General features: G+C 67.8%; 52 protein-coding genes and 1 tRNA gene (1 of these 53 cut by a window edge). 27 read left to right on the top strand and 26 right to left on the bottom strand.

Going from position 1 to position 56324, the window contains the following annotated elements; translation table 11 throughout:
* Window positions 1–48: 48 nt before the first annotated feature.
* Window positions 49–1167, top strand: a complete 1119-nt coding sequence (locus QQA13_RS12365; protein WP_108470840.1) for an SLC13 family permease — start codon at window positions 49–51, stop codon at window positions 1165–1167.
* A gap of 2 nt (window positions 1168–1169) precedes the next feature.
* On the opposite strand, the gene QQA13_RS12370 is transcribed toward QQA13_RS12365, so the two are convergent.
* Window positions 1170–1946: a DUF4097 family beta strand repeat-containing protein gene (locus tag QQA13_RS12370; RefSeq protein ID WP_108470841.1), complete on the bottom strand. Its 777-nt coding sequence runs from the start codon at window positions 1944–1946 to the stop codon at window positions 1170–1172.
* Between the two features lie 139 nt (window positions 1947–2085).
* On the opposite strand from QQA13_RS12370, the gene QQA13_RS12375 reads away from it, so the two are divergent.
* Window positions 2086–2580, top strand: a complete 495-nt coding sequence (locus QQA13_RS12375; RefSeq protein WP_108470842.1) for a hypothetical protein — start codon at window positions 2086–2088, stop codon at window positions 2578–2580.
* A gap of 53 nt (window positions 2581–2633) precedes the next feature.
* Here QQA13_RS12375 and mazG read toward each other — a convergent pair whose 3' ends face one another.
* Genes mazG through QQA13_RS12400 form a run of 5 tightly spaced genes read right to left on the bottom strand, consistent with a single transcriptional unit; the run spans window position 2634 to window position 6420 of the window.
* Window positions 2634–3446 (bottom strand): nucleoside triphosphate pyrophosphohydrolase, encoded by an 813-nt coding sequence (gene mazG / locus QQA13_RS12380; protein WP_108470843.1) that lies wholly within the window; start codon window positions 3444–3446, stop codon window positions 2634–2636.
* A complete protein-coding gene (gene cysQ, locus QQA13_RS12385) occupies window positions 3443–4264 on the bottom strand; it encodes a 3'(2'),5'-bisphosphate nucleotidase CysQ (protein WP_108470844.1) in 822 nt (273 codons plus the stop codon). Before cysQ ends, mazG begins: the two co-directional genes overlap by 4 nt.
* Entirely contained in the window at window positions 4261–4818 is a 558-nt protein-coding gene (gene nudE, locus QQA13_RS12390; protein WP_108470845.1) for an ADP compounds hydrolase NudE, read from the bottom strand. Before nudE ends, cysQ begins: the two co-directional genes overlap by 4 nt.
* A 23-nt stretch (window positions 4819–4841) precedes the next feature.
* On the bottom strand, window positions 4842–5618 hold the full coding sequence (locus tag QQA13_RS12395; RefSeq protein ID WP_108470846.1) for an inositol monophosphatase family protein: 777 nt from the start codon (window positions 5616–5618) through the stop codon (window positions 4842–4844).
* Between the two features lie 16 nt (window positions 5619–5634).
* Window positions 5635–6420, bottom strand: coding sequence for a type II secretion system protein N (locus QQA13_RS12400; protein ID WP_108470847.1), 786 nt, complete (start codon window positions 6418–6420; stop codon window positions 5635–5637).
* 67 nt (window positions 6421–6487) lie between these two features.
* Here QQA13_RS12400 and QQA13_RS12405 point away from each other — a divergent pair, with 67 nt between their 5' ends.
* On the top strand, window positions 6488–7852 hold the full coding sequence (locus QQA13_RS12405; protein ID WP_108470848.1) for an adenosylmethionine--8-amino-7-oxononanoate transaminase: 1365 nt from the start codon (window positions 6488–6490) through the stop codon (window positions 7850–7852).
* 13 nt (window positions 7853–7865) lie between these two features.
* On the opposite strand, the gene QQA13_RS12410 is transcribed toward QQA13_RS12405, so the two are convergent.
* On the bottom strand, window positions 7866–8171 hold the full coding sequence (locus QQA13_RS12410; RefSeq protein ID WP_108470849.1) for a hypothetical protein: 306 nt from the start codon (window positions 8169–8171) through the stop codon (window positions 7866–7868).
* Window positions 8172–8352: 181 nt separating this feature from the next.
* Between QQA13_RS12410 and QQA13_RS12415 the strand changes: the two genes are divergently transcribed.
* Window positions 8353–9087, top strand: coding sequence for a 16S rRNA (uracil(1498)-N(3))-methyltransferase (locus QQA13_RS12415; RefSeq protein WP_108470850.1), 735 nt, complete (start codon window positions 8353–8355; stop codon window positions 9085–9087).
* A 29-nt stretch (window positions 9088–9116) separates the two neighbouring features.
* On the opposite strand, the gene QQA13_RS12420 is transcribed toward QQA13_RS12415, so the two are convergent.
* The 7 genes from QQA13_RS12420 to pilG all read right to left on the bottom strand — a co-directional run bounded on the left by QQA13_RS12420 (window position 9117) and on the right by pilG (window position 20889).
* Window positions 9117–9626, bottom strand: coding sequence for a chemotaxis protein CheW (locus QQA13_RS12420; protein ID WP_108470851.1), 510 nt, complete (start codon window positions 9624–9626; stop codon window positions 9117–9119).
* Window positions 9623–11317 (bottom strand): chemotaxis protein CheB, encoded by a 1695-nt coding sequence (locus QQA13_RS12425; RefSeq protein WP_108470852.1) that lies wholly within the window; start codon window positions 11315–11317, stop codon window positions 9623–9625. Before QQA13_RS12425 ends, QQA13_RS12420 begins: the two co-directional genes overlap by 4 nt.
* Entirely contained in the window at window positions 11310–17288 is a 5979-nt protein-coding gene (locus QQA13_RS12430; RefSeq protein WP_108470853.1) for an Hpt domain-containing protein, read from the bottom strand. Before QQA13_RS12430 ends, QQA13_RS12425 begins: the two co-directional genes overlap by 8 nt.
* 103 nt (window positions 17289–17391) lie before the next feature.
* Window positions 17392–19422 carry a methyl-accepting chemotaxis protein gene (locus QQA13_RS12435; protein WP_108470854.1) on the bottom strand — a complete coding sequence of 677 codons (2031 nt, stop codon included), beginning with the start codon at window positions 19420–19422 and terminating at the stop codon, window positions 17392–17394.
* 138 nt (window positions 19423–19560) lie between these two features.
* On the bottom strand, window positions 19561–20100 hold the full coding sequence (locus QQA13_RS12440; RefSeq protein ID WP_108470855.1) for a chemotaxis protein CheW: 540 nt from the start codon (window positions 20098–20100) through the stop codon (window positions 19561–19563).
* Window positions 20097–20468, bottom strand: a complete 372-nt coding sequence (locus QQA13_RS12445; protein ID WP_108470856.1) for a response regulator — start codon at window positions 20466–20468, stop codon at window positions 20097–20099. Before QQA13_RS12445 ends, QQA13_RS12440 begins: the two co-directional genes overlap by 4 nt.
* A gap of 22 nt (window positions 20469–20490) precedes the next feature.
* Complete coding sequence (pilG, locus tag QQA13_RS12450) at window positions 20491–20889, bottom strand: twitching motility response regulator PilG (protein WP_108470857.1); 399 nt, start codon at window positions 20887–20889, stop codon at window positions 20491–20493.
* Between the two features lie 377 nt (window positions 20890–21266).
* Here pilG and gshB point away from each other — a divergent pair, with 377 nt between their 5' ends.
* The 6 genes from gshB to QQA13_RS12480 all read left to right on the top strand — a co-directional run bounded on the left by gshB (window position 21267) and on the right by QQA13_RS12480 (window position 27018).
* Window positions 21267–22244, top strand: a complete 978-nt coding sequence (gene gshB / locus QQA13_RS12455) for a glutathione synthase (protein WP_108470858.1) — start codon at window positions 21267–21269, stop codon at window positions 22242–22244.
* A complete protein-coding gene (locus QQA13_RS12460; protein ID WP_108470859.1) occupies window positions 22241–23110 on the top strand; it encodes an energy transducer TonB in 870 nt (289 codons plus the stop codon). The genes gshB and QQA13_RS12460 overlap by 4 nt, the downstream gene beginning before the upstream one ends.
* A gap of 52 nt (window positions 23111–23162) precedes the next feature.
* Window positions 23163–23732 (top strand): YqgE/AlgH family protein, encoded by a 570-nt coding sequence (locus tag QQA13_RS12465; RefSeq protein WP_108470860.1) that lies wholly within the window; start codon window positions 23163–23165, stop codon window positions 23730–23732.
* A complete protein-coding gene (gene ruvX / locus QQA13_RS12470) occupies window positions 23729–24181 on the top strand; it encodes a Holliday junction resolvase RuvX (RefSeq protein ID WP_108470861.1) in 453 nt (150 codons plus the stop codon). Before QQA13_RS12465 ends, ruvX begins: the two co-directional genes overlap by 4 nt.
* A gap of 36 nt (window positions 24182–24217) precedes the next feature.
* Window positions 24218–25144: an aspartate carbamoyltransferase catalytic subunit gene (locus tag QQA13_RS12475; RefSeq protein ID WP_108470862.1), complete on the top strand. Its 927-nt coding sequence runs from the start codon at window positions 24218–24220 to the stop codon at window positions 25142–25144.
* 89 nt (window positions 25145–25233) lie between these two features.
* On the top strand, window positions 25234–27018 hold the full coding sequence (locus tag QQA13_RS12480; RefSeq protein ID WP_234411272.1) for a hypothetical protein: 1785 nt from the start codon (window positions 25234–25236) through the stop codon (window positions 27016–27018).
* An 81-nt stretch (window positions 27019–27099) separates the two neighbouring features.
* Here the strand turns inward: QQA13_RS12480 and QQA13_RS12485 are convergent, their stop codons facing one another.
* On the bottom strand, window positions 27100–28266 hold the full coding sequence (locus tag QQA13_RS12485; RefSeq protein ID WP_108470864.1) for a PilT/PilU family type 4a pilus ATPase: 1167 nt from the start codon (window positions 28264–28266) through the stop codon (window positions 27100–27102).
* 172 nt (window positions 28267–28438) lie between these two features.
* The gene (locus QQA13_RS12490) at window positions 28439–29476 is read right to left on the bottom strand and encodes a type IV pilus twitching motility protein PilT (protein ID WP_108470865.1); all 1038 of its coding nucleotides are present in this window, start codon (window positions 29474–29476) and stop codon (window positions 28439–28441) included.
* Between the two features lie 369 nt (window positions 29477–29845).
* Between QQA13_RS12490 and proC the strand changes: the two genes are divergently transcribed.
* Window positions 29846–30670, top strand: coding sequence for a pyrroline-5-carboxylate reductase (gene proC, locus QQA13_RS12495; protein WP_108470866.1), 825 nt, complete (start codon window positions 29846–29848; stop codon window positions 30668–30670).
* Entirely contained in the window at window positions 30667–31242 is a 576-nt protein-coding gene (locus QQA13_RS12500; protein ID WP_108470867.1) for a YggT family protein, read from the top strand. The genes proC and QQA13_RS12500 overlap by 4 nt, the downstream gene beginning before the upstream one ends.
* Window positions 31243–31364: 122 nt before the next feature.
* Here the strand turns inward: QQA13_RS12500 and QQA13_RS12505 are convergent, their stop codons facing one another.
* Both QQA13_RS12505 and QQA13_RS12510 read right to left on the bottom strand, forming a co-directional pair.
* Window positions 31365–32351: a hypothetical protein gene (locus tag QQA13_RS12505; RefSeq protein WP_108470868.1), complete on the bottom strand. Its 987-nt coding sequence runs from the start codon at window positions 32349–32351 to the stop codon at window positions 31365–31367.
* Window positions 32352–32528: 177 nt separating this feature from the next.
* Window positions 32529–35210 (bottom strand): M1 family metallopeptidase, encoded by a 2682-nt coding sequence (locus tag QQA13_RS12510; RefSeq protein WP_108470869.1) that lies wholly within the window; start codon window positions 35208–35210, stop codon window positions 32529–32531.
* Window positions 35211–35536: 326 nt separating this feature from the next.
* Here QQA13_RS12510 and QQA13_RS12515 point away from each other — a divergent pair, with 326 nt between their 5' ends.
* From QQA13_RS12515 to QQA13_RS12535, 5 genes are all read left to right on the top strand, one after another.
* The gene (locus QQA13_RS12515; protein ID WP_108470870.1) at window positions 35537–36502 is read left to right on the top strand and encodes a LysR substrate-binding domain-containing protein; all 966 of its coding nucleotides are present in this window, start codon (window positions 35537–35539) and stop codon (window positions 36500–36502) included.
* A gap of 128 nt (window positions 36503–36630) precedes the next feature.
* Entirely contained in the window at window positions 36631–37050 is a 420-nt protein-coding gene (locus QQA13_RS12520) for a rubrerythrin family protein (RefSeq protein WP_108470871.1), read from the top strand.
* A 66-nt stretch (window positions 37051–37116) separates the two neighbouring features.
* A complete protein-coding gene (locus tag QQA13_RS12525; RefSeq protein ID WP_108470872.1) occupies window positions 37117–38457 on the top strand; it encodes a (Fe-S)-binding protein in 1341 nt (446 codons plus the stop codon).
* 2 nt (window positions 38458–38459) lie between these two features.
* Window positions 38460–39041 (top strand): DUF3501 family protein, encoded by a 582-nt coding sequence (locus QQA13_RS12530; protein WP_108470873.1) that lies wholly within the window; start codon window positions 38460–38462, stop codon window positions 39039–39041.
* Between the two features lie 2 nt (window positions 39042–39043).
* Window positions 39044–39643, top strand: coding sequence for a hypothetical protein (locus QQA13_RS12535; protein WP_108470874.1), 600 nt, complete (start codon window positions 39044–39046; stop codon window positions 39641–39643).
* A gap of 10 nt (window positions 39644–39653) precedes the next feature.
* Here the strand turns inward: QQA13_RS12535 and QQA13_RS12540 are convergent, their stop codons facing one another.
* Complete coding sequence (locus QQA13_RS12540) at window positions 39654–40172, bottom strand: adenine phosphoribosyltransferase (protein ID WP_108470875.1); 519 nt, start codon at window positions 40170–40172, stop codon at window positions 39654–39656.
* A 25-nt stretch (window positions 40173–40197) separates the two neighbouring features.
* Window positions 40198–40470, bottom strand: coding sequence for a DUF2007 domain-containing protein (locus QQA13_RS12545; RefSeq protein WP_108470876.1), 273 nt, complete (start codon window positions 40468–40470; stop codon window positions 40198–40200).
* Between the two features lie 107 nt (window positions 40471–40577).
* Here QQA13_RS12545 and QQA13_RS12550 point away from each other — a divergent pair, with 107 nt between their 5' ends.
* The 10 genes from QQA13_RS12550 (at window position 40578) to QQA13_RS12595 (ending at window position 52671) form a co-directional block, all read left to right on the top strand.
* The gene (locus tag QQA13_RS12550; RefSeq protein WP_108470877.1) at window positions 40578–42353 is read left to right on the top strand and encodes a glutamine--tRNA ligase/YqeY domain fusion protein; all 1776 of its coding nucleotides are present in this window, start codon (window positions 40578–40580) and stop codon (window positions 42351–42353) included.
* Between the two features lie 13 nt (window positions 42354–42366).
* Window positions 42367–42927: a nucleoside deaminase gene (locus QQA13_RS12555; RefSeq protein WP_108470878.1), complete on the top strand. Its 561-nt coding sequence runs from the start codon at window positions 42367–42369 to the stop codon at window positions 42925–42927.
* On the top strand, window positions 42924–43640 hold the full coding sequence (locus tag QQA13_RS12560) for a TVP38/TMEM64 family protein (RefSeq protein ID WP_108470879.1): 717 nt from the start codon (window positions 42924–42926) through the stop codon (window positions 43638–43640). Before QQA13_RS12555 ends, QQA13_RS12560 begins: the two co-directional genes overlap by 4 nt.
* 364 nt (window positions 43641–44004) lie before the next feature.
* On the top strand, window positions 44005–44397 hold the full coding sequence (locus QQA13_RS12565; protein WP_234411273.1) for a type IV pilin protein: 393 nt from the start codon (window positions 44005–44007) through the stop codon (window positions 44395–44397).
* A 3-nt stretch (window positions 44398–44400) separates the two neighbouring features.
* A complete protein-coding gene (locus QQA13_RS12570) occupies window positions 44401–44877 on the top strand; it encodes a GspH/FimT family pseudopilin (RefSeq protein WP_108470881.1) in 477 nt (158 codons plus the stop codon).
* A gap of 14 nt (window positions 44878–44891) precedes the next feature.
* Entirely contained in the window at window positions 44892–45434 is a 543-nt protein-coding gene (gene pilV / locus QQA13_RS12575; RefSeq protein WP_234411274.1) for a type IV pilus modification protein PilV, read from the top strand.
* A 53-nt stretch (window positions 45435–45487) separates the two neighbouring features.
* The gene (locus tag QQA13_RS12580) at window positions 45488–46534 is read left to right on the top strand and encodes a PilW family protein (protein WP_234411275.1); all 1047 of its coding nucleotides are present in this window, start codon (window positions 45488–45490) and stop codon (window positions 46532–46534) included.
* Entirely contained in the window at window positions 46534–47091 is a 558-nt protein-coding gene (locus tag QQA13_RS12585; RefSeq protein ID WP_108470883.1) for a pilus assembly PilX family protein, read from the top strand. Before QQA13_RS12580 ends, QQA13_RS12585 begins: the two co-directional genes overlap by 1 nt.
* Before the next feature lie 30 nt (window positions 47092–47121).
* Window positions 47122–50448, top strand: coding sequence for a pilus assembly protein (locus QQA13_RS12590; RefSeq protein ID WP_108470884.1), 3327 nt, complete (start codon window positions 47122–47124; stop codon window positions 50446–50448).
* A gap of 324 nt (window positions 50449–50772) precedes the next feature.
* Window positions 50773–52671: an ATP-binding response regulator gene (locus QQA13_RS12595; RefSeq protein ID WP_234411276.1), complete on the top strand. Its 1899-nt coding sequence runs from the start codon at window positions 50773–50775 to the stop codon at window positions 52669–52671.
* Window positions 52672–52731: 60 nt separating this feature from the next.
* Here QQA13_RS12595 and QQA13_RS12600 read toward each other — a convergent pair.
* The 6 genes from QQA13_RS12600 to tolB form a co-directional block, all read right to left on the bottom strand.
* A tRNA-Lys gene (locus QQA13_RS12600) sits at window positions 52732–52807 on the bottom strand.
* A 70-nt stretch (window positions 52808–52877) separates the two neighbouring features.
* Window positions 52878–53573, bottom strand: coding sequence for a 7-cyano-7-deazaguanine synthase QueC (queC, locus tag QQA13_RS12605; RefSeq protein ID WP_108470971.1), 696 nt, complete (start codon window positions 53571–53573; stop codon window positions 52878–52880).
* Window positions 53574–53642: 69 nt separating this feature from the next.
* Window positions 53643–54335, bottom strand: coding sequence for a 7-carboxy-7-deazaguanine synthase QueE (gene queE / locus QQA13_RS12610; protein ID WP_108470886.1), 693 nt, complete (start codon window positions 54333–54335; stop codon window positions 53643–53645).
* A 12-nt stretch (window positions 54336–54347) separates the two neighbouring features.
* A complete protein-coding gene (gene ybgF, locus QQA13_RS12615; RefSeq protein ID WP_234411277.1) occupies window positions 54348–55211 on the bottom strand; it encodes a tol-pal system protein YbgF in 864 nt (287 codons plus the stop codon).
* On the bottom strand, window positions 55211–55717 hold the full coding sequence (gene pal / locus QQA13_RS12620; RefSeq protein ID WP_108470888.1) for a peptidoglycan-associated lipoprotein Pal: 507 nt from the start codon (window positions 55715–55717) through the stop codon (window positions 55211–55213). Before pal ends, ybgF begins: the two co-directional genes overlap by 1 nt.
* Before the next feature lie 250 nt (window positions 55718–55967).
* Window positions 55968–56324, bottom strand: partial view of a Tol-Pal system beta propeller repeat protein TolB gene (tolB, locus tag QQA13_RS12625; protein ID WP_199909805.1) — the final stretch only. It continues 975 nt past the right edge of the window; the window shows 357 of its 1332 coding nt (coding positions 976–1332); its start codon lies beyond the right edge, outside the window; its stop codon occupies window positions 55968–55970.

Consider the following 56324-nt stretch of genomic DNA (forward strand, 5'->3'; position numbering starts at 1 on the left):
TCGAAGGGCGGGCTGATAAAGTACGCCGACGCCCCACCGGACTTCCCGATGATCGCAAGCCGCACACGACAGCGTCTCAGGGAGGAGTGGCTGCTGTGGCTGTTCGCAGCGCTGGCGATCGCGCTGGCGGTGCTCGATCCGCAACCGCTGGCGAGCTATCGGCACTGGCTGCAGTTGCCGACCCTGGCCGGCCTGACCGGCCTGCTGATCGCGATCCAGGGCATCCGCGACAGCGGCCTGGTGCAGCATGCGGCGGTGGCCGTGGTGGCGCGCGCGCATTCGCTGCGCAGTCTGGGCCTGTTGCTGGTGTCCGCGACAGCTCTGTTGTCGATGGTGCTGACCAACGACGTGAGCCTGTTCCTGATCGTGCCGTTGACCTTGGCGATCGGCGCCATCTCGAACCTGCCGGTGCTGCGCATGGTGGTGCTGGAGGCGCTGGCGGTGAACGCGGGTTCCACCCTGAGCCCGATCGGCAACCCGCAGAACCTGCTGCTATGGCAGCACTCGCAACTGCCGTTCCTGCATTTCGCGGCGGCGATGCTGCCGGCCGCGGCGGTGATGTTCGTGCTGGTGGCGGCATTCGCCTGGCTGTGGCTGCCGCGCGACCGCGTGGCGTTGAGCCCGGAACGGATCGACGGCATGGTGGCTTCGACCCGTCTCGGCGCGTGTTCGATGGTCGCGCTGCTCGGCATGGTGCTGATGATGGAATACGGCCACGCGCCGCTGGGCGCGCTGCTGTTGCTGGTGCTGTTCGCGTTGCTGGCGCGATCGAGCCTGGCGCAGATCGACTGGTTGCTGCTGCTCACGTTCGCCGCGATCTTCCTGGGTCTGGGCCACTTCGCAAACCTGCCCCTGGTGCACCAGGCGCTGGACCGGCTCGACTTCGGCCAACCGCTGACGCTGTATGCCGGCGGCATCATCGCCTCGCAGCTGATCAGCAACGTGCCGGCGACGGTGCTGCTGCTCGAACGCACGCCCGACGCGATCGCGCTGGCGGTGGCGGTGAATGTGGGCGGCTTCGGCGTGGCGATCGGTTCGCTGGCGAACCTGATCGCGCTGCGCCTGGCGAAGCAGCCGCATGGACTGCGGCTGCTGCACCTGGTATCGATTCCGTTCCTGCTGGTGTGTGCGCCATTGGTGTACCTCGCCTGGCGCTGGCTGGGCTGACGTCAATCGTCGTCGTGCGGCACGCTGACCTTGCCCTTCACGCCGGAGTGGCTGACGTCGCCGCTGCCCTTGGCGCCGAGGCTGAGATCGCCGCCGACGTCGCTCACCCTGAGGTCACCGGAACCCAGCGTGTCGGCATGCACGCTGCCACCGACGTTGCGCAGCGTGACGTCGCCGGATCCGATGCTGCCGATGCGGGCGTCGCCCTTGATGCCTTCCGCCTTGAAGTCGCCGGAGCCCACCGAGCCCAGTTCCAGGCTGCCGACGTCGGCGGCATCGACGTCGCCCGAACCGACACTGGTGCCGAACTTGCCGGACACCTGGCGCACGTGCAGGTCGCCCGAGCCCACGCTGGTCTGCAGCTGCTGCACGCCGCCGACGTCGGCGTCGCCGGAGCCCACGCGCACGGTGACCGGCAGGTTTGCCGGCAGTTGCACGGTGACGTCGAGGCTGGTGTAGGAATTGCCGCCGAACAGATTGACACTGAAGCCGCCGCCATCGCCGAGGTCGAGCAGCAGCTGGTCGCCTTCGCGTCGCTGGGTGACCTGCAGCTTGTCCAGCGCCGCCTGCTCGGAAGCGCAGGCGCGACCGTGGAGGGTGAGCTCCTTCGCATGGTCGCTGCCGGTCAGGTGCAGGTCGTAGCTGTGCACGTCGATCTGTACGCTGCGCACGCCGGCAAGGTCGAGCTGCAGATTGCGCGGTGCCTCGTACTTGCACGGGCTGGCGGCGAAGGCGGCGATCGGGGCGAGCAGCAGGGCTGCAGTGAAAAGACGGCGCATGGAACTCTCCTTGGGTGGTCGACCTGCCTGAGATGCGGCCGGTGGCTAAAGGGTTGCAAGCATGATGGAAGCATGAACGCGCCCGTCAACGTACCGCCGCCGGCCGCGTTCTCCAGTCTACCTACCGAGGAGACACACCATGCACCGCAAAACCCTGCTTGCTTCCGCGTTGGCCGTGCTGATCGCCGGATCGACCTCGTTCGCGATGGCCCAGAATACGCCGGCCCCGCCGTCGCCGGCCCCGTCCGCGATGGCCGGCAAGGACATGCGCGCGCATCACGGCGACCGCGACCACGGCATGCGCATGCACCGCTTCGACCACCGGCGCAGCGGTGTGATCGGCGACCTGCACGGCCTGGAGCGGCTGTACCTGCAGTCCGGCCGCAGCAAGGAGATGGCGTCGGTCTACAACGACGTGCTGGCGAAGTCGCAGGATCCGCGTGTGCGCGACTACGTCTACCAGCGGCTGGCCCGCCTGCAGGCGCAGCCGGCCAACGTCGACCAGGCCATCGCCACGCTGCGCAAGGGGCTGGACGAAAACCTGACCAACGAGGCGAAGATGCGTGCCGAGCGCGAGAAGATGCGCGCCGCCTGGCAGCAGCATGCCGACAAGGCAGTGCCGGCGGCCAAGTAACTTCACGAAAGTCCGCCACGACCTGCGCGATGGCCTGGCGCCATCGTGCAGGTTCAGGGTTTGCGTTCCGCCTGCTTGGCGCGCTGCCACAGCTGTTCCTGCTCATCTAGCGTGCGCTCGCCGAATGCCGTGCCGTCAGCTGTGGCCAGCTGCTCCATCTGCCGGAAGCGTCGTTCGAATTTCGCATTGGCATGCCGCAATGCCTGCGAGAAATCGACGCCGGCATGGCGCGCCAGGTTCACCATCACGAACAGCACGTCGCCGATCTCGTCCTGCAGGCGCGCCGGGTCAGCACCGTTGGCGAACTCCGCGCGCACCTCGTCCACTTCCTCGGCCAGCTTGGCCAGCACCGGCTCGGGGCCGGGCCAGGCGAAACCGGTGGCCGCCGCGCGCTGCTGCAGCTTCTGCGCGCGCTTCCATTCCGGCAGGCCACTCGAGATGCCCGCCAGTGCGCTGGCGTCGGGCGGCTCGCCCTTGTCCGCGCGTTCGGCCGTCTTGATCGCTTCCCACGCCTGCATCTGCGCGGCCAGGTCGGCGTAGCGCGTGTCGCCGAACACGTGCGGATGGCGCCGCAGCATCTTGGCGCTGATCGCGTGGGCAACGTCGACAAAACCGAACAGGCCCTGCTCGGCCGCCATCTGCGAGTGGAACACCACCTGCAGCAGCAGGTCGCCCAGCTCGTCGCGCAGGTCGGGCCAGTCGCGGCGGTCGATCGCGTCGGCGACCTCGTAGGCCTCCTCGATGGTGTACGCGGCGATCGAGGCGAAATCCTGCTGCACGTCCCACGGACAGCCGCGCTCGGGATCGCGCAGGCGCGCCATGATCGCGAGCAGGTCGTCGAGGCTGTGCCGGGTCGGGTCGCTCATGGCGCCGGCAACCGCGTGGCCCAGTCGATCGTGAGGTCGCCGACGGCGACGAATTCGGGGTTCAGCAGCGACTCGCCGCGGTTGTAGCGGAACGGCTGGCCGGCCAGGTCGAGCACCGCGCCACCGGCCTCCTCCAGCACGCATTGCGCCGCGGCGGTGTCCCATTCGCTGGTGAGGCCGAGGCGCAGATAGACGTCCGCTTCACCACGCGCAATCAGGCAGAACTTCAATGATGAGCCCAGCGGCACCAGTTGGTAGTCGCTACCGATCAGCTGCTGCAGCACATCGCCCTGCACGCCGCCGTGCGAGCGGCTGCCGGCCACCCGCGGCGGTTGCCCCAGCGGGCGCGTGCGAAGGCGTTGCCAGGGTCCATCGGCCTGCGTCTGCAGCCAGGCGCCCTGCCCCAGCGCGGCGACATACAGCTCGCCGCTGACCGGCGCCAGCACCACGCCGAGCACGCTGCGGTGGTCGTCGACCAGCGCGATGTTGACGGTGAATTCGCCATTGCGCTTGACGAACTCGCGGGTGCCGTCCAGCGGATCGACCAGCCAGTAGCGCGACCAGTGCCGGCGCTCGGACCACGGCAAGGCCTTGGCTTCTTCCGACAGCACCGGCAGTACCGGCTCGAGCGCAGCCAGGCCGGCCATGATCACCTGCTGGGCGGCCAGGTCGGCAGCGGTCAGCGGCGACGCATCCGCCTTGGTCTGCACCGCGAAGTCACTGTGGTAGACGTCGAGGATGGCCGCACCGGCGGCGCGGGCAATCGCGCCAACCTGCCGGGCCAGCTCGGGCGGCATATTTCCGGGCGGCGTGCTCATGTGCGCTGGAAGCGCCCGGCGAGATACTCGCGGGCCATGAACAGCGCGGCGATCGAACGCCCCTCGGTCACGTCGTCGCGACCGAGCAGGGTGTGCAGTTCGGACATCTTCCACGGCACCACTTCAAGTTCTTCCGGCTCATCGCCGACCAGCTTCTCGGGATACAGGTCCTGCGCCAGCACCACGTGCGCCATGTGCGTCATGTACGACGGCGACAGTGACAGGTTGTGCAGGATCTTCAGCTTGTGCGCGCCGTAGCCGACCTCCTCCTTCAACTCGCGCTCGGCACCCTGCTCGGCGGTTTCATCCTGATCCAGCCGGCCCTTCGGCAGGCCGAGCTCGTAGCGGCCGAGCCCGCCAGCGTATTCGCGCACCAGCAGCACGGTGTCGTCATCCAGCATCGGCACGATGATCACCGCGCCCAGGCCACTGCCTTTCAATCGTTCGTAAGTGCGCCGCACGCCATTGGAGAACTCCAGGTCGAGCTGCTCGACGTGCAGGAAGTGGCTGTCGCTGACATCGCGCGTGGCGTGGACGATCGGTAGTTTGCGCATCCGGCGATTCTAACCCGCGCCGCTCAACGCCGCAGGCGCTGCAGGGCCTGCGCGTGGATCGCCGACGTGCCGGCCAGCACGCTGCGCGTGTCCAGCGTCAGCGGCGCACCATCCAGGTCGGTGAACACGCCGCCCGCCTCGCGCACGATCACCGCCAGCGCGGCGACGTCGAGGATGTTCACGTCCGACTCGATCACCAGGTCCAGGCTGCCGCGCGCCAGCAGGTGGTAGTGGCAGAAATCGCCGTAGCCGCGGATCCGGTTGCTGTCGCGGATCAGCGCGCCCAGCGCATCCCAGCGAGCGTCGCCGGTGAGCGTCCTGACGTTGCCGGTGGAGAGCGAGGCCTGCGCCATCTGCGTCGTGTCTGCCACGCGCACGCGCTCGCCGTCGAGCCACGCACCGTTGCCCGCACTGGCCCACATCGTCTCGCCGTAGACCGGTGCGCTGGACACGCCGAGCACCAGCTCGTCGCCATCCATCAGCGCGATCTGGGTGGAGAAGAACGGCGTGCGGCGCACGAAGCTCTTGGTGCCGTCGAGCGGATCGACCAGCCACAGCAGGCCGCCGCGCTCGCCGTCCAGGCCGAACTCCTCGCCATAGATCGAGGCCTGCGGCAACGCGGCCTGCAGGATCCGCCGGATCGCCTGCTCGGCCTCGCGATCAGCGATCGTCACCGGCGTGGCGTCGGACTTCAGCTCCACCTCGACGCCGCGTCGCCAGTAGTGCCTGATCACCTCGGCCGCGGCCGCGGCGGCTTCGCGTGCGGCCGCCAGGGCCGTGGTGGCGATATCCGGAGTCATGTTCGTCTCGCGTCCTTCAGTTCGTGGAGGGTGCCGGCGCGCTGCCGGCCAGCCCGCCGCGGCGCTCGACGTGCACGCTGCCGTCAGCCGCCGGCGGGCCCAGCGTAGCCAGCCAGCGGCGCAGGGCCGGGTCAGTCTGTCGGGCGCGCAGCGTCGCGTCCAGTCGCCAGCCGAGCGGGCTCAGCTGGAGCTTGCCGTCGGCATGCAACGGGCCGTGTCCGTCATCGTGCAGTTGCGCCTGGACCACCCCGCCCGTCGCGCTCGCCTGCGCCAGCAGGGTACCCAGCGCCACGTCGCCGGCGCGCGTGCGCATGAGCGCCTGCGGCCATCGCGCCTGCGCCTGCAATTGCAGCGGCCAGCCGCCCTGCAGCAGGGCGTGATCGATCGTCAGCTGCAGTTCGCCGCGCGGCTGGCCCAGCGGCGACGACGCGTAGCGATCCAGTGCGGCCAGCTGCGCGTGCGCGCTCATTCCATCCACCTCGATGCGACCATCCGGCAACCGCCGAACGGCGCCGGAAAACGCGAGCTGCGGCCCCTCGAACTGCAGCTGCAGCCGCGGCTGCCCGAGCAGGGCGCGCCGCGACAGCTGCCACTGCAGTCGCCCCAGCACCTGTCCGTCGGCAGCGACCACCGCACCGGCGCGACCGTCCCACACGCTGCCCTGCAGCTGTTGCAGTTGCAACCCGTGCAGTCGCGGCGCGAGCCACGGCAGCGCCCAGCGCGCCGGCAGGAACCACAGCAGCACGGTGGCGGCCAGCACCAGCACGCCAAGGCCGAGCAGGCTTTTTCGCAGTGACTTCAAGCGTCGATGTCCCGGATGAATGCTGCGTCGACTTGAGTGTCCGCCGCGCAACGCCGATCATAGCCGGATGAACAACCCCGCAAGCGGCAACGCCGCACTCGCCGCGCGCGACCTGCGCCACGTCTGGCATCCCTGCACGCAGATGCACGACCACGAAAGCATACCGATGGTGCCGATCGTGCGCGGCGAGGGCGCCTGGCTGATCGATGCCGACGGCAGGCGTTACCTGGACGGCATCAGTTCGTGGTGGACCAACCTGTTCGGCCACGCCAACCCGCGCCTCGCCGCCGCGCTGGCCGAGCAGGCGCACACGCTGGAGCACGTGATCTTCGCCGGCTTCACCCATGAACCGGCCATCAAGCTGGCCGAAGAGCTGGTGCGCATCACCCCGCCCGGACTCGACCGCGTGTTCTACGCCGACAACGGCTCGGCGGCGATCGAGGTGGCGCTGAAGATGAGCTTCCACTACTGGCTCAACCAGGGTCACGGCGAGAAGACCCGCTTCATCGCGCTGACCGGCAGCTACCACGGCGAGACGCTGGGCGCGCTGTCGGTGAGCGACGTGGCGCTGTATCGCAAGACCTATGCGCCGCTGCTGCTGACCCCGTTCCTGGCGCCGTCACCGGACGCGTACGAAGGCGAGCCCGGCGAGTCGGCCGAACAGACGGCCAAACGCCGCCTCGGCGAACTGCGCACGCTGCTGGAACGCCACGCGCACGAGACCTGCGCGGTGATCGTCGAACCGTTGGTGCAGTGTGCCGGCGGCATGCGCATGTACCACCCAAGCTACCTCGCCGGCCTGCGCGCGCTGTGCGACGAGTTCGCGGTGCACTTCATCGCCGACGAGATCGCGGTGGGCTTCGGCCGCACCGGCACGCTGTTCGCCTGCGAGCAAGCCGGCGTGACGCCGGATTTCATGTGCCTGTCGAAGGGGCTCACCGGCGGCACCCTGCCGCTGTCGGCGGTACTCACCCGCGAGCAGATCTACCAGGCGTTCTACGCCGAGTACAACGCCGGCAAGGCGTTCCTGCACTCGCACAGCTACACCGGCAATCCGCTGGCCTGCCGGGTGGCGCTGGAGACGCTGGCGATCTTCCGCGACGAGCCGGTACTGGAACGCAACCGCCAGTTGGCCGCCCACCTGGCCCGCCGGCTGGAACCGCTGCGCGCGCACCCACACGTCGCCGACGTGCGCCAGACCGGCATGATCGCGGCGGTCGAACTGGTCGCCGACAAGCCGAGCCGGCGGCCATATCCAGCGGCGGAACGGCGCGGCCTGCGCGTCTACCTGCATGGCCTGCAGCACGGCGTGCTGCTGCGTCCGCTGGGCAACGTGGTGTATTTCATGCCGCCCTACGTGGTCGACGCGTCGGACCTCGACCTGCTGGTCGACACCGCCATCGCCGGGATCGAGCGCGCCGTCGCGGACTGAACCCGCGAATTGTTCAGTGCCCGTGGACGGTGATGCGGGGGTCGAGTTTCTGCAGCGCCCGGCCCAGTTCGGGCTCGCCCGTGCGCTGCAGGTCCTGCTGGCTGTAGCTGCGCCCGTTCACCGGCAGGCAGTGCCCTTTCCTGGCCGGGATATGGCTGCCGGTTTCGCGGATGCAGTTGTGATCGTCCAGCCGGGCGGCCTGTTGCTGGCTCGATGATGCGGCGGAGGGCGGCGAACTCGGCGAATCCTGTGCCAGCAGCGTGGTGCCTGCGCCGCAGCCTGCCAGCAGCATGGCGGAAACGAAAACGAACCTGGACATGGAACCTCCGGCTCGCGGGTGCAGATGCGGCGAGCGCGCATGGGGAGTGCGATCCATGCTGATACGACGCGGCAACAGGAGCAAGCGGCGGCGCCCAGCCGTCTCGCATCCGTTCATCCGCAGGGCACCGCAGATGTGAGCCGCGCTATGCTGGGCGGCCGCCCAGACCCAGTCCGCTCCGATGCGCACGATCCGTATCCACGTCGACCAGCCGCTCGCCGTCTCCGCCGCGCTGAACCTGCCGGCGCAGGCCGCCGAACACGTGGCGCGCGTGCTGCGCATGAATCCCGGCGACCCGCTCACCCTGTTCAACGGCGACGGCCACGACTACGCCGCGGTCATCGTCGCGGTGGGCAAGCGTGAGGTGGCCGTGCGGGTCGAGTCGGAGCAGGCTTTGCGGAACGAGTCGCCACTGTCGCTGACCCTGGCCCAGGGCGTGGCGCGCGGCGAGAAGATGGACCTGATCGTGCAGAAGGCGACCGAGCTGGGCGTGGCGCGCATCGTGCCGCTGCTGACCGAACGCTCCGAAGTGAAGCTGGACGCCGCCCGCGCGGAAAAGCGACTGGCACACTGGCGTGCGGTAGTGGCCAGCGCCTGCGAGCAGAGCGGCCGCGCGCGCCTGCCCGAGATCGTCCCGGCGCTGCCGCTGGCGGCATGGCTGGCCGGCCTGGCCGATGACGGCGCGCTGCGCCTGGCGCTGCTGCCGGAAGGCGGTCGCTCGTCGCGCGACCTGCGCTTCACGGCGGCCGGAGGCCTGCTGCTGGTCGGCCCGGAAGGCGGCCTGGGCGAACGCGACGTCAGCGCGCTCACCGCCGCCGGTTTCGCGGGCCTGCGGCTGGGGCCGCGCATCCTGCGCACCGAAACGGCAGGGCTGGCCGCACTGGCGGCGTTGCAGGCGCTGCACGGCGACGGCTAGCAAGCCTGGCGGTCGCTCGCCGGCCCGCTTCAGTCGTCCGAACCCGACGACTCCATGGACTCCGCCGGCTCGGCGGCGTCGAGCAGGTCCAGCAAGGTGGTCTCGATCCATTCCAGGTCGGGGATCATCGCCACGTCGTCGCGCACCAGCACGTGCGCGCGCACGCCCGGCGGCAGCGGCTTGCCGTCGTGGGTGGGGATGATCAGCTCCGCGTTCAGCGTGGTCAGGCGTGGGAAGCCCTGGGTCAGCACGGCGATGAACGGCAGTTTCGGATTGCCGCCGAGCGCCTTCAGCACCGCCACGCGCACGCTCAGCTCGGCATCACCCTCCTCGGTGCCGGCCAGTGCGGTGAACGACACCAGCGGCACGCGCCAGCCGCGCCAGGCGATCCGGCCAAGCAGCCAGGCGGGTGCGCCGGCCACCGGCTCGGGCGCGCTCTGGGTGACCACTTCGGCGATGGTAGCGTTGGGCAGCAACAGGCGCAGGTTGCCCACCGGCACCAGGACGCAGCGGATTTCACGCGGCAGCGGATCACTCATGGAAACACCTCAAGCAGGTGCGCCGCCAGTTCGGACGGCGTACCGGAGAAACTGACCAGTCGCTCGGCGAAGATTCCACTGACCATGTCGGCGAAATGCTCCCCGGACGACGACTCTACCCAGACCTGCCCGCCGCGATCATGGATCGCCTGCGCACCGGCGACGGCATCGTTGCCGCGCCCGGCGAACACGATCGCCAGCGCGTCGCGGCCGAATGCATTCGCCGCCATGGTCAGGCTGGCGTCGATCGACGGCTCCGGCGCGGCCTCCGCGCCGTTCGCCCGCAGCTCGATGCCGCCGTCGCGATGCAACTGGACCTGCTGCCCGGCCGGCACCAGCAGCACCTCGCCAGGCCTGGCGCGGCCAGCCTTGGCCAGTCGCACCGGCAACGCGCAGTTCGCGGAAAATTCCGCCACCAGCGATGCATCCGACTGCCCACCCAGGTGCTGGGTGAGCAGGAAGGTATGCCGCGCCGTCGTCGGCAGCGTCGCCAGGAACGTGCATACCGCGTCGATGCCATCGCTTGCGGCGCCCAGCAACACCACCCGGCTCAACGCGCCGCCGAGATCGTCGAGCATCATTGTCTGCTCGGACCCATGCTCGTGTACGTACGCCTGCGGCGCGATGGCTTCCTCCATCGACACCAGCTCCAGGCTCATCCGCGGCTCGAGGTCGGCGGCGACCGTCTCGACGTCCGGAGCGAGGAAATCAGCGGCGCTCAATTTCTCGATCCCGAACACCACGGCCTCAAGCTTTTCGGGCACTTCCGGCGCGGCCGGCTGGGCCTCTTCGTCCACCAGCGTCCAGCCCTCGGGCGCACGCACGGGCGATACGCCGCTGGCCGCCACCGGGGTGGGTACCGTGCTGACCGCGGCGTCGGTCAGCGACGACAATTGCAGATGGTCCAGCTGGAACGCCGCCGGCGTCACGCCCGACAACGCCGGAGCGGGTGCGGCCGGCGATGTCGCTGCCGGATCCGCCACCGGCGCGCCGAAGTTCCCGTCGTGCAACGGCGGCGGCTCCTCGTCATCGACGAAGCGCAGGCCCGGACCGGAATGCGCGTCGTCATCGGCCGGCAGTTCGTCGGAGGCCAGCAGGGCTTCCAGTTCCGCCGCCAGGCTTTCCGATTCCGCCGCCGCGACCTGACCATGCTGCTCAGCGGGGTCGTCGTGCATCGGGAAATCGGACTCCTGCGGATCGAAATCCGTCGGCGCCTCGGCAGGTTCGGCCAGCAGCTCCGTCGCCCCGGCCATCACTGGCGCCAGCACCGGTGCGGCCCCGGCTGCCACCATCGACGGCGGCGCAGCCGCCGGCGCCTCGACGCCGGGGGCGTCACTGGGTCGCGGCGGATCGAGGTCACCCTCTGCCATTACCTTGACCGCCAGGTGACGCGCCCAGCGCGCGCGATCCCAGCCGGCCAGCGCGCGGCTGGCCTGTGCGTCATTGAAGACCACGCGCGGGCGGTCGCCGTCGATCACCTCGTAGAGGCGGTCGAGCGCGTCGTCGGCGCTGTCGTCCAGGTTGACCACCAGCACGTCGGCAGCCACCTGCTGCAGCAATGCGCGGCTGAAGCCGGCCACCCCGCCTTCGTGCACGATCCGCGCGCCACGCTCGCACAGTGCCTCACGCAACTGGCTACCCAGCTCGGTGTCGTCGAACAGCAGGGCAACCGCAGGAACCGTGTCAGTCATGAACCGGCTCCGCCGCCACCGCACGCTGCTCCAGCACCTCCCCGATCTGCACCAGCAACTCGGCCTCCTGGTACGGCTTGCCGAGGTAGCGGTCGACGCCGATGTCGAACGCGCGCTGGCGGTGCTTGTCGCCACTGCGCGAGGTGATCATGATGATCGGCACGTCGCGCAGTCGCGGGTCGGCCTTCATGTGGGTCGCCAGCTCGTAGCCGTCCATGCGCGGCATCTCGATGTCCAGCAGCATCAGGTCCGGCACGCGCTCGTGCAGCTTCTCCAGCGCGTCGACGCCGTCCTTCGCCGTGCTGACCTCGTACTCGTGGCGTTCCAGCACGCGGCTGGTGACCTTGCGCATGGTGATCGAGTCGTCCACCACCATCACCAGCGGCTTGGCCTGCACTTCCTCGATCACCGGCGCCTGCACCGCGCTGAGGCCTTCGGCCAGGCGCTGCTCGCGGCGGATGATGCCGTGACGCACCAGCGGCGCCAGATCCAGAATGATCAGCACCGAGCCGTCGCCCATGATGGTCGCGCCGAGCAGGCCCGGCACCGAGCTGATCTGCGGGCCGACCGACTTCACCACGATCTCGCGCGAACCGAGCACCGCGTCGATGCGGATCGCCGCGCGCAGGTCGCCCGCGCGGGTCAGCAGCAGCGGCTGTTGCTCGTCCTCGGCCGGCAGGCCCGGCGGCAGGCCCAGCAGTTCCGCCAGGTCATGGATGCCATACGCCTCGTTGCCGTACTGGAACGACGGCTCGTCTGCGGCCATCCATGCGGTGAGGTCGTCAGGATTGACCCGCGCCACACCCTGCACCGAGGTCATCGGGATCGCGAACGTGGCCTCGCCGATGCGCACCAGGATGGCCTGGGTCACCGCGAGGGTGAACGGCAGGCGCAGGATGAAGGTGGTACCCCTGCCTTCCTCGGATTCGATCGACAGCGAACCACCGAGTTGCTTGATCTCGTTCGCCACCACGTCCATGCCGACGCCGCGGCCGGCCAGCTGGGTGACCTGGCTGGCGGTGGAGAAGCCGGTTTGGGTGATCAGCGACAGCAACTGGTTGTCGGTCGGCCGGGTTTCGGCGCGCAGCAGCCCGCGTTCGATGCCGCGCTTGCGGATCGCCTCGCGGTTCAGGCCGCGGCCGTCGTCGCTGACCCGGATGACCACCTCGGTGGCCTCACGTGCGACCGTGATGTTCACCACGCCCTCGGCCGGCTTGCCGGTCTTGCGGCGCTCGGCCGGGGTCTCGATGCCGTGCGCGATCGCATTGCGCAGCATGTGCTCGAACGGCGCCTTGATGCGGTCGAGCAGGTTGCGGTCCATTTCGCCGTGGGCGCCGTCCACGTGGAGCTGGGCGTGCTTGCCCTGCTCCTGGGCGGCCTGGCGCAGGGTGCGGCGCAGGTTCGGCACCATCGTGTCGAACGGCAGCATGCGCGTGCGCAGCAGGCCGTCCTGCAGCTCGGTACTGACCCGCGACTGCTGGATCAGCAGCGTCTCGGCCTGGCGGGTCAGCTCGTCCAGCATGTTCTGGATCGACACCAGATCGGATACCGACTCGGCCAGCGCACGCGAGTACTGCTGCAGCTGCGAGTAGCGATCGAGCTCGAGCGGATCGAACGCGGCCAGGCCCGCCTCGCGATGTTCGCGCTGGAAGCGCGCGATGATCTGCGCCTCGGTCTCGATCTCCAGCATGCGCAGCTGGCTGCGCAGACGCGCGACGGTCTGTTCCAGCTCGACCAGGTTGAAACGGTAGCCGGCGACTTGTTGTTCCAGCCGCGAACGGTAGATCGCCACTTCGCCGGCATGGCTCACCAGGCTGTCGAGCAGGTCGGCGCGAACGCGGATCTGCTCCTGCGAGGAACGTACTTCCTCCTCCGCCTCCGGCATGAGTTCGGGCAGGTCGAGATCGCCCGCCGCGGAAACCGTCGGCGACGATGCGGCCGGCATCGGCGCGGGCGCCGACACCGCAGCCGGCACCATGTCGTCGACCAGGGCCGTCTCGCCCGCCAGCGACAGCAGGTGGTCGATCATCACCCGCGGGTAATCCACCGACTGGCCCTGCGCCACCTGCTGCACCAGGGCGTGCAGCTGGTCGAAGCCGGCCTCCAGCGCGGCGATCAGCGGCCCGGTTTTCGACGTATCGCGGATCGGCTTCTCGAGCAGGGTCTCGATCGCATGGCTGAGATCGCCCACCGACATCAGGCCGGCGATGCGCGCACCGCCCTTCAGCGTATGCAGGTCGCGCTGCAGTTCCGGCACGTGCGCCAGCTCGGCAGGTTCGGCGTGCCACTGCGCCAGCACGCCATCGGCGTGGTCGAGGAGCTCGCGCGCCTCGTCGATGAAGACTTCCAGCAGGTCGGCATCGATCTGGCCAGAGCCGGCCAGGGCATAGGTGGGTTCCGGCGCTGCGGCATCGGCCGCCTCTTCCGTCACGCGGCTCGCCGCCGCCTGTGCCGCCGCGGCCTGTTCGGCCGCCAGTTTCTCTGCCGCCGCCTGTGCCGCCGCGGCCTGCTCGGCCGCCAGTTTCTCTGCCGCCGCCTGCGCCGCCGCGGCCTGCTCGGCCGCCAGCTTCTCTGCTGCCGCCTGTGCCGCCGCGGCCTGCTCGGCCGCCAGCTTCTCTGCTGCCGCCTGTGCTGCCGCGGCCTGCTCGGCCGCCAGTTGCTCTGCCGCCGCTTGTGCCGCCGCGGCCTGCTCGGCAACGGCTTGCTCGGGTTCAAAGGCACCCAGTGCCGCCATCAGCTCGGCGGTCAGCTCGGCGTGGTGCGCGTCGTCCGGGTGGATTTCCTGTGCCTCGCCGGCGTCGACCGGAACATGGGCGGATGCCGTTCCCCCTTGTGCCGCCGCGGCCTCGGCCATGCCGGCCTCGAGCGAGGCAGCCATGGTCGCGTGATCGGCGTCGACAGGATTCGCCGTACCGAAGGTCTCCACCGGCTCGGCCTCGTCGGCTTGCGGCTCGAATACGACGTGCGCCACCTTCGATTCGGGATAGAAGTCGCGCATGCCGGTGATCTGCGCAGTGAGCACGTCGACATTGGGCATCTGCGGCGCGGCCGCGTCGAACTGGCCCATCACGTGATCGACCACGTCGACCGACTGGCCGAGCAGGTGCACGCCCTCCGGCGACAGCGGCAGGTTGGCGGCGCGCAGGCGCTTGAACAGGCCTTCCAGCGGCGACAGCAGTTGCGTCAGCAACGGGATGTCGACCATCGCGATCGCGCCATGCAACGTGTGCACGGCACGCAGCAGCTCTTCACCGATCGGCAATTCGTCGTCGCAGCGCTGGATCGCGGCGCGAATGGTCTGCAGGTACTGCGCCACTTCGCTGCGCAGGATCTCCAGCAGCACCGGATCCACCGGCGGCATCACCGGCATCGCCATGGCGTGTTCGGACTCGACCGGCTCCGGCTTGGTGGACGTGGCGTTTGCCTCCGTCAGGCTGGCCGTGGGTACAGCCCCTGCCGCCGCCGTGTCGGGGCGCGGCACGCGCCGGCGCACGATGCGACGCACCGTTTCCATGGCCTGGGGTGCGTGATCCTCCACGCGCGCCTGGTTACCGGCCGCCAGCTGCTCGGCGACATGCATGATCGCGCTGAGCGGCGCGCTTGGCGCACCTTCGCCCTTGAGCGCGGCCAGCAGCTGCGGCAACGCGTCGATCGCATGCCGCACCAGCGCCTGCACGTCGGCGCCTGGCTCGATGGTGTTGTCCAGCACGCGGTTGAGCATGTCCTCCACTTTCCACGCGAACTCGCCCAGCACGCCGGCACCGACCAGTCGGCCGGAGCCCTTCAACGTGTGGAACGAGCGGCGGATGCCGACCAGCGGCGAAGTCTGCGCGGGGTCGACCAGCCAGGTCTTCTCGGCGCCGCGCAGGTTGTCGATTTCCTCCTGCATCTCCTCCAGGAAGATCTCGCGGATATCGTCGTCGATGCCCTCGGCGTGAATGTTGAAACTGGTATTCGCCGCCAGCGCGTCGCGCACCGGCACCTGCTCGTCCACCTCTTCCTCGATCTCGATCCAGTCGCCCGGCTCGTCGGACCCGGAGTGACCCGGCGCGGTGGTTTCGGTCTGCGCCAGGTGCAGGCCGTCCAGGTCATGGGCGGATGCAGCTGGCGTCTGGCTGTCGCCGACGAAGAGTCGCCCCAGGTCGTCGCCCTGCAGCAGGCTGACGGACTCGGACAGCTCCGGATGTTCCTCGCCCGCGTCCGCGTATTCGGCAAGTGCTGCCGTTTCGGGCACGAAGGCCGCCGGGGACGCCACGCGCGCCGACGGCAGCGGCCAGTAGCCGAGCAGGCTGAGGCTGTGCTCGGCCACGTCGAGAATGTGCTCCAGACCGCCGCGATGCTCGCGCGCGGCCTCCAGGTAATACTCCAGCGCCGCCAGCGCATCAGCCAGCTGGTCCATCTGCGCGCCACTCGGCACGCGCCGGTCTTCCAGCAGTTCGTTGCCGATGAAGCGGCCCACACCCTGGGCCAGCTCGGCCGGGCGCGGCGACGACAGCATGTGCATGGCACCGGCGACTTCATCCATCAGCGCCGGTGCACCGGCCAGGCGGTTGTGCTCCCAGCCGGATTCGACGAACGCAACGATCGCGTCCTTGACCTTGCCGGTGTTGGCGATCGCCTCCTGCATCAGCGTGGTGACCACGCCCAGCGCCTCGCTGCGCGGCAGGCTGGGCATGGCGTCGTTCGGGGCCGCTTCGTCTTCGGAACCGAGGCTTTCGATGTGGTCGTCCAGCGACGCTTCGACGTACAGCAGTGCGCCGGCCACGTCGAGCAGGGCTTCCTCGTCGGCCGCACGCATGCGGTTGGCGATCTCGTCGAGCACCCGGCGCTGTTCGGTGACCACCCGACGCGGCACCGCCAGCGCCAGCATGCCGAGCGTGTCGCCCACGCGCTCGAGCACTTCACCCTGTGCGGCCAGTTGTGCGGGGTCGCCGTTCTGCTGGCGCAGGAACAGGTCCAGCGCTTCCTTGACGCGCAGCAGGTCGTCCTTCAGCGCGCGCGACACCGAGTCGAGCAGCGCGCGGTTGTGCCCGGCCATCGAACCCCGGGCGTGTTCCAGTTCGCCGGCATCGGGCAGCAGGCCGTCCAGCGCGTAGGTGCTGCGCAACAGCTCCATCTGCGGGCTGCGCTGCTTGGCCTGCGCCACGATGTAGAGCAGCTTGCAGGCCACGTCGTCCGCTTCGCCGCCGCGCAGGCTGTCCTCGCCCTGCTCGATCAGCAGGCGGATGTTGCGGTCTACCTTGCCGATCAGCTGGCGCACTTCGCCGGCGCTGCCCTTGAGGAAGCCTTGCTCCAGGCCTTCCAGCACGCCGGCGGCGATCCACCACAGACGCCGGCCATGCACATGGTGGCAACGCGCGGTGATCGCCAGCAGGGTCTTGCGCATGTTGACCAGTTGCTGCGCGGCATTCTGCCCGCGGAACCAGCCGAGCAACTGCTGCTGGAAGCGCAGGCGCAGGTCCACCAGTTCGCCGCGGTGCGCTTCGGCATAGGCCTCGCTCATCGCCGCGGGCGCCTGCTCCGGCAGGAACGCATCGAGATTCGGGTGGAACATCGCCGATTCGGGCAGCGGCTCCTGCTCGCGGCTCGCGCGCAGGTCGTTGAGCAGCGGCAGCAGCACCACCGGTACGTCGCGATGGCCACTGGACAGACGTTCCAGGTAGTCAGGCAGCTGCATCAGGCCGCGCATCAGCGCGGCATAGGCTTCCTCGCGGTAGGTGACGCGATCCTCGAGCAGGGCGATGGCGAGCGCCTCCATCTCCGCCGTCACCATCGCCGCGCCGTACAACTCGACCATCCGCAGGGTGCCTTGCACCTGGTGCAGGTGATCTGCGCAGGTGCGCATGTAGTCGCGCTTGCCCGGGTTGTCGACGTACGACTCCAGCGCCTCGCGGGCGATCGACAACGTGTCGTCGAGTTCCGGCTTGACCCACTGCAGCGTGGTGAAATCGATGTGGTCTTGAAGTCTCATGCGCCTCTCTCAACGGTTGCACAACGCAAGCATCCTGCAACCAGCGAGACTGCCCCCTGTCTTGTGCTTTGCTCAATCGGACCGGCAACCGGCCCGGCCGATGTCAACCCGGCAGCTTGAAGTGCGCCACCGAGCGCCGCAGGTCGCTCGCCAGCTGCGCCAGCGTACCGATCGAGTCGGCCGTCTGGCTCGCACCCTGCGAGGTCTGCGAAGTGATCTCCTGAATTGCGTTCATGGACACCGAGATATCGGTCGCCGCCGCGGACTGCTGACGCGCCGCGGTGGAGATGCTCTGAATCAGCGATGACAAATCGTGCGAGACGCGTTCGATGTCGCCCAGCGCGCTGCCGGCGTCCTCCGCCTTGCGTGCGCCGGCCACCACCTCGGCGGTGGTCTGCTCCATCGAGTTCACCGCTTCGTTGGTATCGGACTGAATCGTCTGCACCAGCGTCTCGATGCGCTTGGTCGCGCTGGTCGAGCGTTCGGCCAGTCGCTGCACTTCGTCCGCCACCACCGCGAAGCCCCGGCCCGCCTCGCCGGCCGAGGCCGCCTGAATCGCCGCGTTCAAGGCCAGGATGTTGGTCTGCTCGGCAATGTCGTTGATCAGTTCCACGATCGAGCCGATCTCCTGCGAGGATTCGCCCAGGCGCTTGATGCGCTTGGAGGTTTCCTGGATCTGGTCGCGGATGGAGTCCATGCCGGAGATCGTCTCGCGCACCACTTCGGCACCATGCGAGGCGATCTTCACCGAGCGCTCGGCCACGTCGGCCGACTCGGCGGAGTTCTTCGACACGTCGTCCATCGAGCTGGCGATCTGATTGATCGCCGAGGTCGCGGTGCTGATCTGCTGCGCCTGCTGCTCGGCCGCGTTGGCCAGGTGGCGGGCGGTGGTCTGGGTTTCCTGCGCCGAGGACGACACCTGCTCGGAAGTCTCGTTGATGGTGGTCACCAGGGATCGCAGCTCGTCGATGGCGTAGTTCACCGAGTCAGCGATCGCGCCGGTGATGTCCTCCGACACCGTGGTCTTCACAGTCAGGTCGCCTTCCGCGAGCGAGCCCATTTCGTCCAGCAGACGCATGATCGCCTCCTGGTTGCGCTGGTTCAGCTCGGTACTCTGGGCGAACCGGCGGCGCTGGTCGCGCACCAGGGTGATGACCAGCAGCAGCGCGAACGCCACCGCGGCGATCGCACCAAGCAGGCCCCACCACACGTTCGGGAACAGCCGGCGCAGCGGCAGTTTGCCGATCTGCTCGGACAGGTCGTTCGCACGCAGCAGCACGGTCTGCGAATCCAGCGAGGCCTGGTTGCCCGCGCGCTTCACGTCGGCGATGTTGCCGGCGGCGGCGACCAGCTTGGCCACCGGGTCGGCCAGCTGGGCCCAGCTGGCGTCCATCTCGGTAAGGATCTTGCGCGCATTGGCGTCATTGATCGGCTTCACGCCGCTGTCGGGGTTGCCCTCGATCAGGCCCTTCAGCACGCTGCCGTACAACTGCGCGTCGCGGGACAGGCCGTCAGCCGCCGACTGGGCACTGTCGCCGCCCTGCAGCACTTCCTGCACGCGGCGGATGATGCGGTCGGCGGACAGCATCTGGCGGGACGTGCCCAGCATCTGCTCGGAACTGCCGTTGCGCTGCTGCAGGATGTTGACCACCTGCTCCATGCTCGAGTTGAGCAGCGGCATCTGCTGCGACAGGGTGCCGGCGCGCTGCCCGGAGTCGAGCACCACCGCCTTGTTGGAGAGGATCTTGCCGATATCGGCGTCGAGCTGCTTCCAGGAGGCATCCAGCGCGCTCACGGCACGGCCGGCGGGCGTGGCGTTGTTGTCCGAGTACGGCTGCATGCCGCCCTTGGGGTCGCCCTTGTTCAGCCGCTGCACGGCGGAGTCGATCGCATTGCGAGTGGACTCGAGCTCCTTGAAGGAGTCGGTATTGCCGTCCGACGATTCCAGCGCGAACTTCGCCGTCTGCTGCGACAGCACCTGGATCTGCGTGGTCAGCGCGATCGCCTGGCGGTCCTCGCCGTTCTTCTGGTTGAGCAGGAAGAAATCCAGCGCCGCGAAACCGATCGCAATCAGCAGCAGGACAATAAGTGCGGTGTAACCGCGTTCCCTGCTGACGCCCCCTGTAGTGCTCATGTTCACCTCATCCGTCTAACTGATTACGCTGATTACGCCGCCAGTCCCGCGCGGTGGGTACCGGCCAGGGAATGCTTGTCCCGAGTTTCCGGCCCACGCGGGCGCCGGCCCTTCATGTCACTGTGTCCCGCTCCGACGTCAGGCTGCGGCCTGCCGGAAATCCGGTGCGCGCACCAGCCGGTTCATGCTGAAAATGGCCAACTGCTGCTCGCCGACCCGGCTGTCCACGAAACGGGCCAGTCGCGGATCGTCTTCGCGCCCTGCCTCGCGTCGCTGCTCTTCGTCCACCGTGCGCTGGCCGAACACCTCATCGACCAGCAGCGCCACGTTGCCGCCACCCTGGCGCACCACCAGCAGGCGGGCACGCTCGGTGTGCTGCGTGCGCTCGCCGAACAGGAAGCGGCCGAAATCGATCACCGGCACCAGGTTGCCGCGCACATTGGCCACGCCAAGCAGCCACGACTGGGTGCCCGGCACCGGCGTCAGCACCGGTACCGCCAGCAATTCATTGATCTCGTCGATGCCGCTGACCAGCAGGCGCGAACCAACCCGGAAACCGATCCCGCGCCACAGGCCGGGTGCCTCCAGCTTGTTCTGCGTATCCGACGCATGCGCCAGCGACAGCCGCTCGTAGCGGGCCAGGATCTCGAACGGAGTGCGGTTGACGGACTGGTTCATTTCTCGCTCGGCAACAATTCGTTGATGCACGCCAGCAGCTCTTTTTCGTTCACCGGCTTGGTGATGAACGCGCGGGCGCCCTGACGCAGCCCCCATACGCGGTCCGTCTCCATCGACTTGGTGGTGATCATCACGATCGGCACGTTCTGGGTCTTCGGGTCGCGCGTGAGCGTACGCGTGGCCTGGAAACCGTTCATGCCGGGCATGATCACGTCCATGATGACCAGGCCGGGCAGGTCGGCGCGCACGCGCTCAATGCCCTCCTCGGCCGTGCTGACGGCAACGACCTGGTGCCCGGCCCGTTCAAGCAGCGTGGTGAACACGCGCACGTCGGTCGGCGAGTCGTCGATGATAAGAATGGTGGCCACAGGTCCCCCTCAGAATCTGCAGTCAGTGGCTCGATACCGGACTGACATGGCGATGGATGGCACCAAGCAGCTCGTCCCGCGTGAATGGCTTGGTCAGATACTGCTCGGCACCCACGATGCGGCCACGCGCCTTGTCGAACAGGCCGTCCTTGGAGGACAGCATGATCACCGGCGTGGCGCGGAACTGCGGATTGTTCTTGATCAGCGCGCAGGTCTGATAGCCATCCAGCCGCGGCATCATGATGTCGACGAAGATGATCGCAGGCTTCTGGTCGGAGATCTTGGCGAGTGCCTCGAAGCCGTCGACGGCGGTCAGCACCTCGCACCCCTCTTTTTTCAGCAAGGTTTCCGCCGTGCGGCGGATGGTCTTCGAGTCGTCGATCACCATGACCTTGAGACCAGCCAAGTCATTAGCACTCATGTTCAAATTCACTTACTCCCCCTGCGGCCCGCCCCGAGCTCAGGATAGCCATCAAGACATGCAACAGCCATGCCGGATGGCGTGCATGCAAAAAATATCGAAAAAACCAGCTGCAACCGCTCTTAAAGACGGTGAATCCAATAGCTTTGCTGTTTACTGCCTGCCCGCCGAGACTGTCAAGCAATAATCACCACGCCACCTGCCGGTCGTACCGGGTGACCCATATTGGCACCATCTGGCCACTGACGACAGCGCAGGTGTGCCGGCTTTGTCGCAATTCGACAGCCCCGGCGACCGGCGCCTTAGTATATCGGCCTGACATAGCCGCCTTGCGACGCCCACCCGCCCTGCGGGCCAACCACTCACGGAGAACCACGATGACCCTTTCGGTCGGCGTGCTGATGGACCCCATCGGCGCGATCAAGATAGCCAAGGACACCAGTTTCGCGATGCTGCTGGAGGCCCGGCGCCGTGGCCACTCGCTGCACTACTTCGAGCAGGGCGACCTGGCGCTGCGCGATGGCGAGCCGTGGGCGCGGATCGCCCCGCTCGACGTGCGCGAGGACCCGCAGCGCTGGTACACGCTGGGCCCGGCGTCATGGCGCGACCTGCGCGAACTGGACGTGGTGCTGATGCGCAAGGACCCACCGGTCGACGCCCAGTTCATCTACGACACGATGGTGCTGGAAGCGGCCCAGCGCGGCGGCGTGGCGGTGGTCAACGACCCACGCTCGCTGCGCGACTGCAACGAGAAGCTATTCGCACTGCAATTCCCGCAATGCATCGCACCGACCCTGGTCTCGCGCGACGCGGGCGAACTGCGCCGGTTCACCGCCGAACATGGCGAAGTGGTGCTGAAGCCGCTGGACGGCATGGGCGGGCGCGGCATCTTCCGCGCCCGCACCGGTGACGGCAACCTCAACTCGATGCTGGAGACCCTGCTTGGCGGCGGCCCCCACGGCGAAGGGCGGCAGTTCACCATCGCGCAGAAATTCATTCCCGCGATCAGTGCCGGCGACAAGCGCATCCTGGTGATCGATGGCGAACCGGTGCCGTACGCGCTGGCGCGCATCCCGCAGGGCGACGAATTCCGCGGCAACCTGGCCGCCGGCGGTCGCGGCGTCGGCGTGCCGCTGTCCGAGCGCGACCGCTGGATCGTGAACCAGGTGGCACCCGAGCTGCGCCGGCGCGGCCTGCTGTTCGTCGGACTGGACGTGATCGGCGACTACCTGACCGAGATCAACGTCACATCCCCGACCTGCGTGCGTGAACTGGACGCCCAGTTCGGGCTTAACATTGCCGGCCAGCTGTTCGACGTCATCGAGCAGCACGTCACCGGAAACCGCCGAGCGTGAGCGCCACTGCAACCGTCAACTCCCCACCCGATCCGATCGGCGCCACCCTGCTGTTCTCGCTGCTGCTGCACGGCGTGCTGCTGCTGGGCATCACCTTCCACTTCGTGAAACCCACGCCCAGCCTGCCCACGCTGGACGTGACCCTGGTCAACGTGGCCAACCAGCAGGCGCCGGACAAGGCGGACTTCCTGGCCCAGGCGAACAACACCGGCGGTGGCCGCAGCGACCGCGCCGCGCGGCCGTCGGAGCTGTTCTCCGGTGCGATCCCGAAACCCGACCCCGGCATCGCGGCGCAACCGGTCGAGGCCACCACGCCGCAACCGCGCGAGGCCACCCCGACCCGCATGGTCACCACCAGCGGCGCCACCGACTTCCGCGTGACCAGCGACACCGCGCAGACCGCGGTCGACCCGCAGGAATCGACCCCGACCGCCGCCGAGCTGAAGCGCCAGCAGGCGATCGCCCAGCTGGCCGCCGAATTGCGCAAGAAGAAGGTGGACTACGCCAAGCGGCCGAAGGTGAAGTACCTCACCGCCAGCACGCGGGAATACGCCTACGCCGCCTACATGCGCGGCTGGTCCGACCGGGTCGAGCGGGTCGGCAACCTCAACTACCCGGAGGAAGCGCGCAGCCGCGGCCTGCACGGCGACGTGCTGCTCACGGTGGTGCTCAACCTCGACGGCAGCATCAAGAGCATCGAGGTGATCCAGAGCTCCGGCCAGAAGGTGCTGGACGCCGCTGCCGAGCGCATCGTGCGCCTGGCCGCGCCGTTCCCGCCGGCGCCCCGGAGCGCGGAGCGCATCGACGAACTCAACATCACCCGCACCTGGCGCTTCCAGCCGGACAACGTGCTGCAGACCCGCTGAACGGGAACGCCGACTTTCTGCGCACGGCGCGCGCTGCGCTTACAATGCGCCCATGACCGCCGTGCAGCCCTCGACCCTCACCGGGCATTTCCTGATCGCCATGCCGAACCTGGCCGATCCGCCGTTCTCGCGCGGCGTGGCGCTGCTGTGCCAGCACGACGAGGACGGCGCGGTCGGCCTGCTGGTGAACCAGCTGTCCGAATACCGCCTGGGCGACGTGCTGGCGCAGATGAAACTGGAATGCATGGACAGCGAACTGGCCGATGCGCCGGTGCTGATCGGCGGCCCGGTACAGCAGGAGCGCGGCTTCGTGCTGCATCGCGAGCCCGGCGACTGGGACTCCAGTTACCGCATCAACACCGAATGGTCGGTCACCACCTCGCGCGACATCCTGGTCGCGATGGCCGCCGGCGAAGGCCCGCGCCAGGCGATCATGGTGCTCGGCTACGCCGGCTGGGACGCCGGCCAGCTGGAACAGGAACTGATGGCGAACGCGTGGCTCACCGCCGAGGCCTGCGGCCGGGTGGTGTTCGACACTCCGCTGGAGGAACGCTGGAGTGCCGCTGCCGGACTGGTCGGGGTCGACCCGCGCCAGTTGTCCGGCTACGCGGGTCACGCATGAGCTGTGTGTTCGGCTTCGACGTCGGCAGCCGGCTCACCGGCGTGGCGATCGGCAATACCTTCACCGCCAGCGCGCGCGCGCTGGCCACGCTGCCAGTACGCGGCGACGGCAATCCGGACTGGCCACGCCTCGACACGCTGCGCCAGGCATGGCAGCCCGGCACCCTGGTGGTCGGCCTGCCGCTGACCCTGGACGGTGCCGAGCAGCCCGCCAGCCGCCGCGCCCGCCAGTTCGCCGCCCAGTTGCAGCAGCGCTATGGCCTGCCGGTGGTGCTGGTCGATGAGCGGCACAGCTCGCAGGAAGCCGCACAGCGGTTCGCCGCCGCCCGCGCGGTGGGGCTCAAGCGCCGCCGCGATGCCGCCGACATCGACGCCGAAGCGGCGGCGGTCATCCTCGAGCGCTGGCTCGCCGGCGCCGACGCGCCAGCGGCCGACACGCCCGGCCACTGAACAGACCCTCCCCTTTCCACCTCCAGACCCGCCGCCATGAGCCCTCGCCTGCGCCACCTGACCTCCCTGGAAAACCTGCCGCGCGAGACGATCGAGCGCCTGCTCGATCGCGCCGAGTCGCTGCGCGACGCCTGCGCGCACGGCACCCGCAAGCTCGACGTGCTGGCCGGGCGCACCGTACTGAACCTGTTCTTCGAGCCGTCCACGCGCACCCGCACCTCGTTCGAGCTGGCCGCGCGGCGTCTTGGCGCCGACGTGATCAACTTCGACATCGGGCTGTCCTCCACCAGCAAGGGCGAGGAACTGTTCGACACCCTGCACACGCTGGAGGCGATGCACCTGGACGCGATCATCGTGCGCCACAAGCTTTCGGGCACGCCGGACGAACTGGTGCGCCACGCGATGAGCGGGGTCTCGGTGATCAACGCCGGCGACGGCAACCACGCGCACCCCACCCAGGGCCTGCTGGACGCGTTGACGATCCGCCAGCACCGGCCAGACTTCGAGAACCTCAAGGTGCTCATCTGCGGCGACATCAGGCACTCGCGGGTGGCCCGCTCGGACATCAACGCGTTCACCACGCTTGGGGTGAAGGACATCCGCCTGTGCGGACCGGCCGAACTGATGCCGCCGGCGGAGGAGATGCCGCAGTGCCGCCGCCACGACAACTTCGACCAGGCCATCGACGGCGTCGACGCAGTGATCATGCTGCGCCTGCAGAAGGAGCGCATGGCCAGCATCGAGCTGCCGGACGAAGCGGCGTACTTCGCCCATTACGGACTGGACCGGCGACGTCTGGCGCTGGCTGCCCCGGGCTGCCTGGTAATGCACCCCGGCCCGATCAACCGCGGCATCGAGATTGCCTCGGAGGTGGCCGACGGCGCCCAGTCGCGCATCCTCGAACAGGTCGGCAACGGCGTGTTCGTGCGCATGGCCGTGCTCAACGAAGTGCTGGCCCGCTGAGCCCCCTCCACGCCCGCCACCGGCCACGGCAGCGCCCCGGGGCAGCGGGCATAATGACCGGCGCACCATTCACCACACTGGGGATCAACATGCGATCGACGACGCGATACATCGCGCTGGGTTTCGCCGGCGTCATGCTGGCGGCCTGCGGGCACAAGGACAAGGATGCACCCCTGGCTTTCGTGCCGGCGGATACGCCGTACGTGGTGGCCAACCTCGACATCATGGACGACGCTACCCGCGCGGCCCTGCTCGCCCAGGCGGACGCGCAACTGCCGTCCCAACTGGCCCAGCTCGATGCCACCGCCGAACGGCTGACCAGGAAAGATCCCGACGGCGCCCGCCTGCTGCGTGCACTGCGCGCCGAGTTCGACGGCAAGACGATCGAGGCTTTCGCCCGCGGCGCCGGCCTGAACCTCAAGGGCTACTCCGCGTTCTATGGCCTGGGCCTGGCACCGGTGCTGCGCGTCGAGCTGAGCGACCCGGGCGCCTTCGAGGGCTTCGTCGGCCGGCTGGAAACCGCCTACGGCAAGAAGCTCGATGTCGCCAGCGTGGACAAGCTGGGTTATCGCAAGTACGCGTTCCCTGCCTCCGGCACCGAGGTAGTGCTGGCCACAGTCGGCAAGCAGGCCGTGGCCGCATTGCTGCCGGCCGATGCCTCGCCGGCGCTGCTGCGCCAGGCGCTGGGTCTGGAGCGGCCGCAGAAGAGCCTGCAGGACGATGGCCGTCTCGCCGCGCTGGCCAAGGCCAAGGGCTACCGGAAGTGGCTGGTCGGCGAGCTGGACTTGACCCGTGCGCTGCCGCTGGCGGTCAGCGGCAAGGACCCGCTGGTCGGCGCGATCCAGAAGGCCCACGCCGAGGCCATCGCGGCGAAGACCGGCGAGCCGGTCGCTACCCAGCTGCAAACCGCACCCAGCTGCAGTACCGATGCTGCCCGCATCGCCGCGCGCGTTCCGGCGGTGAGCTTCGGCTACACCCGACTGGACGCGAAACACCAGGACGTGCGTTTCGACGTGGCGCTGGCCGACGACATCAGCAAGGCGTTCGCCGGGCTCAAGGTCGAACTGCCCGGCCTGGGCAGCGCCGGCACCGCGCCGTTCGACCTGAGCCTGGCGCTGCCGGTCGGCAGCCTGCGCACATTCTGGTTGGCCCAGGCCGACGCAGTGGCCGCCAAACCGTTCAGCTGCCCCTCGCTGACCGACCTCAATGACGGCTTCGCCAAGCTCGGCCCGACCATGCAGAAGGCGGCGATCCCGCCGTTCGGCGACATGCTCGGCCTGCGCATCGCGCTGGATTCACTGGTGCCGGGCAAGGACGCCGGCCTGCCCACGTTCACCGGGCGCCTGGTGCTCGGCACCAGCAATCCCGAGGGCCTGCTCGCGATGGGCCAGATGATGGTGCCTGCGCTGGCCCAGCTGAAGCCCACCCACGACGGCAAGCCGTTGCCGCTGCCGAAGGACATGGCCGGCATGCTGGGACAACCGGCGTGGGTGGCCATGGGCGAGAAGGTGCTCGCCCTCGGCATCGGTGCCGGCGAAGACGCACGCCTGGGCGACACCCTGAAGGACCCGGTCGGCGACGCCGGACAGATGGGCCGCATGCACATCAGCGGCGCGATGTACCTGAGCTGGCTGCAGTTGATGGAACAGAAGATCGACAGCGTGGCCGCTGCCACGGCGGCGATCGGCAAGAGCGACGAGCCCTCGATCGACGACAGCAGCGACGAGGCCGCCGATGCCGCCGCCGAGCTGGCCCGTTCCAAGGCCCAGTTCGCCACGATGAAGTCCCAGGCCGAACGCATCGACAGCATCGACGCCGAAATGCACGTGGACAACGATGGCATGGTGATCACCAGCCAGACCGCGCTGAAGTAGGCCGCGGCGGTTGCAGCAGGCGACACGTGTGCAAAAAAGGCGCCGAATGGCGCCTTTTTTGTTCCCTGCCGGCGGTGACGCTCAACGGTTCAGGAAGTTGCTCCCGAAATTCTGCGCGTCGCGGGTTTCCTCCAGCTCGACGCCGTCCAGGCCCTGCGACAGGGTGTGTGCATCGCCGCCCTGCGCCAGCTTGATGCGCAGGCGCACTTCGTTGGAGCTGTCGGCGTAACGCAGCGCATCCTCGTAGCTGATCTCGCCGGCGTGGTACAGCTCGACCAGACTCTGGTCGAACGTCTTCATGCCGAGCAGGGTGGATTCCTTCATCACTTCCTTCAGCTTGTGGATCTCGCCCTGGCGGATATAGTCCTGCACCAGCGGCGTGCCCAGCAGGATCTCCACCGCCACCCGGCGCGCCTTGCCGTCCGGGGTGGGGATCAGCATCTGCGCCACGATGCCCTTCAGGTTCAGGGACAGGTCCATCAGCAACTGCTGGCGACGATCCTCCGGGAAGAAGTGCAGGATGCGGTCCATCGCCTGGTTCGCATTGTTCGCGTGCAGCGTGCACAGCACCAGGTGGCCGGTTTCGGCAAACGCGATCGCATGGTCCATGCCCTCGCGCGTGCGCACCTCGCCAATCATGATCACGTCCGGCGCCTGGCGCAGGGTGTTCTTCAGCGCGTTGTCCCAGCTGTCGGTGTCGATGCCGACCTCGCGCTGGGTGATGATGCAGCCTTCGTGCTTGTGCACGTACTCGATCGGATCCTCGATCGTTATGATGTGGCCGGTGGAATTGGCGTTGCGGTAGCCGATCATCGCCGCCAGCGAGGTCGATTTGCCCGACCCGGTGGCGCCGACGAAGACGATGATGCCGCGCTTGGTCATCGCCAGCTGCTTGAGCACCGGCGGCAGGGTCAGCTCCTCGATGGTGGGGATCTTCGACTCGATCCGGCGCAGCACCATGCCCACGCAGTTGCGCTGGTAGAAGCACGACACGCGGAAACGGCCCACGCCCTGCGCAGAGATCGCGAACTGGCACTCGTGGGTCTTCTCGAATTCCTCGCGCTGGCCCGGCGTCATCACGTTGAGCACCATGTCACGGGCCTGCTGCACGCTGAGCGGGCTCTGCGTGATCGGCACGATCCGGCCCTGCACCTTCATCGACGGCGCCACGCCGGCGGTGATGAACAGGTCGGAAGCCTTCTTGTGCACCATCAGTTTCAGGAACGAGGTGAAATCAAAGTCGCTCATGGCGTCTGTCCCCGGGATTCGAGATGCGGGATGCGGGATGCGTCAAGGCCGCCGACCCGCGCAGTGCGCTCCGGGCCGGCAACCTGCCCTTCCGTGCAAGCGCGGGAATATCGAGCCGCGACGCGATCCTGGCTTTCGCCAATTCCGAATCCCGAATCCCGAATCCCGACGCTCACTTGAAATTGTCCTTGTTCTTGGCATACGACGAAGCCTGCTGCCGCGTCACCAGGCCGCGCTTGACCAGATCCTGCAGGCACTGGTCCAGCGTCTGCATGCCGAACTGCTGGCCGGTCTGGATCGACGAGTACATCTGCGCCACCTTGTCCTCGCGGATCAGGTTGCGGATGGCCGGGATGCCGACCATGATTTCGTGCGCCGCGATGCGGCCGCCGCCGACTTTCTTCAGCAGCGACTGCGAGATGACCGCGCGCAGCGACTCGGACAGCATCGATCGCACCATCGGCTTCTCGCCGGCGGGGAACACGTCGATGATGCGGTCGATGGTCTTCGCCGCCGAGCTGGTGTGCACGGTGGCGAACACCAGGTGGCCGGTTTCCGCGGCGGTCAGCGCCAGGCGGATGGTCTCCAGGTCGCGCAACTCGCCGACCAGGATGTAGTCCGGGTCCTCGCGCAGCGCCGAGCGCAGCGCCTCGTTGAAGCCCAGCGTGTCGCGATGGATCTCGCGCTGGTTGACCAGGCACTTCTGCGAGGTGTGCACGAACTCGATCGGGTCCTCGATCGTGAGCATGTGCCCGTATTCGTTCTTGTTGATGTGGTCGACCATCGCCGCCAGCGTGGTTGACTTGCCCGAGCCGGTCGGGCCGGTCACCAGGATCAGTCCCTGCGGCTGCTCGATCAGTTCCTTGAAGATGCGCGGGCAGCCGAGGTCTTCCAGCGTCAGCACCTCGGACGGAATGGTGCGGAACACCGCGCCGGCGCCGCGGTTCTGGTTGAACGCGTTGACGCGGAAACGGGCCAACCCGGGGATCTCGAACGAGAAGTCGGTCTCGTAGAATTCTTCGTAGTCGCGCCGCTGCTTGTCCGACATGATGTCGTAGATCAGCGAGTGCACCTGCTTGTGTTCGAGCGCGGGGATGTTGATCCGGCGGACGTCGCCGTCGACGCGGATCATCGGCGGCAGCCCGGCGGACAAGTGCAGGTCCGAGGCCTTGTTCTTCACCGAGAAGGCAAGCAGTTCGGCAATGTCCATGAAGTCGTTTCCCCTCAACCGATCGTCTGGATGGCATGGATTTGTATGCCACATCCGGGGCCGGGTGACATTCGCAGGCGTGGTGCGCCGCAACGCATGGCATCCGGCGCCACGACACCACCTGGACAAACTTCCCGCATCCCCCTGTAGCCGCGTCGATACTACTCGCGCAACCGGCTGTGCGGCCAGTCTTTCCGCCGTCGATGCACAAACTGTCGACCCGGTTTGCACATCCGGTCGAAAATTCGCCAGCCGGCCATCACCCGGGTGCCCGGGACGACCTGCCACCGGCATCCCCACCGGCAGGATTCGTCGCGATCGCGCCCGCTCCGGTAAGGTAAGCGGCATGGACGGACGAGGAGCCTTTGCATGACACGACTAGCCTTCATCGGCGGCGGCAACATGGCGCGCAGCCTGATCGGCGGCCTGCTGAAAACCGGCGTGGCGCCGGCCACCCTCAGCGTGGCCGAACCACTGGCCGAGGCACGCCAGCTGCTGGGCCGCGAATTCGGCGTCGCCTGCTACGCCGAAAACCGGCTGGCCGCGGCGGACGCCGAGGTGATCCTGCTGGCGGTGAAGCCGCAGGTGATGCCGGCGATCCACACCGACCTGCGCGACATCCTGCAGCGCAACCGGCCGCTGCTGATCTCGATCGCCGCCGGCGTGCGACTGGACCAGCTGGAGCGCTGGTTCGGCAACGGCCTGCCGATCGTGCGCTGCATGCCGAACACGCCGGCGCTGATCGGCGCCGGCGCCACCGGCCTGTGCGCGAACAGCCGGGTCAGCCCGGCGCAGAAAGCGCAGGCGCAGCACATCCTGGACGCCGCCGGGACCACCCGCTGGATCGACGACGAGGCGCTGATGGATACCGTCACCGCGTTGTCCGGTTCCGGCCCGGCGTACTTCTTCGCCTTGGTCGAAGCGCTGGAAGCGGCCGCGGTGGCGCAGGGCCTGCCGCGCGATACCGCGCGTGCACTCGCCGCGCAGACCTGCCTGGGCGCCGGCCGCATGCTGGTCGACGGCGGCGAAGATCCGGCGCTGCTGCGCCAGCGCGTCACCTCGCCCAACGGCACCACCCAGGCCGCGCTGGAAAGCTTCAGCGCCGACGGCCTGCCGCACATCGTCGCCCGTGCCGTCGCCGCCGCCACCCGGCGCGGCGTGGAACTTGCCGCCGAACTGGACAAGCTGCTGTGAGCTACCTGCTGAAGGCGCTGTCCATGTTGCTCGAACTGGCGTTCGACGCGGCGGTCACCCTGCTGCTGCTGCGCGTGGCGGCCGAAGCCTGTCGCGCCGATTTCCACAACCCGCTGAGCCAGTTCGTCTACCGCACCACCAACCCGGTGCTGGCGCCGATCCGCCGCGTGCTGCCGAACTGGCGCCGGATCAACCTGGCTGCCCTGCTGCTGGCGTGGCTGGCGATGCTGCTCAAGTTCCTGCTGCTGTTCGCCCTGCACGGTACGATGCCGCACCCGCTCGGCCTGATCGTGCTGGCGCTGGCCGAGCTGCTCGACTTCGTGCTGCTGTGCTACCTGGTGCTGATCTTCGGCTGGTCGCTGCTGAGCATGTTCGCGGTGGACCGCCGCCACCCGCTGCTGCAGCTCGCCGGCAGCATCGTCGCCCCGTTGCTGCGTCCGCTACGCGACAGGCTGGTCGTCGGCCAGATCGACTTCGCGCCGATGGCGGTGATGATCGCCCTGCTGCTGGCCCGCCTGCTGCTCGCCGCGCCGCTGCTGGACCTCGGCACCCGGCTGGCCCTGGGCGGCTGAGTTTTCCTGCGGGTGATGGCCTGGGCCGCTGCTTTTTTTGAAGCAGGAGCCGAAGAGCTTTCGTCATCCTGCGGAGGGCGAAAGCTTGCCGCCCTGCGTCTTACACAGCACCGGCACCCGACTCACTCCGAAATCGCCAGCACGCACCCGTCCGCCCCGTAACTGCGGCAGCACACCGGGAAGATCGACAACCCGCCCGGCGCGACGACCGGCCCGAGCAGACCCTCCAGGAAACCGCTGAAGAAACTGCAACCGGAGCCGCCGCCTTCGGCGCACAGCGGGCTGTCGTGGATGTGCAGCTGGCTGCCCTGCTGGTCGACCTCGACCAGCGCGCGCAACGCCGGAGCGCCGATGCGCCCGATCGCCTCGCGCAGGGCGAGGCCGCCGTCCAGCGCGTGCTCGCGCTCGAACACCCAGGCGCCCATGCGCCGCCCCGCCAGCGCAAGCGAGGATTCCCGCGCACCTTCGGCAACCGCACGCTGCAGCGCCTGCAACTGCGGCACGACTCGCGGGTAGTCAAACTCCAGTCCGCGCAGCGCGTTTTCGACGGCCGCCTCGTCCGGCCCCAGCGGAACCCGTTCGACGAACGGTGCCGTGGCCATCGACGCGGCGCGTGCCGGTGCGGCCACCCGTGGCGCGGGCAGAATGAATTCGAACTCCGGCTCCGCCGGCGCTGCGGGGGGCAGCTCCGGCCCATCCACCGCCGCGGATACCGCGACCGCTTCGACAACCCGGACCCGATCTTTCGCCACCGGCAATGCCGGGGCCGCGACGGGCGCGGGTGCCACCGGCGGAGGAACGGCCACTGCCGGCGGTGCCACCACCACCCCCACCGGTTTGCGCGACGCGGCAAAATGCGGCCGCGGCCCACCCTCGACGAAGGGGAAAATCTTGACGCTGATGAAGCGTTCGTAGGCATCCAGCACCGTCTCGAGCGCCCGCCTCTGGCGCAACGGTCCCTGCACGACCATCGTGAGCAGAATGCCGTGGTCGTCCTCCACCAGACGCTGCCGCACCAGGGTGAATCCACTGGCCAGCACGAATCGCCCGACCTCGACCAGCAGACCTCCCCGGCGTTCCGAGAGACCCTGGATTTCCAGCTCGATCATTCATCCCCCGCATGCGCCAGCGGCGCGGCGCGCCTGCCGGCCATGCTACGACGGCAGCGTGACCGAAATGCAGACGCAGGCCCGCAAATCCCGTGTCAGCACCACCATCCGGACGTTTCGTCCACGCAGCAAAAAGCCCCGCGGTAGCGGGGCTTTTTGCCGGACTTCCGGATCCGCTCAGCGCAGGATTGCGGCGGGGTCCTGGCTGGCCTTCAATGCGCTGCACAGCTGGATCGATTCGCCGGTCTGCGCCAGGCCGCGGCCAATGCCGGCGGCGTCCTTCTCGTGGGTCTTGAAGAACGCCTGCAGGCGATCGTATTCGGCGGTGGAGCAGCCACCACCGGCGGCCAGCGACGGCAGGCGACCACCGGAGAAGCTGCCGGTGCGAGCGAGGATCTGCTGGTAGTGGCCGGTGAACCAGTTCCACATCGCATCACGCTGGGCCCGCGTGTCGCGACCACCGCGCAGCAGCATGCCCATCTCGCCGACCTTGACCGGCTTGGTCAACGCGAAGTTGCGCACCTGTTCGGCCAGTGCCGGATCTTCCACGCTGGCCAGGCCACCGAGGATGCCGTTGCGCAAGGCCGGATCGCTGGTCTTCGGCAACTCGGCGATCAGCGCATCGACCGCGCTCTTGCCGTGCTCCTGCACCGCCACGCCCAGCGCATCACCGAGCAGGTCGGGATCGGCCGCAGCCAGGTTCAGATGGCCATCCGCCTTCGGCTTCAACGCCGCCTCGCCCTGCTTGAGCAGGGCCGCACGCACTTCGGGCAGCTTGAAGTCGAACGCCAGCGAACTGGCCAGGCTGCTGCGCATCAGCGAATCGTCTTCCGGCTCGCCGGCTTTGCGCTGGTAGCCGAGCTGCTCCAGACGCGGCAGGTAGGCAGCCTTCGCCCACGCGGCCAGGCGAGCGCGCTGGGCATCGGTGGTGGCAACGCGATGGTAGAGACCGCTGGCCGTGCCCAGTGGCACGGTGGCCACTTCGCGGATCTTCGAGCCGGTCAGCGGCTGCATGGCGGCCAGCACCTGGCCGGCATCCAGGTCGCCACGGCGGAAGCTGGCGTTGATCGCATCGGCGTAAGCCAGCTGTTCGGCATCGCTGAGCTTGCCGACCTGCTTGATCAGGCGGTCGAGCCCGTCCTTGTCGAGGCTGAAGCGGTAGTAGCCGCTGGCGTTCGCGTTCGGCATCACCCAGGTCGGCTTGCTGGCGCCGGGCAATTCCATCGAACCGGAGGCCTGGTCGAGCATGTCGCAGGCGACCTTGCTGCCATCGACAGTGCCGTAGCGCACGCACACCGGCACGCCCCAGATGCGCTTGGCGTCGCCGCTGCTGCCCAGCGGCAGGTAGCGGCTCTGGCTCAGCTGCAGCACGGTCTTGCCATCCTTCTGCTCCAGCTTCGTCGCCACGTAGGGCACGCCGGACTGGTCGAGGAAGCTCTTGAACGCATGCTTGAACGCGTCGCCCTTGCCCGCCGCGGTGGCGATCGCCGAGACTAGGTCGTCGGCGGTGGCGTTGCCGTACTTCTGGCTCTGGATGTACGCGCGCATGCCCTTCTGGTAGGTCGGCTCGCCCACGTAGTTCTCGAACATGCCGATGACGCTGGCACCCTTCTGGTAGGTGATGCCGTCGAACGCGGTCATGATGTCGCCGTTGCCAGTGATCGGCTGGCGGATGCTGCGCGCGCTGACCAGGCTGTCGTTGTTCATCGCGCCCTGGCCGCCGCGCACGCGGTCGAGGTCGGCACGGTATTCCGGGTGCACCTGCATGGTGACCTTCTGCTGCATCCAGGTCGCGAACGCCTCGTTGAGCCAGATGTCGTTCCACCAGGCGGTGGTCACCGTGTCGCCGGTCCACTGGTGCGCCAGCTCATGCGCGTTGACGTTGAACGAACCCTGCACGTTGCGCGCCGGGGAATCCTTGTCCAGCAACAGCAGCCAGTCGCGGAAGGTGACCAGGCCCGGGTTCTCCATCGCGCCGGCTTCGAAATCCGGTGCTGCCAGCAGGTCGAGCTTGCCGAACGGGTAACCGAAGCCGTAGTAGTTCTCCAGCGCGTGGATGATGCTCGGCGTCTCGCCCAGCACGTGCTCCATGCGATGGCCTTCGCCCTTGGCGGCGATGCCGCGCAGCTTGAGCGGTTCGCTGCGGTAGGCGTCGGGCGAGATGTCCGGACCGTCCACGATGTCCCACGGACCGACCGCGAACGCCACCAGGTAGGTCGGCAGCGGCAGCGTCTGGGCGAAGGTCACGGTCTTCCAGCCCTTGTCGGCCGGCTGTTCCTTCACCTGCTTGGTATTGGCCACCACGTTCTCGTGGTCGGGCACGGTGATGCTGATGTCGAAGGGGGTCTTGAAGCCGGGCTCGTCGAAACCGGGGAAGGCGAAGCGCGCGCTGATCGGCTCCATCTGCGTCATCGCGTACGGCTGGCCCTTGGCGGTGACCTTGTACAGGCCTTGCAGCTGCTGGTTGAGCGGCGCGCTGTAGTCGAACTTCACGGTGAGGTCCTGCGGCTTCAGCGTGCTGCCGAAATCCACCCGCACCACGCCCGCCTTCGGGTCCACGTTGACGTACTTGCCCGCGTGCGTCTTGCCGGCGGCGTCGGTGATCGTCACCTTCGACACCTTCAGTTCGGCGCCATCCAGCCACAGGTGGTCGGACGCCTGGGTCAGCTTGACCTTGATCGTGGTGGTGCCGGAAAAGTCCTGCTGCGCCGGATCGACCTTGAACGCCAGCTGGTACGACTGCGGCACCGCCCAGCCCGGCAGGCGGCCCTGCGGCGCCTGGTCGGCGCTGGCGGCAAATGCCGCGCCGCAACAGGCGGCCAGCGCGGTGAGCAGGAGGGGACGGGCGAGTCGACGCATGGTGATTCCCTGGGTACGTGGAGAATCCCCAAGCTAGAGCCGGCATGCCCTTCGACCCAGTGCCAGAAGGCATGCCCGGGGGCCAGCGCGCGCGACGCATGGCCATCCATGAGAGAGCTCCGCGCAAAAAAAACCGGTGACGAAGCAAGCTTCATCACCGGCCGGGGAAAGCCCGCGCGCCTGCGGGGGAGAGGGAGGGGGAACTCCGGCGCGCGGGGTGTCACAAGCGCAATGTGGATGCAGGGTAGGCGGCCTGTTTGCATTGTTCCAATTGATTGTTACCATCCCTGCCATAGCGTATGGCTATTGCCCAAGCGGGACGATCCATGAACCTGCGCGATCTCCAGTACCTGGTGGCCCTGGCCGAGCATCGGCACTTCGGCCGCGCCGCGGACGCCTGCTTCGTCAGCCAGCCCACCCTGTCCACCCAGATCAAGAAGCTGGAGGAAGAACTCGGCGTGCCGCTGGTCGAGCGCACGCCGCGCAAGGTGCTGCTGACCGAGGTTGGCCGCGACATCGCGATCCGCGCCCGCGACGTGCTCAACGGCGTCGAGCAGATCCGCGGCGTGGCCCGGCGCACGCTGGACCCGGAATCCGGCACGGTGCGGCTGGGCATCTTTCCCACGCTGGGGCCGTACCTGCTGCCGCACGCCTTGCCGCTGGTGCGCCAGGCGTTCCCCCAGCTGGAGCTGCTGCTGGTCGAGGAGAAGACCGAGGCGGTGCTGCGCCTGCTGCGCGAGGGCAAGCTGGACGCCGGCATCCTCGCCCTGCCGCTGCACGAGGACAGCCTGCACAGCGAATTCCTGTTCGAGGAACCGTTCCTGCTGGCGGTATCGGGCGAACATCCGCTGGCACACAAGCAGGGCCAGCTGAAACTGGCCGACCTGTCCAACCAGAACCTGTTGCTGCTGGAAGACGGCCACTGCCTGCGCGACCAGGCGCTGGAGGTGTGCCATCTCGCCGGCGCCGTCGAGCGCAGCGGCTTCCGCGCCACCAGCCTGGAGACGCTGCGGCAGATGGTGGCGGCGAACGTCGGCATCACCCTCCTGCCGGTCACCGCGGTGAAACCGCCGGTGGCGCCGGTGGCGAACCTGCACCTGATCGAGTTCAAGGGCCAGCCGCCGAGTCGGCGCATCGCCATGGTCTGGCGCAAGAGCTCGGCGATGGCCGGCTTCCTGAAGCGGCTGGCGGCGGTGTTCCGGCAGTTGCCGGCCGACCTGCTGAACCCGCATTCGGCGGCCACGCCCGCGCTGCCGCCCGCTCCGCCGGCACGCGAGGCGGCGCACCGATAGCCGCGGGCTATCCGCCCGATCCAGACAATCAATTTCATCGCAGGCCCGCCGCGCGCTAGGCTCGGCCGGTCACGACCGTGAAGGCCGCACTTGCAACCCCTCCCAGCCCAACGCCACGAGGTGATGTCATGAGCAACCTGAAAGGCTCCAAGACCGAGCAGAACCTGAAAGACGCCTTCGCCGGCGAGTCGATGGCCAACCGCCGCTATCTCTACTTCGCCGCCAAGGCCGATGTCGAGGGCTACAACGACGTCTCCGCGGTGTTCCGCTCCACCGCCGAGGGCGAGACCGGCCACGCCCACGGCCACCTGGAATATCTCGAAGCGGTGGGCGATCCTGCCACCGGCCTGCCGTTCGGCGGCACCCAGCTGAACCTGAAGAGCGCCATCGCCGGCGAAACCCACGAATACACCGACATGTATCCGGGCATGGCCAAGGCCGCGCGCGAGGAAGGCTTCGACGAGATCGCCGACTGGTTCGAGACGCTGGCCAAGGCCGAGCGCTCGCACGCGAACCGCTTCACCAAGGCGCTGGGCGACATGGCTTGAGCTCGCCCGTCATCCCGGCAGGAGCCGGGATGACGGTTGTTCGCTGTTCGCCACGCGGAGACGCCGATGGACCCCATCCACGAAACACGCGAAGGCAACCTCGATGCGCCCACGCGCCATCCGCTGGGCCAGCACGAACCCGCTTTCTGGGATGCCGCGGCGCTGGAAGCGGAAATGGAGCGCGTGTTCAACATCTGCCACGGCTGCCGCCGCTGCGTCAGCCTGTGCCATGCCTTCCCCACCCTGTTCGACCTGGTCGACTCATCGAAGACGATGGAGATCGACGGCGTCGACAAGGCCGACTACCCGAAGGTCACCGAGCAGTGCTACCTGTGCGACCTGTGCTACCAGACCAAGTGCCCGTACACGCCGCCGCATCCGTGGAACGTGGATTTCCCGCACCTGATGCTGCGCGCCAAGGCGGTGGCGTTCGAGCGTGACGGCGCGCCGCTGTCGGCGAAGATCCTGTCCAGCACGCGCACCGTGGGCAAGCTCGCCTCGATCCCGGTGGTGGTCGAGGTGGTCAACGCCGCCAACCGCAACCCGGCCGCGCGCCAGTTGCTGGAAAAGACCCTGGGCGTCGACGCGAAGGCGCGCGTGCCCGAGTACCACTCGCCCACCGCGCGCAAGCGCCTGCGCGATCTCGACGGCAGCGGCGACGCGGTGCCCGCCGGCCGTACCCGCGGCAAGCTCGCGCTGTTCGCCACCTGCTACTGCGACCACTCCGCGCCCGGCGTGGTCGAGGACCTCGCCGCCGTGCTGGCGCACAACGCAATCCCGATCCGGCTGGTCGAGCAGGAAAGCTGCTGCGGCATGCCCAAGCTGGAACTGGGCGACCTGAAGACGGTGACGAAGTACAAGGAGCGCAACATTCCGGTGCTGGCGAAGATGGCGCGCGAAGGCTGGGACTTCACCGCGGCGATCCCGTCCTGCGTGCTGATGTTCAAGCAGGAGCTGCCACTGATGTTCCCCAACGACGCCGACGTGGCGCTGGTGCGCGAGCGCTTCTTCGACCCCTTCGAATACCTCGCCGAACGGCACAAGGCCGGCCTGCTCAAGACCGACTTCAAGCAGTCGCTGGGCAAGATCGCCTGGCAGGTGCCCTGCCACCAGCGCGTGCAGAAGATCGGCCCGAAGACGCGCGAGATCCTGCAACTGGCGCCGGACACCGAGATCACCACCATTGAGCGCTGCTCCGGCCACGACGGCACCTACGGCGTGAAGCACAAGACCTATGCGCTCTCGCGCAAGCTGGCCAAGCCGGTGGAGAACCGCGTGCAGCAGGCCGCACCCGACCACTTCACCAGCGACTGCCCGATGGCTGGCGGCCACATCGCCCACGGCCTCGACGACAAGCCGGCGGCGGAGCATCCGTTGAGCCTGCTGCGCAAGGCCTACGGAATCTGAGCATGGACAAACTCACCCGCGCCGACCTGCTCTCCCTCGAAGCCTACGCACAGCAGCGCGCAGAATTCCGCACCTGCGTGATGGCGCACAAGCAGCAGCGCACGGTGCACCTGGGCGAGCATCTCACGCTGATCTTCGAGGACCGCCTGAGCATCCAGTACCAGGTGCAGGAAATGCTGCGCATCGAGCGCATCTTCGAGGCCGCCGGCATCCAGGACGAACTCGATGCGTACAATCCGCTGGTCCCCGACGGCAGCAACCTCAAGGCCACCATGCTGATCGAATACCCCGACGCCGAGGAGCGCAAGCGCGAGCTGGTGCGCCTGCGCCACATCGAGCACGCGATCGCGCTGACCGTGCATGGCCACGCCCCGGTCACCGCCATCGCCGACGAGGACATGGAGCGCAGCAACCAGGAGAAGACCGCCGCGGTGCATTTCCTGCGCTTCGAACTCGACGCAGCGATGATCGCCGACTGGCGCTCCGCTGCGCCGGTCACGCTGGCCTCGACGCTGCCGGCGCTGCCGCTCGAAGCCCTCCTCACCCCCGGGCAGTTGCACACGCTGGCGGCGGATTTCGCCTGAGCATGCGCAAGCTCCTCGTTGCGGCTGCCTTGCTGCTGGTGCTGCTGGGCGTACTGCGGCACCACCAGCATCGTCCGCTGCAGCCCGAACCCGGCGTGCTCGCCGCCGAGGTGCCGGTGCAGGTCGATCTCGACCACGGCGCGCAGCTGCAGCGCGGCGACGTCACGCTGACCACCCGCGCCCACTTCGACATCACCGCGCGCGTGCTGTCGCGCAAGGATTATGCGTGGAGCACCGACGGCGAACTGGTGCCGCTCGACCTCGCGCTCGGCTGGGGCCGCATGTCCGACAGCGCGGTGCTGGACAAGATCGACATCAGCCAGTCCGGCCGTTTCTACTACTGGCATGTGCAGCAATTCCCGATCCCGCGCCGCGAGATCGAGACCTCCAGCGCGAACATGCACATGATTCCCGCCGACCCCGAGGTGAAGCGCCAGCTGGAACAGGTACGCCCCGGCCAGTTGGTGCACATCGAAGGCTTCCTGGTCGACGCCAGCCGCCCCGACGGCTGGCACTGGAACACCTCGCTGAGCCGTGACGACACCGGCGCCGGCGCCTGCGAGCTGATCTACGTCGAACGGGTCGACGCCACGGCGCCGTGAGCGGCTGGACTCAGTAGCGCAACAGGCTGTGCAGCGGCTTGCCCGCCGGCCAGCGACTGCGCCCCTGCAGTGCAGGCAGTTCGATCACCACACTGGCGCCGAGCAGCCCGGCGCCCAGCTGGCCGACCAGGGCCGCGGCCGCCACCAGCGTGCCGCCAGTGGCCAGCACGTCATCGACCAGCAGCACGCGCTCACCCGGCCGGAATGCATCGTGCTGCACCTGCAGCTGGTCGCTGCCGTATTCCAGCTGGTAGTCCACGCTCGCCACCGGCGGCGGCAGCTTGCCGGGTTTGCGCAACGGCACGAAGCCGGCGTGCAGCTTCTGCGCCAGCGCGGCGCCGAAGATGAAGCCACGTGCCTCGATGCCGCACACCGCCTGCACGCCGCTGCCCTGCCACGGTTCGGCCAGTGCGTCGATGCAGCGGGCGAAGCTGCCGGCATCGGCGAGCAGCGGGGTGACGTCGCGGAACATCACGCCGGGGCGGGGGAAATCGGGCACGGCACGGATCAGTGCGGCGAGGTCTTGCATGGGGTTTCCTGGGAGCCTGGGCGGCTCAGCAAGGCGCGGCCAGCGGATCGTCCGGCAGGTCGTCGTCGATCGCCTGCCGCGCCTCGACCAGCCGGGCCTCGACCTCGGCCACGATGCCGCCAGCCTCGGCCAGGCTCGATGCGGGCACCATCACCGCGATGTAATCCATCGCCGGCAACTGGCCGACCCCGCCGGTGAGGTACTCGCCGGCGATGAACGCCGGGATGCCGCCTGCCTCCAGCGCATCCTTGACCAGATGGGCATCGAACAGGTTCTCGGCGCGGTAGACGGTATGCATGCCTCGCACGCTAACCCGCCCCGGCACGCGGGGCAAGGCGCCCGGCGGCGATGGCGGCGACAGGGTAAACTTGTGCGTTTCCGCCACCGCTTGCGAGCCCGAGCCCGATGTCGACCGAGAACCCCGCCAACGCACCCGCCCCTTCGACGGCCGCCGTGCAGCAGGCGGCTCCCCATCAGGACTTCATCCGGCAGATCGTGCGCGACGACCTCGCCGCGGGCAGGCACCGCGCGATCCACACCCGCTTCCCGCCGGAGCCGAACGGCTACCTGCACATCGGCCACGCCAAGGCGATCTGCCTCTCCTTCGGCATCGCACAGGAGTTCGGCGGCTGGTGCAACCTGCGCCTGGACGACACCAACCCCGGCAAGGAAGACCCCGAGTTCGTGCAGGGCATCAAGGACGACGTGCGCTGGCTCGGCTACGACTGGCACGAGCTGCGCCACGCCTCGGACTACTTCGACGTGTTCTACCGCGCCGCGCTGAAACTGATCGAAGACGGCCTCGCCTACGTCGACGATCTCGACGCCGAGCAGATGCGCCAGTACCGCGGCACGCTGACCGAACCGGGCCGCCACTCGCCGTACCGCGAGCGCAGCGTGGCGGAAAGCCTCGACCTGTTCCGCCGCATGCGCGAGGGCGAGTTCGCCGACGGCAGCCGCACCTTGCGCGCGAAGATCGACATGGCCTCCGGCAACATCAACCTGCGCGACCCGGCGCTGTACCGCATCCGCAAGGTCGCCCACCAGAACACCGGCGACGCCTGGCCGATCTACCCGATGTACGACTTCGCGCACGCGCTGTCCGACGCGATGGAAGGCATCACCCATTCGCTGTGCACGCTGGAGTTCGAGGACCACCGCCCGCTGTACGACTGGTGCGTGGACAAGGTGGACCTGCCGAACCATCCGGAACTGTGGCAGTCGGTGGTCGCCGCGGGCCTGGAGGCGAAGCCGGCCAAGCCGCGGCAGATCGAATTCTCGCGGCTGAACCTTTCCTACTGCATCACCAGCAAGCGCAAGCTGGCGCAGCTGGTGAACGAGAACGTCGTGGATGGCTGGGACGACCCGCGCATGAACACGCTGCGCGGCCTGCGCCGGCGTGGCTTCACCCCGGCCGGGCTGCGCCTGCTGATCGAGCGCGTGGGCGTCTCCAAGCAGAACAGCGTGATCGACTACGCGATCCTGGAGAACTGCATCCGCGAGGATCTGGACGCCACCGCGGCGCGGCGGATGGCCGTGCTCGACCCGCTGAAACTGGTGATCACCAACCTGCCCGAGGGCCACGAGGAAACGCTGAGCTTCCCGAACCACCCGAAGGACGAGAGCTTCGGCACGCGCGAGGTGCCGTTCGCGCGCGAGCTGTGGATCGAGCGCGACGACTTCGCCGAAGTGCCGCCGAAGGGTTTCCACCGGCTGAAGCCGGAGGGTGAGGTGCGCCTGCGCGGCGTCGGCATCGTGAAGTGCGAACAGATCATCAAGGACGCCAGCGGCCACGTCACCGAGCTGCGCTGCACGCTCGACCCGGAAACCCGCCACGGCCTGCCCGGCGCCGACCGCAAGGTGAAGGGCACCATCCACTGGGTCAGTGCGACGCACGCGGTGGCCACCGAAGTGCGCCTGTACGACCGCCTGTTCAGCGTGGCCGCGCCGGACAGCGAAGAGGACGGCAAGAACTGGCTCGACCACGTCAACCCCGAGGCCAAGCGCGTGGTGCGGGCATGGCTGGAACCGGCCGCGGCCCGCGTCGAACCGGAGCAGCGCTTCCAGTTCGAGCGGCTCGGCTACTTCGTCGCCGACCGCGTCGACCACCGCGCCGACGCCCCGGTGTTCAACCGCACGGTGACCCTGCGCGACGTCTGGGCCAGGCCGGCCGGCCAGTAAACGGAGCGAAGGCATGCTGCCGCTGCAAATCCATCTCACCCTGCCGCCGTGGATCGGCGACGTGGCCGACACCAACAAGCGCTACCACAGCGATGAGGAGCGCGTAGGCCTGGCGATCGAGCTGTCGCGGCACAACGTGGATCGCGGCGGTGGCGGCCCATTCGGCGCCGCCGTGTTCAACAATCACAGTGGCCGGCTGGTCGCGGTCGGCGTCAACCGCGTGCTGCCGCAGAGCTGCTCGGTCGCGCATGCCGAGATGATGGTGATCATGATCGCGCAGCAGCGCCTGAGCCGGCACCGGCTGAACGAAGATGGCGGCCATTACGTGCTGGCCACCAGTTCGCAGCCCTGCTGCCAGTGTTACGGCGCCACCGTATGGGCCGGCATCGACGAACTGCTGATCGGCGCGCGGGCGGAAGACGTCGAGGAACTCACCGAGTTCGACGAAGGCCCGCTGCCGACCGACTGGATCGGCGAACTGCAACGCCGCCATATCGCGGTTCGTCGCGACATCCTGCGCGAACAGGCGCGCAGCGTGCTGGCCACCTACGGCGCCAGCGGCACACCGTATTGAGCCGCTGGCGCGCCGCGCTGCCGCTGATCTTGCTGGTGCTGGCCGGCATCGTGCTGTTCGCCTCCGGCTCGCTGCACCAGCTGAGCCCGCACCAGCTGGTGGTGCACCAGGCCGAGCTGCACGCGCAGATCGCCAGCCACCCGTGGCTGACCCGGCTGGCCTTCATCGGACTGCTGACGCTGACCGTGGCCACCGGCATCCCCGGCACCATCGTGGTGATCCTGGCCGGCGGCTTTGCCTTCGGCGTGGTCGACGCCACCGTGTGTTCCTCGATCGGCCTGACCCTGGGTTCGCTGGTGCTGTACCTGGCCAGCCGCTACGCGTTCGGCGCCGGCAGCCGGCAGCCGCCGGCGATGGTGGCGAAACTGCGCCACGGCTTCGAACGCCACCCTGCGAGCTACACCCTGTTCCTGCGCTTCGTTCCGGTGGCGCCGTTCGGTCTGGTCACCATCTGCCTGGCCTGGCTGCGCTGCCCGCTGTGGCTGTTCCTCGGCGCCAGCTGGCTCGGCGGCACCGTCTCGCTGATCTTCGAAACCTCGATCGGCGCCGGCCTGGGCGATGCCATGAGCCAGGGCGACAGCTTCGGCATCGGCCTGTTCCTGCATCGCGCAGTACTGCTGCCGCTGGGCGCGATCGCCCTGCTCGCCCTGCTGCCACTGCTGCTCGAACGCCTTACCCGACGGCACCGGCAGGGAGCCCGACGCGTCGACTGAGTGGCCGGCCCGCATCTGACGGCCCGGGAGCCACCCGGGATTCCTGGCCAGTGGCGCGCCGACAAGCCACTTGCCGGGTTGATCCGAAAGATCACGCGCACGAAACTGCGAGGCCACCCAAACCGCCGGCCGGCAAATTGACTTTGACGGGGTAACATTCCATATTCATGTCAAGGCATCGCTTCAGCCCGTGACCCAGCACACGGACAAGCTTGTCGGTCAACTGAAACAATGCCGGCAACCCTAGGGGGGGAACATGCCAGTTGCCAACCATGCCGATCGACGGTACGCGTCACCGCCGCGCCTGTGTCTGCGCCGGGTGCAGTGCGCATCACGCACACGGGGTTTCACCCTGATCGAGTTGATGATCACGGTGGCGGTCATCGCCGTCCTTGCCGCCATCGCCGTGCCCAGCTACTTCAAGTACATCGTGCGCTCCAACCGTTCGGCAGCCGAGAGCCTGATGCAGGAAGCTGCCAGCGCACAGGAGCGCTACATGGTCGACAGCCGGCAATTCGCCGGCAACCTGACCGTACTTGGCTACGGCGCGGGCATGCTGCCGAACACGGTGGCACCCAACTACACCATCTCAATGGTCGCCACCGCGGCCTCCGCCTCGGGCGGCACCCCGCCGGGCTACACGATCACCGCCACGCCGATCAACGGCCAGCTCCGCGACACCGAATGCGGCACGCTCACCCTCAACGGCGACGGCAGCAAGGTGGCCAGCACTGGCGCCACGAACTGCTGGAAATGAGCCATGCGCACATCACGTAGCCACGGCTTCACTTTGATCGAGATGCTGGTCACCCTGGCCATCTTCGCCGTGCTGCTGATGATCGCCATCCCCTCGATGCGGCCGTTCCTGCAATCGCAAAGCGTCAAGAACGCCTCGATGGACATCAACTCCACGGTGGCGCTGGCGCGCAGCGAGGCGATCAAGCGCAATGCCACGGTCGACGTGACGGCCAACAACGCGGCCGACTGGAGCCAGGGCTGGGTGGTCAGCCAGACAGCCGCCAACGTCATCCGCAAGCAGCCCGTCCTCGGCAACATCGTGATCACGCCCACGCCAGCCAGCGGAAGCTTCAGCTTCACCGGCAACGGGCGGATGACCAGCACCGGTTCCACGTTCACGATCAAACCGGTCAACAAGACCGGCTCGCAGCCGCTCTGCCTCACCGTCACGGTGGGCGCCACCGGCCGCGTCGAGTCCACCAAGGTCACCTGCCCATGAAAAACCAGACCGGCATGATGCTGATCGAGGCGCTGGTGTCGCTGGTCATCGCGGCCGTCGCCCTGCTCGGTACCGTCACCCTGATGGCGAAATCCACGCGCAGCGAGATGGAGTCGTACCAGCGGGTGCAGGCGCTGACCTTGGTGCAGGGCATGGCCTCGCGCATCAACGCCAACCGGCAGGTCGCCACGTGCTATTCCAACGGCGCCACCGGCCTCAGCACGACCAGCGCCTCCCTGCCCCAATGCGCCACCGGTTCAGCCGCCCAGAACGCCACCGCCAACGCCGACCTCGCCGCGTGGAAAAACGCCCTGATCGGCTCCAGCGAAGTTTCCGGCACGTCCAAGGTCGGCGCCATGATCGGCGCCGTGGGCTGCATCGATCAGGTCACCCCCTTCGATCCCAACTACCCGGTTTACCGCGTCAGTGTCGCCTGGCAGGGCCTGATGGCCACCGCGGCGCCCGTCCTGACGTGCGGGCAGGCGTCGATCGGCAGCACCAGCCTGCGCCGCGTGATCAGCGTCCAGGTCCAGATCGCCAACCTCACGACGACATGATGACTCCTCGCGCCCACCGCCAGCCCCTGTCACATGCCCGCCTGCAGGCGGGCATGTCCCTGATCGAGCTGATGATCGCCATCGCCATCGGCCTGGCGCTGCTGGCCGGGCTCAGTTCGCTGTACGTCTCCACCAGCAAGGCGCGCACGGAATTCAACAAGACTTCCGAGCAGGTCGAGAACGGCCGCTTCGCGCTGCAGTCCATCACCCGCGACATCGAGATGGCCGGCTTCTACGGCCGCGCCAGCCTGCCGGTCTCCACGGCCAGCTATGCCCTGTCGGATCCCTGCGCCACGACACCCACGTCGATGGGGTTCGGCACCACCCCGGCGGTCACTGTCCCGCTCCCGGTGTACGGGCCTGCGCTGGCCACTCCCGCCCTCACATGCCTGACGGCCGCCCTGCCGAACATGGTCACAGGCGCCGAAGTCCTCACCGTCAGCTACGTCTCCGGCAGCACCACCGCCGCCGCCAACGGTACCGATTACTACGTGCAGCGTTCCGGCTGCGAGACCGACAGCAAGGTGCTGGTCTACAGCAAGACTGCCGCTGATTTCACCCTGCACAACAAGGCCGCCGTCGCCGGCGGCACCTGCAGCACCAGCACCAAAGCCGAGCTGCGCAAGTACGTCGAGCGCAGCTACTACGTGGCCACCTGCGACGTGTGCGGCACCGACACCACGCCAACACTGAAAATGGCCGAGTTCGTGAACGGTGCGATCCAGACCTCCTCGCTGGTCACCGGCATCCAGGACGTGCACTACAGCTACGGCGTGGACCTCGACAACAACGGCTCGCCGGACTGCTACGTCGACAACCCGTCCGACATCAGCGCCGTGCCGGCGGCCTGCGCCACCGCGGCGACGGCGGCCTCCTACACCTGGACCGCATCGGCCACCGCCAACTGGGCCAACGTCACCGCCGTGCGCATCAACCTGCTTTCGCGCAACCTCGACAGCACCGCCAGCTGGACCGACACCCGCACCTACGACCTGGGCCGCGCCGCGGTGAATGGCCCGTACAACGACCACTACAAGCGGCACGTCTACGGTACCGTTGCCCGCATCTGGAACACCGGCGGCCCGAGGGAGAACCAGTGATGAAGACCTCGCCGTCCCGCGCCTCGCAACGCGGCTTCACCCTGGTGATGACGCTGATCTTCCTGGTCATCTTCATGCTCTTCGCCATTTCCATGGTCAGTTCGAGCATGATCAACACCAAGGTCGCCGCCAACCAGCAGTACCGGCTGGAAGCCGGTACCGTGGCGCAGCAGGGCATCGAACAGGTGATGAGCCAGCCGTTCATCCGCGTGCCGATCACCACCATCACCCCCGTGCCGGTCGACGTCAACGGCGATGGCAAACCGGATTTCATTGCCCAGGTCGCACCGCCCGCCTGCCTCGATAGCAAGATCATCCCGAACGCAAGCCTGCCGGTGGGCGATGTCTGCAAGGTGCCCAACAATCCCAACGGCAACCTGATCCTGCCCGGCCCGTCCTCCTCGGTATCTCCTCCACCGGCAGCACCCTCGATGTGCTCGGCGACGGATTGGGACATCCAGTCCGGCGTCACCGATCCAAACAACACCGCCGTCGCGGTCACCGTGCACCAGGGCGCCTCCGTACAGGTACCAATCGGCACGCCCTGTCCCTACTAATCCCGCATCCGTCCCCGCGGAGAAGTCGTCATGCCACACACGCGTACCCATCTGAATCGCCGGCTGCGTATCCTCGTTCTGATCGCCGCGGCGCTGACGCTACCAGGCATGGCCAGCGGCGAGGACATCGACCTGTATACCGGCAAGCCGATCAACGGCGGGCAGCCGAACGTGATTCTTTTGCTGGACAGCTCCAGCGCGTGGAACGGCAACGCAGCGTTCAGTTGTCCCACGACCGGCGTGGTCTCTTCCAACAATGCAAGCACGGACGCCGGCTTTGAACAGTGCGCCCTCTACAACGCGGTGACTGCTGTAGGCACCAATCCGCAGCTGGCCGGCAACATCAACGTGGGCCTGATGCGCTGGGATAAGAGCAAGGACGGAACGACCAATTCGGGGGCGACTTACAGTGGAAACGGCGGCTATTTCAAGTCCCCGCAGCCGCAGGCGGCGCTGCTGCCCGTGATCGGCGACTCGTCCGGTTCCACCACCTCAACCGGCGCCATCAACCTCGCCAGCTTGCAGAGCGTCATCAAGGGAATCGACCGGACGGGGGATGGCTCAAACAACCCGAATACCGGCGGCGGCATGCAGGAAGTGTGGGCCTACTACTCGCGCAACATCGGCCTGTCGAATACCAACTACACGACACTGCCCAAGCTCAACGTCTGCCAGAAGAACTTCGTGATCTACATCGCCAATGCCATGAACAACGGCGATCCAAACATGAGCCAGAACATCTGGGGGCCCGCACTCGTCAAGGCCGGCGCGACGGCGGCGCAGCAAAAGACCGTCATCATTCCCCCGCCCTACACCAAGTATCAAGGCCAGGGTGGCGGCCCCGAGTGGGCCCGCTTCATGTACCAGACCGACCTTTCCGGTGGCACCAACAGCGGTTCCCCGCAGAACATCATTACCTACACGATCGCCGTGACCGACGGCAAGAATCCCGACTACGTCAGCTATGTCCAGAGCATGGCCAGCAACGGCGGCGGCAAGTCGTTCGTAGTCAACATCAATGACCCGAACGCGCTGAACGACCTGGTCAAGGACCTGGTAGGCATCTTCAATGAAGTGCAGGCGACCAACAGCGTGTTCGCCTCGGTGAGCCTGCCGGTCAGCGTAAACGCCCAGGGTACCTCGCTCAACCAGGTCTATGTCGGCATGTTCCGCCCGGATGCCACCGCCGCGCCGCGCTGGGCGGGCAACCTCAAGCAGTACCAGCTTGGCTTCGACACCAACAACAACGTGGTGCTGGACGATTCGCTGGGCAACCCGGCGATCAGCAACGCCGGCACCGGCTTCATTTCGCCCACCGCACTCAGTTTCTGGACTGCGGACCACCAGACCGGTACCCCGCGCGACGGCCCGTTCACCATTACCGCCAGCGGCTATACCAGCACCATCGTCACCAGCTGGCCGACCAATGGTTTCTGGGTCAACCACCCGACCGGCGCGGGCGGCGCCTTCGACGCCTCTGACGGCGAGATCGTCGACAAGGGCGGCGTCGCCGAGATGGCTCGCGCGGATTACCTTACCGACCAGTCGGCGCGGGTGATCTACACCTGCACCAGCGTGGGCGGCTGCCCCACCTCCGGCACGCTGCCCACGTTCGACGCCACCACGCTGGGCGGCAACAGCCTGTTCGGCACCAGCTCGACCACCACGCCCACCACCACCAACCTGATCAACTGGATCCGCGGCACGGACAACAACACCGGTCCCGGTGCCGAGAGCCCGGCCGGGCCGGGCAGCCCGGTCACCGTTCGGCCGTCCATCCACGGCGACGTGCTGCATTCGCGGCCGGCGGTCGTCAACTACGGCGGTTCCATCGGCATCGTGGCGTTCTACGGTTCCAACGACGGCCTCTTCCGCGCCGTCAACGGCAACAAGGATGCCACCGCGCCCGGCGTCATCAAGATGGCCAGCGGACGACTGGTACGCCCCGGTGGCGAACTGTGGTCGTTCATTGCACCCAATTTCTTCAGCAAATTCCAGCGCCTGTACAACAACAGCCCGGCACTCACGCTGGGTGCCGCCAGCGGCAGCGGCAAGGACTACTTCTTCGACGGCACCACCACGGTCTATCAGGACCTGCGCAACGCCGCAAGCCCGAAGACCTACATCTATGTCACGGCGCGCCGTGGCGGTCGCCTGATCTACGCGTTCGACGTGAGCGACCCGACCAAGCCACCGACATTCCTGTGGAGCAAGACCAACGCCAACATCCCCGAACTCGGCCAGACCTGGTCGCAACCGAAACTGGCACTGGTCAAGGGCCACACTGACCTCAGCGGCAATCCCATCCCCGTGGTGGTCATGGGCGGCGGCTATGACCCCGCCGAGGATATCGACCCGGCTACGTCAGGCGGGGATACCATGGGTCGTGCGATCGTGGTGCTGGATGCCTTCGACGGCAGCACGGTGTGGACCGCCTGTGCCTCCGGCTGCACAGCCGCAGTGCCCGGCATGACCTATGCGATCCCGTCCGACATTACCCTGCTCGACCGCAACGGCGACGGCTACACCGACCGCCTCTACACCGGCGACCTGGGCGGCAACATCTGGCGCGTCGACGTCGACGACACTTCCACCGCCAACTGGAAAGTGACCAAGCTTGCCAGCCTGAGCAGCACCGGTACCGGCACCGGCGCCAGCTGCGCCAGCAACCCCACCGGCGCGCGCAAGTTCTTCTATCCGCCCGATGTCACGCCAACCTCCAGCTTCGACGCCGTGGTGGCCGCCAGTGGCGACCGCGAGCATCCCCTGTTGACGAACGCATCCTCCTGCGTGGTCAACCGCTTCTACATGCTGAAGGACACCAACACCGGCACCAGCGTGGCCGCCGGCTGGACCACGATCACCGACTCCATGCTCACCGACGAAACCGGTGCCGCTGCCGGAACGACGACGCCGTACTCCTCCACCAGTACGACGCCGGGCTTCTACGTCACTCTGAATCATTCCGGCGAGAAGGCGGTGAATGCGCCGTTGACGGTGGCTGGCTATACCTACTTCGGCACCAATACCCCGGCCGATCCTTCCCTGAACCCCAACATGTGCTATCCGAACCTGGGTGTCGCGCGCGGCTACGCAATCAACTTCCTGACCGGCGCGGGCCAGAACAGCAACGGCTATATCGTCTTCGACGGCGGCGGCCTGCCGCCCTCGCCGGTATTCGGCCTGGTCGAAGTCACTCCCGGCAGCGGCGTGTACACCCCGGTACTCATCGGCGGCGGCAACCAGACCGGAACAGGCGGCGGCAACAACAGCTCGGCGCTGGGTGCCCAGAAAGTCATCCCGCCCAACACCGGCAAGCGCAAGCGTACCTACTGGTTCACCGAAGGCCTGCAATAAGCGTTGACGGGAACTTGCAGGCGCGGCCACCGGGTCGCGCCTGCACCACGGCCACGGCGAAGTGGACCCTCCGCGAGGGTGGGAGCCCAAAGGCCGGCGCGGGAGTGCCGCCGCCTGGATAGCCGGAATCACGATGCACGCGGCCGCGTGCGTCGTGCGCCACAGCATGTCGCCACCCGTTTCCGGGCCGGCGGTCACATCGCCCGATGCGTTCCTTCACGGCTGCCAACCTGCCCATTTCGCGCTAGTGTTGTGGCGCTGATGCTGCCGGACACGACTGCGCGTTCGGGATAACGTGGGGGAAATACGGAGCAGCGGATGGACATGGCGACCCACTCCTGGCCCGCACGCCTGTGGCAGCGGGCTTCGCTGATGCAGCGCCTGGCCTTCGTGGCGCTGGTGCCCGCCCTGGCCACTGCCGCGCTGCTGGTGACCCTGCTGACCCTGCGCCAGCTGGCCAACCTGCGCCAGCTGGCGCACGGCAATGCCGAGGCCATCGCCACCCAGGCCGCCTCGATCACCGTGCAGCCGCTGCGCGCGATGCAACTACGCGAGCTGGCGCAGGTCGCCGATTCGATTGGCGACCTGCCGCACGTGGCACGCGTGCAGATCCGCACCGCCGCCGGCCAGATCCTCGCCGACCGCCACAAGCCCGATGCCAGCCGGGACCCGCGGGAAATCCTCACCGTGGTGCGCGATGTGGTCGATCGCGATTCCTCCGGGGTGGTCGTGCTGGGTACCGTGCTGGTGGATGTGAGCCTGCACGACGCGATCGCCGCCCAGCGCGCGAGCCTGCGCTATGCGCTGCTCACCCTGCTGTTGAGCCTGTTCGTCACCGGCGTGATCGGCTGGCAGGCCGCTCGCTGGATCAGCGCGCCACTGCGCCATCTGGCCGGTGCCGTGCGCCAGCTCGGGCAGGGCGACCGCCAGGTAGCGGTGCTGGTGACCGACCACACCGAGATCGGTGAACTGCAGCAGGGTTTCAACCACGCGGCGGCGGCGTTGCACGATGTGCGGCGCGGGATGGAACAGCAGATCGAACAGGCCACGCAGGAACTGGCCCACAAGAATGCCGCGCTGGAAGCGGCCAGCCTGGCCAGGTCGCGCTTCCTGGCAGCCGCCTCGCACGACCTGCGCCAGCCGCTGTACGCGCTGACCCTGTTCTCCTCCGCACTGGCGGTGGACGAACACGACCCGCAGCGGCTGGACCGGATCGCCCACATCCAGGAATGCGTGCAGTCGCTCGACCACCTGTTCAGCGAACTGCTCGACCTGACGCGACTGGAAACCGGCGCGGTGCAGGTCGAGATCAGCGAGTTCCCACTCGACCAGGTCTTCGCCGAAGTCAGCCGCAATTTCGACATGGTCGCCGAGCAGCGTGGACTGCAGCTGGCCATCCACCCTGCCCGGCTATGGGTGCGCAGTGATCGCACCATGCTCACCCGCATCCTCAACAACCTGGTCAGCAACGCCCTGCGCTTCACCCGCCACGGCGGCGCACTGGTCGGCACCCGCCGCACCACCGATGGCCGGGTACGCGTCGAGGTGTGGGATACCGGCCGCGGCATTGCGCCGAAGCACCTGCCCAGCGTGTTTGACGAGTTCTACCGCATCGACGACCACCCCGACGCCGGGCTCGACGACGGCTCACACTCGGGCCTGGGGCTGGGGCTGGCGACCGTGCAGCGACTGGCGGAACTGCTCGACACCGAGGTCCTGGTGAAATCCCGGCTCGGCCGGGGCAGCGTGTTCCATTTCCTGCTGCCGATCGCCACCGCTCGCACGGATCTGCCCGGATTCGACAACGACAGCCCCGCCGATCTGGCCGGCAAACGCGTGCTGGTCGTGGACGACGACCCGGCTATCCTGTCCGGCATCCGCTTCCTGCTGCGTAGCTGGGGCTGCGAGGTGGAGGTGGCCGAGGATCGGCTGCAGGCGCTGGAGGCCATCGAAAACTGGCCCGGTCCACCCGACATCGTGATCTGCGACCTGCACCTGCGCAGCGGCGAAAGCGGCACCGACATCTTCGCCGCGCTCGACCGGCACTACCGGCGCGATGGGGGCGCACCATTCGCCCGCCTGCTGGTCACCGGCGAAACCCGCATCGACCGCCTGCGTGAAATCATCGCCGCGAAGATCCCGCTGCTGTACAAACCGGTTTCGCCGCAACAGCTGCGCAGCACGATGACCTCGGCATGGACCGTCATCCACGACGACAAATGAAGCCACGCACGGCTGCCTGCGAGGGCAAAAAAAGAGCGCCCGTCAGGGCGCTCTGGAAACTGGTGGGTCGTCCGGGACTCGAACCCGGGACCAATAGATTAAAAGTCTACTGCTCTACCAACTGAGCTAACGACCCATCATTGCAAAACTCAAGCGGACAATTTTACGGGCTGGGCGACAGCGGCACAAGCAAACGCGCCGAGCGCTCAGATGTAGCGGGTCGGGTCGGCCAGGCCCGCTTCGCGGAAACCCTGCGCACGCAGCCGGCAGGCGTCGCAATGGCCACAGGCGCGACCATCGTCGTCAGCCTGGTAGCAGCTCACCGTAGCCGAGAAATCCACGCCAAGGCGCTGGCCTTCGCGCGCGATGTCGGCCTTGCTCATGCGCATCAGTGGCGCATGGATGCGGATGCCGGCGCCTTCAACGCCAGCCTTGGTGGCGACATTTGCCAATGCCTCGAACGCCTCGACGAAGGCAGGCCGGCAATCCGGATAGCCCGAGTAGTCGACCGCGTTGACGCCGCACCATATGTCGCTGGAACCAAGCACCTCGGCCCAGCCCAGCGCGATCGACAACATGATGGTGTTGCGTGCCGGCACGTAGGTCACCGGGATGTGGCCATCGCCATCGTGCGCGCTGTCGTCCAGCGGCACGTCGATGTCGGCGGTGAGCGCGGAGCCACCGATGCTGCGCAGGTCGATGCTGACCGTCTTGTGTTCCAGCGCTCCGAGCATCTTCGACACGCGATCGGACGCAGCCAGTTCCGAACTATGCCGCTGGCCATAGGCCACACTCAACGCATGCACCTGATAGCCCTGCTCGCGCGCCAGCGCGATGGTGACGGCTGAATCCATGCCGCCGGAGACGAGCACGACGGCCTTGCGCAACGTGTTTTGAGACATGCTGTATTCCACTTCGGAGTGACCGGTCATCGGCCGCAAACGCCACCGGCAACACAGGCCGGCGCGACATCATTTTCCCGCCGCGTCGTTCCACAGCAATTTGTGCAGTTGCAGCTGGAAGCGTACGGGCAGCCTGTCGGCGATGATCCATTCGGCCAGCTCACGCGGTTCGACCTTGCCCCATACCGGCGAGAACAGCACCATGCAGCGATCGGCCAGCGCATGCTCGGCCAGCATCGCGCACGCCCATTCGTAGTCGGCGCGGCTGGCGATGACGATCTTGATCTGGTCGTGCGGCAGCAGGTGGTCGAGGTTCGACCACAGGTTGCGCTGGCTCTCGCCCGAGCCCGGCGCCTTCAGGTCCATCACCTTGCGCACGCGCGGGTCGACGGCGGAGATGTTCAGCGCACCGGAGGTTTCCAGCGACACCTCGTAGCCGGCATCGCACAGCTTGCGCAGCAGGATCAGGCAGCGCTTCTGCGCCAGCGGCTCACCGCCGGTCACGCAGACATGCTTCACGCCATGCGTGGCGACCTCGGCGAGGATGTCGTCGATCGCGTGCCAGTTGCCGCCGTAGAACGAATACTCGGTATCGCACCAGACGCAACGCAACGGGCAGCCGGTGAGGCGCACGAACACGGTGCGCCAGCCGATCGCATCGGCTTCGCCCTGGATCGAATGGAAGACCTCGGTGATGCGCAGGCGCTCGGCAACAGCCGCGGCAGGCGTGCCGGACGCCTCGCGCGCGTCATTGCCGCTCATCGCGCTATTCGCTCAGTTGCCCGACTGCAGTTGCAGGCGCTGCAGGCGTTCCTGGGCCAGGCTGGCGACCTTGGAGCCCGGGTATTTGGTGGTGACCTGGGTCAGCGTGGCCTTCGCCGCTGCAGTCTGCTTGAGCTCCAGCTGGCTGTAGCCGACCTTGAGCAGCGCGTCGGGCGCCTTCTCGCTCTGCGGAAACTGGTTGAGCAGCTGCTGGAACGATTCCAGCGCCACCGGATAATTGGTGGTGGCGTAGTACGACTCGCCAAGCCAGTACCAGGCGTTCGGCGCCAGCGCATGGTTCGGGTATTGCTGGATGAAGCTGCGGAACTCGCGCGAGGCTTCCACGTAATTGCCCGCGCGAATCGCCTTGAAGGCCACGTCGTAGGCGGCCTGCGCCGCGGCCGGATCGCCGGCGGCGGCATTGCTGCCGGCGGCAGCCGCAGCCGGCTGGCTCGCTGCCGGCTTGCTGGCGGCAGCGGCAGCACTGGCCGTGGCGGCCGGAGGGACGGCCTGCGCCTGCGGGGTGTTGCCTGCCGCCGCCGCGCCCGCACCGCCCGCCTCGAGACGCCCGAGGCGGGCATCGAGATCGGTGTACTGGGCCTTGTTCTTGTCGTCGAGCGTCTGCAGCTGGTGCTGCAGCTCCTCGTTCTGCCCCTGCAACTGCTGCACCTGTGCCTGCAGCTGCTGCATCTGGTTGACCAGGCCGGTACCGGACTGGTCCTTGTTCTGTGCCTGCTGTTCCAGCCGCGCGACACGATCGGCGAGGCTCAACCGCGAGTCCTGCGCGAATGCCGGGAACGCGAACAGCATGGCGGACGCGATCGCGCCCGCCATGCTGAACCTGGCTGCAAAGCTGTTAGCCAGTCGCTTCATCATTACTGCGCCGTGTAGACGATCTCGACGCGGCGGTTCTTGCTCCAGCAATCCTCGTTGTGCTCACGGCACACCGGCTTCTCTTTGCCGTAGCTGATCACTTCCAGCTGGCTGGCCGAGCCACCGTTGGCCTGCAGGGCATCGGAGACGGCCTTGCCGCGGCGCTCGCCGAGGCCGAGGTTGTACTCGCGCGAACCGCGCTCGTCGGTGTTGCCTTCCAGACGGATGTGCGAGGTCGGGCGGTCCTGCAGGTACTTGGCGTGGCACGCCATGATCTGCTGGAACTCCGGCTTGATCTCGGTCTTGTCGAAGTCGAAGTACACGACGCGCTGACGCAGGCAGGCATCGGTATCGAGGTCGGCAGGGGTGTACTTGCCATTGGACTCGGGAGCCTGGGTCGGAGCGGCCTGCTCCGGGGCGGGCTGGGGTTTGACTTCCTGCTTCTTGGAGCAAGCGGCCGCGCCTACGCAGAGCAGGGCAACCAGGGCGACGCGAACGGTCTTATTCATGGTGACGTTCCTTACGGGTTGAGTTCCGACAAACGATGACGATGGGATTTACGGGACAGCTGACGCCGGTTGGCCGGCTGTTATTTTGACACTTGAAAGATCGACAGTACGTGATGCTGCACCATCGCCCTGACTGGCTTTTGACGCGGCGAAGCGCCACAGCCGGAAACCGAAACGCGCCGCAAAGGCGCTGTCCGGGCCCATTCCCTGGGCATCATGCTGCCGCACTCGCGTGCAGCAGCATGGAAATTCAACGTTGCCGGTACGGCCCCCAGGCGGGTTCGCGCACGTCGCCATCGGAAAGTACGAGGCGCTGGCGAACCAGACCGTCAGCCGAGACGGCATACAACACGCCGCGACGTCCTTCGGTAGCGGCATACAGCAGCATGCTGGCATTCGGAGCAAAACTCGGGGACTCGTCGATCGGGCCCGGCGAGAGGAAACGCACCTGGTCACCCAGGCTGCGGTCCATGACGACAATACGATACACGTTCCCGTTGCCCTGCACCATCGCGATCTGCTTGCCGTCGTAGCTCACCGAGGCATTCAGGTTGCTCTGGCCCTGGAAGGTGATCCGCTGCGGCGTACCGCCGCTGGCCGGGATCTG

Source organism: Rhodanobacter thiooxydans, from assembly GCF_030291135.1.
Taxonomy (GTDB): Bacteria; Pseudomonadota; Gammaproteobacteria; order Xanthomonadales; family Rhodanobacteraceae; genus Rhodanobacter; species Rhodanobacter thiooxydans_A.

Excerpts from the sequence above, each read along its gene's own strand:
- QQA13_RS12475 (WP_108470862.1), top strand. The coding sequence starts at position 24,218 with ATGAGCCCTCGCCTGCGCCACCTGACCTCCCTGGAAAACCTGCCGCGC.
- QQA13_RS12545 (WP_108470876.1), bottom strand. The coding sequence starts at position 40,470 with ATGCATACCGTCTACCGCGCCGAGAACCTGTTCGATGCCCATCTGGTC.
- ybgF (WP_234411277.1), bottom strand. The coding sequence starts at position 55,211 with ATGATGAAGCGACTGGCTAACAGCTTTGCAGCCAGGTTCAGCATGGCG.
- cysQ (WP_108470844.1), bottom strand. The coding sequence starts at position 4,264 with ATGAGCACGCCGCCCGGAAATATGCCGCCCGAGCTGGCCCGGCAGGTT.
- QQA13_RS12435 (WP_108470854.1), bottom strand. The coding sequence starts at position 19,422 with ATGAGCACTACAGGGGGCGTCAGCAGGGAACGCGGTTACACCGCACTT.
- QQA13_RS12430 (WP_108470853.1), bottom strand. The coding sequence starts at position 17,288 with ATGAGACTTCAAGACCACATCGATTTCACCACGCTGCAGTGGGTCAAG.
- QQA13_RS12505 (WP_108470868.1), bottom strand. The coding sequence starts at position 32,351 with ATGATCGAGCTGGAAATCCAGGGTCTCTCGGAACGCCGGGGAGGTCTG.
- QQA13_RS12555 (WP_108470878.1), top strand. The coding sequence starts at position 42,367 with ATGCTGCCGCTGCAAATCCATCTCACCCTGCCGCCGTGGATCGGCGAC.
- QQA13_RS12515 (WP_108470870.1), top strand. The coding sequence starts at position 35,537 with ATGAACCTGCGCGATCTCCAGTACCTGGTGGCCCTGGCCGAGCATCGG.
- QQA13_RS12405 (WP_108470848.1), top strand. The coding sequence starts at position 6,488 with ATGAACAACCCCGCAAGCGGCAACGCCGCACTCGCCGCGCGCGACCTG.
- QQA13_RS12530 (WP_108470873.1), top strand. The coding sequence starts at position 38,460 with ATGGACAAACTCACCCGCGCCGACCTGCTCTCCCTCGAAGCCTACGCA.
- QQA13_RS12535 (WP_108470874.1), top strand. The coding sequence starts at position 39,044 with ATGCGCAAGCTCCTCGTTGCGGCTGCCTTGCTGCTGGTGCTGCTGGGC.
- QQA13_RS12525 (WP_108470872.1), top strand. The coding sequence starts at position 37,117 with ATGGACCCCATCCACGAAACACGCGAAGGCAACCTCGATGCGCCCACG.
- pilG (WP_108470857.1), bottom strand. The coding sequence starts at position 20,889 with ATGAGTGCTAATGACTTGGCTGGTCTCAAGGTCATGGTGATCGACGAC.
- QQA13_RS12395 (WP_108470846.1), bottom strand. The coding sequence starts at position 5,618 with ATGACTCCGGATATCGCCACCACGGCCCTGGCGGCCGCACGCGAAGCC.
- QQA13_RS12365 (WP_108470840.1), top strand. The coding sequence starts at position 49 with ATGATCGCAAGCCGCACACGACAGCGTCTCAGGGAGGAGTGGCTGCTG.
- QQA13_RS12375 (WP_108470842.1), top strand. The coding sequence starts at position 2,086 with ATGCACCGCAAAACCCTGCTTGCTTCCGCGTTGGCCGTGCTGATCGCC.
- pilV (WP_234411274.1), top strand. The coding sequence starts at position 44,892 with ATGATGCTGATCGAGGCGCTGGTGTCGCTGGTCATCGCGGCCGTCGCC.
- nudE (WP_108470845.1), bottom strand. The coding sequence starts at position 4,818 with ATGCGCAAACTACCGATCGTCCACGCCACGCGCGATGTCAGCGACAGC.
- QQA13_RS12410 (WP_108470849.1), bottom strand. The coding sequence starts at position 8,171 with ATGTCCAGGTTCGTTTTCGTTTCCGCCATGCTGCTGGCAGGCTGCGGC.
- queE (WP_108470886.1), bottom strand. The coding sequence starts at position 54,335 with ATGAGCGGCAATGACGCGCGCGAGGCGTCCGGCACGCCTGCCGCGGCT.
- QQA13_RS12570 (WP_108470881.1), top strand. The coding sequence starts at position 44,401 with ATGCGCACATCACGTAGCCACGGCTTCACTTTGATCGAGATGCTGGTC.
- pal (WP_108470888.1), bottom strand. The coding sequence starts at position 55,717 with ATGAATAAGACCGTTCGCGTCGCCCTGGTTGCCCTGCTCTGCGTAGGC.
- QQA13_RS12550 (WP_108470877.1), top strand. The coding sequence starts at position 40,578 with ATGTCGACCGAGAACCCCGCCAACGCACCCGCCCCTTCGACGGCCGCC.
- ruvX (WP_108470861.1), top strand. The coding sequence starts at position 23,729 with ATGAGCTGTGTGTTCGGCTTCGACGTCGGCAGCCGGCTCACCGGCGTG.
- QQA13_RS12440 (WP_108470855.1), bottom strand. The coding sequence starts at position 20,100 with ATGAACCAGTCCGTCAACCGCACTCCGTTCGAGATCCTGGCCCGCTAC.
- QQA13_RS12580 (WP_234411275.1), top strand. The coding sequence starts at position 45,488 with ATGTCCCTGATCGAGCTGATGATCGCCATCGCCATCGGCCTGGCGCTG.
- queC (WP_108470971.1), bottom strand. The coding sequence starts at position 53,573 with ATGTCTCAAAACACGTTGCGCAAGGCCGTCGTGCTCGTCTCCGGCGGC.
- QQA13_RS12485 (WP_108470864.1), bottom strand. The coding sequence starts at position 28,266 with ATGAGCGACTTTGATTTCACCTCGTTCCTGAAACTGATGGTGCACAAG.
- QQA13_RS12415 (WP_108470850.1), top strand. The coding sequence starts at position 8,353 with ATGCGCACGATCCGTATCCACGTCGACCAGCCGCTCGCCGTCTCCGCC.
- QQA13_RS12595 (WP_234411276.1), top strand. The coding sequence starts at position 50,773 with ATGGCGACCCACTCCTGGCCCGCACGCCTGTGGCAGCGGGCTTCGCTG.
- QQA13_RS12420 (WP_108470851.1), bottom strand. The coding sequence starts at position 9,626 with ATGAGTGATCCGCTGCCGCGTGAAATCCGCTGCGTCCTGGTGCCGGTG.
- QQA13_RS12590 (WP_108470884.1), top strand. The coding sequence starts at position 47,122 with ATGCCACACACGCGTACCCATCTGAATCGCCGGCTGCGTATCCTCGTT.
- QQA13_RS12370 (WP_108470841.1), bottom strand. The coding sequence starts at position 1,946 with ATGCGCCGTCTTTTCACTGCAGCCCTGCTGCTCGCCCCGATCGCCGCC.
- QQA13_RS12510 (WP_108470869.1), bottom strand. The coding sequence starts at position 35,210 with ATGCGTCGACTCGCCCGTCCCCTCCTGCTCACCGCGCTGGCCGCCTGT.
- gshB (WP_108470858.1), top strand. The coding sequence starts at position 21,267 with ATGACCCTTTCGGTCGGCGTGCTGATGGACCCCATCGGCGCGATCAAG.
- QQA13_RS12490 (WP_108470865.1), bottom strand. The coding sequence starts at position 29,476 with ATGGACATTGCCGAACTGCTTGCCTTCTCGGTGAAGAACAAGGCCTCG.
- QQA13_RS12520 (WP_108470871.1), top strand. The coding sequence starts at position 36,631 with ATGAGCAACCTGAAAGGCTCCAAGACCGAGCAGAACCTGAAAGACGCC.
- QQA13_RS12540 (WP_108470875.1), bottom strand. The coding sequence starts at position 40,172 with ATGCAAGACCTCGCCGCACTGATCCGTGCCGTGCCCGATTTCCCCCGC.
- mazG (WP_108470843.1), bottom strand. The coding sequence starts at position 3,446 with ATGAGCGACCCGACCCGGCACAGCCTCGACGACCTGCTCGCGATCATG.
- QQA13_RS12585 (WP_108470883.1), top strand. The coding sequence starts at position 46,534 with ATGAAGACCTCGCCGTCCCGCGCCTCGCAACGCGGCTTCACCCTGGTG.
- QQA13_RS12425 (WP_108470852.1), bottom strand. The coding sequence starts at position 11,317 with ATGACTGACACGGTTCCTGCGGTTGCCCTGCTGTTCGACGACACCGAG.
- proC (WP_108470866.1), top strand. The coding sequence starts at position 29,846 with ATGACACGACTAGCCTTCATCGGCGGCGGCAACATGGCGCGCAGCCTG.
- QQA13_RS12465 (WP_108470860.1), top strand. The coding sequence starts at position 23,163 with ATGACCGCCGTGCAGCCCTCGACCCTCACCGGGCATTTCCTGATCGCC.
- QQA13_RS12565 (WP_234411273.1), top strand. The coding sequence starts at position 44,005 with ATGATCACGGTGGCGGTCATCGCCGTCCTTGCCGCCATCGCCGTGCCC.
- QQA13_RS12480 (WP_234411272.1), top strand. The coding sequence starts at position 25,234 with ATGCGATCGACGACGCGATACATCGCGCTGGGTTTCGCCGGCGTCATG.